The following is a 57,671-nucleotide window of genomic DNA, read 5'->3' on the forward strand; positions in this document are numbered from 1 at the left end:
ACTTACAACGCAAATGGAACCATTAGCGATGCAGTAGCGGTAGACAACCTAAACACCAAATGGCACGATGGACCAGCAAGTATTACAAGCGATGGAAACACAATGTACTACGGTAGTGAAAGTTTCAATGAAAAGGAATTCACTAAGGACAAGGCCAAGAATGCGAAGTTTGGTAAAATTTACCTTTATAAAGCTACCAAAGAAGGTGATAAGTGGGTAAACAGTAAACCACTTCCGTTTAACAACAAAGCTTATGATGTAAGAAATCCAAGCATAAGCAAAGATGGAAAAACATTGTACTTCTCGTCAAACATGCCAGGCGGTTTTGGAGGAGAAGACATTTGGAAAGTAGCAGTAAATGGCGACGAATATGGTACGCCAGAGAACTTAGGAGCTAAAGTAAACACAGAGGCAAACGAGAGTTTTCCATTTATTACAGACGACAACATTTTGTTCTTCTCATCAAACGGGAAACAAGGTTTTGGAGGATACGATGTCTTCAAGATGGATTTAAACAAAGGAACAGCAGCGATGAACGTGGGCGAACCTGTAAATACATCAAAGGATGATTTTGCTTTCACATACAACACAACTAAGAAAGTTGGATTTTTCTCTAGTAATAGAGACGGTAACGACGATATTTATAAAGCAGATCCGATTTGTAATTTTAGAGCAACAGTTGTTGTAAAAGATGAGATGACAGGAAATGTGATTGAAGGAGCTACAGTTTTTATAACCGATATAAACCAAAAAATCCTAACAAATCAAAATACTGATGTTAATGGTAAATCGGAATCAATGTTAACCTGTTTGCCAACTTTTGTAAGTTACGCTAGCAAATTAGGTTATGAAAACAGTAGTATTAATAAATTTGAATTTGAAGAAAATGAGCTTGGACTTGATGTCAATTTTGAATTGACACTAAAACCAATCATGCCAATCATCACAGAGAAAGAGGTGATATTACAACCAATATTCTTTGAGTTCAACAAAAGTAATATCACAGCAGAAGGCGCGGCAGAGTTAGACAAATTAGTAATGGTAATGAATGAACATCCAAACATGGTCATCTTTGCAAAATCACACACTGATAGCAGAGGAAGTGATAAGTACAACATGAATTTATCAGACAGAAGAGCAAAATCTACTGTTCAATACTTAATTAGCAAAGGAATAGCAAAAGATAGAATCTCAGGACAAGGATTTGGAGAAAGCGAGCCAAAAGTAGCTTGTAAACCATGTAACGAAGAACAACACGCACAAAACAGAAGAAGTGAATTCTTGATTGTGAAGAAGTAATTAGTAATTATGCTAACAAAAAAGTCCTCAAATTAATTGAGGACTTTTTTGTTTTAAATTTCTTTATTATTCATTGTCAGAAGCAAACCATTCAGCAAAAGAAGTTTCAGTTTCTTGTAATCTAAGGGAATGCAGTTTTATGTTGTTAGGTAAAAGATTTTTAATTTTATTAGAAAAATCGATTACCATATTTTCACTTGTGGGTTGATAATCAACTAAAATTACGTCATGACCTCTTGATTTTAATTCGTGTGCCAACTCAATATGGGGTGTGTTTTTGTTGAAAACAGTAGCATGGTCAAACACGTCTACAATTTGTTCTTTGACAATTTTCTTTAAATCACCAAAGTCAATCACCATTCCATATTTTACATTTGAAGTGTCTTTTATGGGTTTTCCAATTACAGTAACTGATAGTTTATAGCTATGCCCGTGAACATTTTTACATTTTCCATCGTAACCATAAAGGGCATGGCCTGTTTCAAAGTTAAACTGTTTGGTAATTCTTATGTTTGACATCTTATTTAATTTAAATTTTTTCTTTCTTTTTTGCTCTGTAATAAAGTGCGTAGGCTATTCCGACTAATACAATAAAAGGTACAAATGAACCAATTAGTACTCCAATTTGATATTGACTATCCGGAGCGTCTTTTAATTTTTGCTCAACATTAACTTGTTGAAGGAAAATGATTAAACTTCTCATTTTTTAAATTTTTCTAATGCATTTTTAGTAAAATCTGATAATACTAGCCTTCCAGAAATTGCTGCTCTTTCATAAAGTAAACTGTCCCAATGACTTGTTCCTTCCCAAAGCACTTTCTTCATTTCTAATAAGGCATCGGGATTGTAAGATGAAAGTTCTTTAGTATATTCTTCAAGTCTTATGTCTAAATCTTCAATGGTTTCGAAAACTTCAGAAAATAATCCTTTTTCAAATGCCCATTTTGAAGTTTTCCAAGCGGTTGGGTTAAGAGTCATTTCTGACATGGCCATTTTTCCAATTTTTCTTGAAACAGCTGGCTCAATAACAAAAGGACCAATTCCAATAGCAATTTCAGAAAGTTTGATTTCACTTTTAGTAGTTGCGAATGAATAATCACAAGCAGAAGCTAATCCAACTCCACCTCCAACAGCTTTACCATGAATTCTTCCAATGATTAATTTAGGACATTTTCTCATTGCATTGATTACATTGGCAAATCCAGAAAAGAAGCGACTACCTTCTTCATAATTGCTTACAGAAAGTAATTCGTCAAATGAAGCACCTGCACAAAATGCTCCAGTTCCTGCGCTTTTTAAAATGATTATAGAAACGGAATCATTTTTACTTAAAGTATTAATTTCATCGGTTAATTGTTGTAATAATGTACTTGGAAATGAATTGCTTGAGGGATGAAAAAATAGTAAAGTAGCAATGTTTCCATTAATTATGGTTTCTATAGTTCCCATTTGTAATTATCTTTTTAAACTAAAATGTGATTTAAATTCTTTTCTTATGTTGTCTTCGTTATATTCAACTTTAAACCAATAGTCAGTAGAAGGCAATAATTCGCCGTTAAATGTTCCGTCCCAACCTAAACTGTCTGGGCTCATTTGTTTCATCAATTTACCATAACGATCATAAATTGAAATTAAACCTTGATATTCTTCTGGTAAGTTAATATTCCATCTGTCGTTATAACCATCTCCGTTTGGAGTAAAATAGTTAGGATAAGTAATGGTTTGAATAGTATTAGTCAATAGTAAACCACAACCTTGAATATCTCTTACATAAATGGTGTAAGATCCATTTGGCAAATTACTGAAAACAGGACTTGGTTGCCAATCTATTCCGTTTAAACTAAATTCATAAATACCAAATCCTCCAATTGCTACAGCTTGAATTGTAGCTAAACCAGTAGAAAAAGCTGGCGTTAATAGTTCGGCAGTAACACTTGCTGGTTCAGAAGAAAAAGTAGCCTCAACAGAATCTGTAAAACTACATGAGGTGTCTAAATTTGTTACAGTTACTTCGTAAGTTCCAGGCGTGGTAATGTTGTAAGTTGATATATTTCCACTTGGATTAGCTGGAGTCCAGGCATAACTGTAATTTCCAGGCGTAATTGGTGTTGCATTTATAGTTTGTGAGCCAATTCCTGTTACTGGATCAATACAGATAACAAAATCATCTCCTAAATTAGTATCAGGTAATGGATTAACAATTAATTCTAAAAATGGACCTAATCCTGCACATTCAAATAAATTACTTTCTATTCGAACCCAAATAAGTTGATTGTTGGCAACTGTATTTCTGAAATTATTGATGTCAGTTATTGCATTTTGCTCCGTTTCGGCATCATTTTGATTTAAATAATAAGTAAAAGTATACGATTGACCTGTAGGGAATTGGTTTGTTAAAGCAGGTTCAATTTCGGTTAAATTAAAATATCCTATTCCATCTCCATTAGGATCTGTAGCATTCAAATAATCATCGCAAACATCATCAATTGTATATCTATATGTTTGAGGAACTGTTGTAGCTGAAACAACTAAATTAACTCTTGAAGTTCTAAAACAACCATTAGAATTTGTTATTCTTGCCCAAACCGTACTTCCATTAGCTGCATTGAATGCAACTTCATTAGTAACTAGGTCGTTGTTATTATTAGCTCCAGTTAAACTATTGTGATATGAAAAGGTTAAATTACTATCTGTAGAAATTAAAACATTAGCTTGAGTTAAATTGAATATTGTGTTTGCGTCTGTATCAGTATCACATTGTTTTAAAGTAACGATAGCATTAACTACAGGTTTAGGATTAACAACTAGATTAAATGTTACAGTAAAATAACATCCGTTAGTTGTATTTGTCAATCTTACATAAATAATTCTATTCGTTTCATATATCGAAGTTATGCTGTTGCTTCCAGCTATTGCTTCTGATAAATCGGTGTGATAAGTAATGTTGTATCCAGGAATAAGAGTTGAAATTTCATTACTTTTTTGAGTTAAATCAAAAGTAACAAATCCATTTGTGTCATCTCCGTCAAGGTTGTTGTCACACAAGCTAAAATTAGAAATCACCGGTGCGGTTGGAATTGGATTGTTTGTTATTGTAACACTTGCAGAAACCGCAGGACATGCGCCACTTTCAGGTATTGTATAGGTATAAACACCGGATGAATCTAAAGCTGGATTAAAAATGCTTGTTCCAGATGCAAGTGCAGAAGACCAAGTTCCTCCAGTAGTTGTGGTAGTGCCTAATAGTGTAAATAAGTCAAATGAATTCGCGTTTACACATGTTGAATAAGTTAAACTTGTTCCCGCATTAGGAGCTTGTTGAATGGTAACATTAACTTTTACAGGAATTGTTGTAGGTGATGAGTTACAGTCTTTTGTAAATTGGTATATATATTCACCCGGAATATTGATTGTTGGGTTAAAAATATCATTATTTAATGGCGCTCCGCCTGCTGGAACAGTCCAAGTTCCGTTTTCACCAGGGTTACCTGTTATGGCTTCAAAAAGGTTAACTGTTTCATTTGAGCAAACCGCAACATCCGTATCTTCTGGATTGCTACCAAAACCTGAATAATATCCTGCAAAACCTGAAGTGATTCCTTGATTTGGATTGTTAGGATTAGATCCATAACCAAAAACTCCAACAGCTAAAGGACCAGTTGATTCAATATTGACATTTCCACTAACTCCAGATATTCTGTATGTTACCCAATCAGTGTTTCCTAGTACTGCTTGCGCTTGCGCTGATGATATTGTTGAACCATTTAATGTTAAAGATGCAGACGCATAAGTTAAAACCATCAAGTCAGCTATGTATGATGTTCCGCCAATTACGTTTACATCAGGAATGTTTACCGAATTTTGAAAGAAACAACTTAAAGGTGGAATGAAATTTAATCCTGCTGTAGCTGTATCATTTCCGCCACCTAGTAATTGATAAGCGTAAACGTTTTTTGAGGTTCTAACATAAATGTTTCTATTTGTTGTGCCTTGGTAAAACGAATTATCAACTAAAAAATAATCACCTGCATTTATTGTAGCATTTGGAGTTGGAGAACCATTGACAAATATTTCGGTGTTATCCTCGTTTGCAACAATTAAGGGTAATTCCATAGTTGCAAGTCCGTTTCCTTCAATAAATATATATTCATTACCTATTTGTGATGCTGATACTATTTGATCTAGAGCAAAATCGGCATAATTTAATTCTATGCCACCTAATGCATTTCCGGAATTTACAGCAACAGGTTTGTCCGAAGAAATCAATGCTCCAATAGCACCATCTAAATTTTCAAAAGTATCGCTATAACCTGTAAAAATAATACTTTGTCCGGCATTTAAAGAGAAACTTTGAGAAGCAACATTTATTATTCCCGTACTTGTAGTAAAAATGACATTTGGATCATAATCAGACAAAGTAATATTGGTATTGTCTTCTGTTGCCATCACACTTGTAACAAAAGATTTTCTTGGATCTGCAGATTCATTTATGATGTGTCCCAATCTAAAACTTGTTCCAATTCCCGGCTTCCCTTTTGAAACTAACATTTCTGCATGATTTGTAGACCTAACTCTAAAGCTAACGTAAAAATCCTTTTGTCCTTCTAATATAATTCCACTATCACTTAAAACAATGTTTACATTTTCTTGTCCAACAAACATTTTTGTATTTTGTCCAAAGCCAATATCTATAGTCAAAGGAGCACCTGCTGAAATAGTATATGGGCTTGCTCCAAAAGGATTCCCAGCGCCATCTGTAACTGTAACTTGAAAAGGAGTTGTTTCTTGAGTAGATAAGTATAAATAATGGTCGGCTACAGAAGATGCATCTCTACAATGCAAAGGCGGTAACCAGTGTTTGTTACTTAACTGACTAAAACCAAAGTTGATAAATAAAATAAAAAATAATTTTATTAGAAGATTCTTCATTGTAAAAAATTGAAATAAGCTTGTAAAATTAAGTAGAAATGTATAATTAATCTAAATATTAACTAAAAAAACGCTCTTAATTGGACGTTTCCTGTGTGAATCGTTTTACTGGTTTCACTATTTCTTCCTTGATAATTGATATTAACGTCTAAATATTGTGTCAAATTTTTCTGTAAAAGCAATCGCCATGTTTGATTTTTGCCAGGCTGTAAACCTTCTAACATTTGAAAGCCTACTGCTGATAAGGCGTTTCCTTCATATGTATTGTTGTACATTGAAAATTCACCATTCATACTAAATCCTTTTTCGCTGTTGAAAGTAAACGATGTTCCTAAACGAGTTTGTTTTAAAGTTTCAAAAGCTCCAATTTGATTTTCCTTTTGTTGAAATTCATAAAAAATATCCCAACTCGCGTTTTTGGAAAACAAGTACCCGATTTTTGGCTCAATTTGATAACCATCAATCGCGAAATTTCTACTTGGATAATTCTGAGAAGTAGATTCGGTTGAAGTGGTACTTCCTGAAAGATTAAACAACCAACTTTTCTTTACCAAATGCTGATATTGCAATTGATGCAATTGGTTTTTAGCAGCAACACTTCCCACAGAAAGTAAATTCTGATTTTCATTTAACAAGAATGAATAAGTGGTTGAATGATGTTGTTTTCCACGATTAAAAAACAAACTGTTTCTAAAATTTGTATTCAAACCAATCAACTCTTCTTCCTCTTTTGAAAACGGATTCAAATCGAAATTAGCACCATTCCTTTTTATTTTTCGATCAATTAAAAACGAAGTTTGATTGTAAAAGTGCGAAGCGAATTTCTTAAAACCTTTTTCATTTTGCCATTGGTTAAAATTGAAATTCAGCGCTTGCGAAAATTTATTCTGATGCGTTCTTACAAAAACCTGATTCGGTAAAAACACTCGAACATAAATCGCTAAATCAGAATACGGAGCAATTTCAAACTCTTGTAATTCCTGAATTCCGTTACCATTATAATCGTTCCACATGTAAACGCCTTGTCCAGGTTCTACTTGTAAATAGGTAAATTCTTGCTGGGCAATGGTTCCTGAACTTGTTTCATAAGCCGTTGTTGTCTGAATTAATTGTCCAAAAAATCTATCCGAATACAAAATTCGTGAATTCAAAGAAGGTTCGTCTTTTAAGTTTGAATCTTCATATTTCAAAGTACGATAATTCAAAAACACGCTCAAATTGCTTTTTTCGGTTTTAATTAATTGCGATTTTAAGTAGTAGGAATTCGAATGATTTACACGCTCAATTCTGTTGAATTGCAAACTATCATTTTGACGTTGTAAAAAACCTAATTCCACAAAAACCTTTGTCGAATCACCTCTTCCCACAAATGCACCATATTCTAAAAAACGTTGGCTCAAGGCCGAAAATGTATTGGTTATTTTTAGTTTTTCGGAATTATCTTCCAAATTCACCGTGGCACCAACCCAATTTTTCCCCAATTTATACGACGAACGATTTTCACTTCGAGAAAAAGACGAATTTGAAAGTTCGGAATCGCTTTTCATTACGCTCGAGTTACTCCAAATCATCCAATTTTTGGTAGCATATCTTCCTGAAAAAGTATGTTTATTTCCCGAAAATGCATCACCAAAAGTTAAGTTTTCAAACTGATAAAGCGCTTTTCCTTTGTTGTCGAAATTAAAATCTAATCCCGAAGTCAAAAAACTTTGATTGCCTAATAAGGTCGAAGTAATGTTCCAATCTCTGTTAAATTCGATGTTGTACAAACGTTCAATGGTTTTGAAATTTTCTTGCACCAACTGATAATTTGCAAACGCATCAATTTTGGTTTTTCCATCAAAAACACGTTGTTTTCCGTTGAATTTCCCAGCAAAACCTTTGTTGTTATTGTCATCTAAATTCGAATATAAATTTTGGTCGCTGTTGCTTAATGCTACTTCAAAATCTAAAAGTGTTTTCTCGTTTGGATTGTACTTCCCTATAATGGTTGCCATTTGAATTTTTGTTGGCGCAATCAAACGAACAATTGGTTCATAATTTCCTTGCGGAATTCCTGCAATTGGCGGTACATATTCATAAATTTTCCCAACCGCTTGATTGTTGACTAAAATATAATTTCCTTGATTATTTCCTACTAAAGAAAAACGAACATTATATAATTCGTCAGTAGGATTATTCGAATATTCAAAAACTTCTACAGCACCAATAATCACTTTTCTATACAAAATTTTATTTTCGGAATAGGAATCTAAATAAGCTGAAGGTCCGTTCATTTCCGAAATATCATCACCAGCGTTTTGCAAAATATCAATTTGTTCCGAAGATAAATTTTGTTGCAACGGCTGATTTTTCACATCACTTTCCGAATACACATAACCACCAATTTGCCAACTTTCTCGCTCGTGCGAAATTCCGCCATACGTTATAAATCGGGTAAAATTTCTATCGGTGTATTGATATTCTACGTTGATCCGCATTTCGGAGGTAATCGGAAATAAAGAAGTAAAAATGATTTCTCCAGCGTTGTAATCGATGATGTAGTCGTTGTTTTCGCCACGCGTTTTCAAAATTCCATTAACATATACGCGTTCCGAACCTGAAATCACTAAAACGTATAATTCGTTATTATTTCCACGCAATTTATATGGACCTTGATTTCCTTCTTGACCAACGAATGAACTTCGTGCATATTGTCCACGGACCAAAGCACCAGTTGCAACGACTTCGGTTTTTTTATCTGGTGTTCCAAAGGTAAAACGTGTAGATAATCCTTGTACTTTTTTATTGAAATTAAGGAAAGCTGATTTTCGATTTTCCAGAAATAAATCACCGGCGCGAATATTCCATTTATCCGAAAATAATTCGATGAAAATTTGGTCAAACTCGTCTAATTTTTGCGAATAACCACCTTCTTGCAACGGAATATTACTGTCTTGAATGGAAGCACGCAAACTCACTTTGTCCGAAATTTTTCCTGTGATTTGTAAATCTAAATTGGAATTCACTACCGTGTTTTGATTGTTTCCAACCGTAACACCACGCGTGATACTTCCCGAAGTATTCAATCCGTCGAAAGGTTTGAATTTGGTGTTTTTGTCTTTTTTGAAAACGACTAATTTTCCTGCTTCGTTAGAAACCACTTTATCGTCATCGTAAATGGAATAGGTTTTGGTTAAAAACTCTGGAAATTTTGAATAGCGAATCACTAACGAATCAGAAGTGTTGATTTCTTTGGTAAAAATCAAAGTTCCTTTTTGGAAATTTACTTTGTAAAAACTCGAATCAATGACTTTTCCGTTTTTGTCTTTAATTTCAAAAAAGGAATTGTTTAAACTAAATTTCTCTATCGAAATCGTGTCTTTTGAAAAAGCAATTTTTTTAGTTGGATACGATTGTAACGTCTCTTGAGCAAAACTGCCCAAAAAACACAACAGAAATCCAGCTAAAAAAACAATTTTTTGCATAAATACTATAACTCCGAATCTTCAAAAGTAGTATTTATTGTTTGAAAAAAGGAATGATTTTATTTGAACCGCAGATTCGCAGATTTTTTAAATAGTAATCTGCGAATCTGTGGTAATTTATTTTAAGACTACTCCTTTGTAATCAACTGCATTGTTTCTCTTGAAAAATAAATTTTAACAAAACATGTAGGAAAAAACAGTATTGGCTTTGAAAAGGGAATTTATATTGCATTGTGGAAAGCATCTTAGATTTTACCATTACTTAAAAATTATACAGAAATAGTAAAATTGATGCTTGAAAAAACAGAAAAAGGCATTTTTTTTTAAAAAAACCAGCAAACACTGGAAAATAAAATTGAAAATGTACAGAAAATCTGTAACAATTTATTAAAAACATCATTTTAACTTTGTTTTATACAAATTACTAGGAAACTTCAAAACGTTGTCGGAAGATTGCTTGCTAAACTTTGATTTAAAGTAAGGATTTGAAGAAACTACATATTTTGATAATTTGAGTTTAATTGTAGTGGGGAAAATAAGCCGAACAGATACCCGAAAAAGATAGTAGGTGAAATAATAAATTTAATTTTATGAAAAATTTTAAAATCTTAATTCTTTTAAATCTATTTATTTTTTTAACTTCGTGTTCAAGTGATAGTGATAATAACTTTGAAAACAAGCAGAATGAAACTATAAGCTCTTCAAATAATAACACTTTTTCAAGAACCGAGTCAAATGACATTACTCAACTAGGTAATGATGAACAATTTCAGCTTTTCATTAACAATGAATATGATTTAATAAAAAATATTAATGATAAAGAAGCTTTGAACCTTATCTATTCTGATAATAATTTGACAGAGGATGAGTTAAATACATTCTACTCTATCACAGGTTTTGATTCAGAAAGTTCATTTATAAATTATTATAATTCACAATTAGAATTATTAAGAAATTTAGATAACAAATATAATTTTAACAAGTATTCACAAGAAGAATTAAAGCTAATTCTAATAAACGCATTAGAGCAATTTTACAATAATAGTTTAGTTTCCAGAGCCGGACCTTGTGAAAGAAAATTAAGAAACGAAATGGTCATTATCGCTGCGGAGGCTTATGCTGCACACTTGGCTTGTGGATTGGCTGACTTATCTGTTATAGGCGGGGTAATTTGCCATAGTGCAGTTGTTGTTTGGCATGCTGCATCAAACGATAATGCTATTTTAGATTATGAAAATTGTATAAAAAAGTAATTTATGAATAAAAACATTAAAATATTACCGTTTTTACTACTATTAATTTATTTTTTATTAATAAAAATAAATATATTATCCACATTCAGTAGTAAATTATTGGCTATTATTTTGATTATATCAATTAATATTTTTCTTTATTTTAGATTTAGAAATAATAATCAAAATAAAATAAATAATAATAATTTGTACATCCTAATATTGTTTAGCTTTATTAGTACCATACTTTTTTTGTATAATATTTTTAAATTTAAGTTAATTTGATTCTCATAATTATTATATGAAAAAATCAAAATATTTTCTATTCGCTGGACTATTCTTCTTTGTTTTTTCTTGTATTCTCTTGATATTAAAAGCGTATGATATTGCAAATGAGGAAAAATATGAGGTTAAACAAATTTTATTAATTATATCTACTATTCTGTATATAGTTTCATTGTCTGTATATGTAATAATGAGGTTTATTTTTAAAAAATAACCCTCCCTCATTAAGTTTTATACAAAAAGAGTTTTGCATAAAGCAAAACTCTTTTTTATGTTTTTAGTTCTTATTCTTTAGTAATCACCTGCATTGTTTCTCTCGAAATCTGGCGTAGCAATATTGTCTTATTTGTTTCTACTACTTTTGCTGCGTTTTCATCAAAATGTCTGATAGTGTAAAGCGATACGTTTTCGTTGTACGAAACTTTGAATTTTTTAGCCAATACTTTTCGCAACTCTTCAAAATTGTTGTATTTGTCTTCAATACAAACTGAGAAACTAATTGCCGTGTTTTGAATTAAATTCACTTTTACTTTGAATTTTGCAAATAAAGCAAAGATTTCACTGATGTGATTTTCCATTATAAAATCGAAATCAATTGATGATAACGATAACAATAATTGGTTTTTCTTTACTATGAAACAAGGTGTGTGTGGTTCTAAATCAGCTCCTTTTGAAACGCTGGTTCCTGCTAATGTTGGATTGATAAACGATTTTACAAACAACGGAATTTCCTTTTTCTGTAAAGGTTGTAACGTTTTTGGATGAATTACAGAAGCTCCGTAAAAGGCTAACTCAATAGCTTCTCTGTACGAAATTTGGTTCAACAAAACTGCATTTTCAAAATATCTTGGATCGGCATTTAAAACTCCAGGAACGTCTTTCCAAATGGTAACGCTTTCCGCTCCTAAACAATATGCAAAAATTGCAGCCGTATAATCTGAACCTTCGCGACCTAAAGTAGTCGTAAAATTATTCTCATCTGAACCTAGAAATCCTTGTGTGATGTTTAGAGTTTTCTTTTTAACACCTTTTGAAATCAATTTTTGAGTGGTTTCCCAATCGACTTGCGCATCGCGGTAATTGTTGTCGGTTTTGATTAATGGACGAACATCAATCCAATTGTTTTTTAAGCCGCTATAATTGAAATAATGACTTACAATCGTAGTAGAAACTAATTCTCCAATGCTCACCACTTGGTCGTAAACAAAACTATAATTTGGCGATTTGTTACTGCGAATAAAATATTCTAAATCGTCAAAATGTGCATTTACATCAAAAAACACATCGTGATCTTCGTCTTCAAATAAGTCTAATAAAATTTGGTTGTGGTATTTTCGAACTTCTTGAAGTGATGCATGTAATTCCTTAGATTTATCAAAGTAATTTTTGATTACTACTTCTAATGCATTCGTGGTTTTTCCCATAGCAGAAATTACCAATAAAACATCCTCGTGTCCTACCGTGTTTAAAACATGTAATACGTTTTTTACGCCTTCGGCATCTTTAACTGATGCACCTCCAAATTTAAAAATTTTCATTTTGAAGAATTATATAGTTGTGTTTAAAAATTGTTCAATTCCTTTGTCGTCCATGTGTACCACACGCCAATCACCTAAAACTTTAGCACCTGATTTTTCATAGAAATCAATAGCTGGTGTGTTCCAGTCTAAAACATTCCATTCGATTCTGCGGACATTTTCGGCTTTTCCTTGTTTGATGATTTCTTTGTAAAGTGCAAATCCGGCACCTGTTCCGCGCTTGTTTTCTTTTACAATTAAATCTTCTAAATGGATGGTTTTTCCTTTCCAAGTCGAAAAACGATAATAAAACAAAGCCATTCCGATAATCTCATTATCAACTTCGGCAACAAAACATTGAAAAAGCGGATTTTCTGAAAAACCATCGCGTACTAAATCATCAACGGTAACGACAACAGCATCAGGTTCTTTTTCAAAAGTAGCTAATTCCTGAATCAATTCTAAAACAGATGGCATGTCGTTTTTGGTGGCTTTTCGGATAATCATTTTTCGTAATTTTTTACAAAAGTAAAATTAACTTAAACATCTTTTCAAATTAATTCTCTGATTTCACAAATTTACCGATATTTGTGCCTTAAACACAACTACATCGTTTTCGAAATGGAAGAAAGAAATAGAACGTTAGGCGAATTCATTATTGAACATCAAAATTCGTTTCAGTACTCAACAGGAGAATTATCTCGTATTATTAACTCCATTCGTTTGGCAGCTAAAGTAGTAAACTATAAGGTAAACAAAGCCGGATTAGTGGATATTGTTGGCGCAGCTGGAGAACAAAACATTCAAGGAGAAGACCAACAAAAATTAGACGTTTACGCGAACGAAGTTTTTATTCAAACTTTAATTAATCGTGAAATTGTTTGTGGAATTGGTTCGGAAGAAAATGATGATTTCATTACCGTTGCAGGTTCGGATAATTCTCACAATAACAAATATGTAGTTTTGATGGATCCTTTAGATGGTTCTTCAAATATTGATGTGAATGTTTCAGTGGGAACGATTTTCTCAGTTTTCAGAAGAATTACTCCAGTTGGAACTCCAGTAACAATTGAAGATTTCTTACAACCAGGAGTAAATCAAGTAGCGGCAGGTTATGTAATTTATGGAACTTCAACCATGTTGGTTTATACAACTGGACACGGAGTTAACGGATTTACTTTAAATCCAGCAATCGGAACATTCTATTTGTCGCATCCAAATATGAAATATTCAGAAGACGGAAAAATTTACTCGATTAACGAAGGGAATTACGTTCATTTTCCTCAAGGAGTGAAAGATTACATTAAATATTGCCAGTTAGAAGAAGGTGATAGACCTTATACATCAAGATACATCGGAAGTTTGGTTTCTGATTTCCATAGAAACATGATTAAAGGAGGAATTTACTTATATCCAACCAGTTCAAAAGCACCTAATGGGAAATTACGTTTGTTGTACGAATGTAATCCAATGGCATTCATAGCCGAACAAGCAGGAGGAAAAGCGTCAGACGGTTTCAAAAGAATCATGGAAATTCAACCAACCGAGTTACACCAACGCGTTCCGTTCTTCTGCGGAAGTAAAAACATGGTAGAAAAAGCAGAAGAGTTTATGGCGAAAGCGAAGTAAATTCTTAGAATAGCAAAATAAAAAAAGCACAAACTCGTTAGAATTTGTGCTTTTGTATTTTAAAACAGTTTTGATTATCTGTTCATGTGTTGCATTTCGTAAGTGAAGGTGTCTAAATCCACATTCATATCTACTAATTTTAACGCTTTATCTACGATATAACCTACGTTTCCTGCTGTAAAGCCTAAAGCTAGAGCGAATTTTTTAAGTAATTCGTGTTCTTTTTTACCTAAAACGTGTTCGTCTGCGTATACCATTCTTGATAAATCATATAAACGTTCTAAACGATGTGTATGTAATAATGGTGGATTTACAGGATATTTTAAAGGGTTTTCTAAAATTTCCTCATATTCTGCTTGAGAAATTTCTAATTTGATAGCTAATTTGTCTAAGAATTGTTTTTCTTCTGGACCAATAATACCATCAGACAAAGCTACTCTTACAATTGCTGAAAAATGACCTTTGTTTCTGTTTCTAAAACCGCTATCGAATAAATCTGAAATTGACATGTTGTTTGTTTTTAATTATTGCAAAATTACATAAAAAATCTATTTTTTTGAAACAATTTCACAAGCTTTTGTGATATAGAAATTACCAACTTAAAAAAATAAATCGTAAGTTTGAAATTCCCCAAATAATTATCATTATGTCAGAATTTTGGATGTATTTTAATATTGGTCTAAAACATGTGTTAGATATTAATGCATATGACCACGTTTTGTTTTTAATTGCATTAATGGTTCCGTATGCTTTTAAAGATTGGAAAAACGTTTTTGTCTTGGTGTCGCTTTTTACTTTAGGACACACTTTAGCTTTGCTTTTGTCAGTTTATGGAGTGGTTCAAATTCAAGCCAGTTTAGTTGAGTTTTTAATTCCAATTACCATTTTAATAACGGCTATTTTTCATCTTTTTACTGCTGGAAAATCGTCTAAAAATGAAAGTATCACCTTCGTTGCAATCGTAACTTTATTCTTCGGAATCATTCACGGACTTGGTTTCTCTAATTACTTTAAAACAATTTTACCAGGAAATGCTTCTGATAAATTGCTGCCCTTGTTAGAATTCGCATTAGGAATTGAAGCCGCACAGATAATTGTAGTACTTATAGTTTTAATCATTTCGTATGTGGTGCAAACTTTTTTCCGTTTTTCAAAAAGAGATTGGGCTTTAGTTATGTCAGCATTTATAATTGGCGTAGTTTTGCCAATGATTATTGAAAGCGAAATTTGGAACCGATAATGAAGAAAGAAAAAAAGGAAAAATACGATAAAGCTTATTTAAGAATTGCCAAAGAATGGGGCAATTTATCTTATTGCCAACGAAAAAAAGTGGGTGCGATTATCGTTAAAAATAAAATGATTATTTCAGATGGTTACAATGGAACACCATCGGGATTTGAAAATTGTTGTGAAGACGAAGACAATTTAACCAAATGGTATGTACTTCATGCAGAAGCAAATGCGATTTTAAAAGTAGCTCGTTCAACGCAATCGTGTGAAGATGCTACGTTATATATTACCCTTTCGCCTTGTAAAGATTGTAGTAAATTAATTCATCAATCGGGCATTAAAAGAGTGGTGTATCATCAAGAATATAAAGATACTTCCGGAGTTGATTTTTTAAGAAAAGCAGGTGTTGAGGTTGAATTAATTGAAGATTTGAGCTAAAATGAAAATGAATAAAGTATATTTTCCAATAGTAATCGCAGTAGCTGTTGCGGCGGGTTTGTTATTGGGAAGTAAACTCAATCCTTCTACCGAAAATGCTTTCTTAAGTAAGAATGCCAACAAAAACAAACTCAATAAACTTATCGATTTCATCGAGAAAGAATATGTTGACAGTTTAAATACTGATTCTATCGTAGATTTAACCGTTAACGGAATTCTTGAGAAACTCGATCCGCATTCAGTTTACATTCCAAAAAGCGAATTAGAAGCAGTAGAACAAAGTATGCGTGGCGATTTCGTTGGAATTGGCGTTAATTTCTACATGTATAACGATTCGGTAGCCATCATAAAGCCTATTCCAAATGGTCCTTCTGAAAAAGCAGGGTTAAAAGCAGGTGATAGAATTCTCTTTGCGAATAAATTGCAGTTATACAACAAAAAATTAGAAACCGATACATTGTTTTCCATCTTAAAAGGAGAACAAGGTTCTAATGTAAAATTGACGGTTTATCGAAAATCCGAAAAGAAAAAATTTGCCGTAAACGTTACCCGCGATGTTATTCCAATTAAGAGTCTAGATGTAGCTCAAATGGTTGACAAAACTACGGGTTACATTAAAATAAATCGCTTTGCAGAAAAAACCTATGACGAATTTTTATCGGGTTTAACCCAATTGAAAAAAGAAGGTGCTAATCATATTATTATCGATTTACGAGACAATGGTGGTGGTTATTTAGAATCAGCAGTAAAAATTGCAGATGAATTCTTAAAAAACAAAGAACTAATCGTTAAAACCAAAAACAAAAAAGATAAAATCGAAAGTACTTTAGCGACTGAAAAAGGTATTTTTGAAACCGGAAAAGTCAGTGTTTTAATCAATGAAAATAGTGCTTCGGCCAGTGAAATTTTAGCTGGAGCTATTCAAGACAACGATAGAGGTTTGGTTTTTGGAAGACGTTCTTTCGGAAAAGGATTAGTGCAACGCGAAATGCCATTAGGCGATGGTTCGGCTGTGCGATTAACTGTGGCAAGATATTTCACGCCATCGGGTCGTTCTATTCAAAAACCGTATGAAGATAAAGGCGAAAACTACTTTAACGAATTTGAAAAACGTTTTGAAAGTGGCGAATTATACGAAAAAGACAAAACCAAAATCGCCGATAGTTTAAAATTCAAAACTAAGAAAGGTCGCTTGGTTTATGGCGGTGGCGGAATTATGCCAGATATTTTTGTGCCGTTAGAAGATTCGCACGGAGCCGAAGGTTTAACGATGTTGATGCAATCGGGATTAGTGAATTATTTTGTCTTTGAACAATTAGATCAAAACAGAAAGAAGTTTGAAAAAATTACCACTGAAGGTTTGGATAAAGAAATCAAATCTGGAAATTACTTCAATAACTTTAAAACTTACATGGCAAAAGGTGGATTGCTTTTTAACTTAGACAATCAAAAAGAGAAAGTGCTATTTTATCTTCACGCCGAGTTTGTACGTCAACTTTTTAATGAAAAAGCGTATTACCAATTGATTTTGAAAAAAGACGATATGGTGAATAAGGTGTTGAGTAAGTAAAATATGAAAGTTTATTTCCTTTTCTTTTTATTTCTAATTTTAGGTTGCTCTTCTTCTGAGCAGCTTAATGATTCTGCTGTAGTTGGAAAATATTCTTATAAAGCGGCAGGCTATGGAGTAGGTTCAACTGTTGAATTTAAGAAAGATAAAACGTTTGCTTATACTTGGGTAACAGGTTTAATAAATGGAACAACTGAAGGAACTTGGTCTATTTCGGGTAAAAAGATCATTCTAAATAGTGAACGAAAGAAGTCGGATGCATTGAAATTCAGAATTTTAGAAAATTCAGGTAATAATTCAGATTTTTACAGCTTTAAGTTTTTAGATGAAAATAAAGATATTCTTCCTAAAGTTATTTGTTTGTTATTAAATGAATCTGATAAAATTAAAAGTGTAGATGCTAATTTTGACGGGGAATTACAACTTTCAAAAGCTGAAGATTTTCAAAAATTGAGATTTATATTTTTAGGATTTCACGAGTTTGAAATCAAAAAAGAAGATTTAAAAGGAAATGTAACTTTAATGATGATTCAAAAAGAAACACATTATCAATATTTTGAAAATGAAGTAATGATTTTGAAAGGAGATAAAATTTACACTGATTTAATCAAAAAGACAAGACATGTGAAAAATAATTTTTTCACTAAAGAAGATTAATTACTTCGCCAAAGCATCATGCACTTGCACCGGATTTCCGTTATTCCACAACGTTAAAATATCGGTTGCTACTGAAGCACCACTTCCAGCAGCAATGCTTAATTGACTTCTGTGTCCGGCTAAAACACCTGCTGCGTAAATACCTTCGGTAACTAAATGGTCGGTATTTTTTAATTGAATTCTATTTTTTTCTGGAGCGGCTTTTTGATGCGGCATTACAAACGATTCCAAGCCTTCAATAGTAAAAGGATTTCCAGAACCAATCGCAATCACTACAATTTTAGCTTGAAACGAAGATTTGTTGGTAGTAATTGTGAAATTTCCAGCCTCACCAGAAATTGAAACTACTTTTTCTCCATGAATTTGTTGAACATGCGGATAAGTGTTGGTCAAATGTTCCAAACTTTCATCCAACAATTCACTTCCTAATTTTCCTGCGGGAATTCCGTAAGCATTATTAAAAATGGCATTTTGTAACGAAGACGCTTTTTGGTGGGCAACAATCGCAATTTTTTTATCCATTGCAAACGGTTTGTTTTGAGCTGAACCCAAAATCAAAGCACACGAAACGCCTGAAACTCCAGCGCCAATAATTAAAACGTCGACCATTATTGTCTCGTTTTCTCTTCAATCATTTTTGAAAAACGCAATAATACCAATAATAAGATAGCGCAAATTCCAGCGACAACTCCAATTATGGCAATTGTACTATTACCTTCAAACGGATTACTATAATCAATTTGAAAAAGATTAAAAACAATTAAAGCTAAAGCAATGGCAACCGCCACGTAAGTAAATATTTTCATTTCAATAAATTTCTAAATAAACAATCCTTTAACATTTGCGGCGAATAATTTTACAGCAATCGCCAATAAAATAACACCAAATATTTTACGAATAACACCTAATCCGTTAACACCTAATAAACGTTCAATTTTTCCTGATGATTTCAACACGCCATAGACTACAACTACGTTGATAACAATTGCAATAATAATGTTTATTTTGTCATAAGCAGCACGAAGCGACAAAATAGTTGTCATCGTTCCAGCACCAGCAATTAAAGGAAACGCAATGGGGACAATAGAAGCCGTACTCGGGTTGTCTTCTTTGTATAAATGTATGCCTAAAATCATTTCTAAAGCAAGGAAAAACAAGACAAACGAACCGGCAACAGCAAATGAATTCGCATCAATACCAATTAATTTCAGAATTTCTTCTCCTACAAATAAAAAGGCAATCATAATTACAGCGGCAACAATAGTCGCTTTTTCCGATTGAATATGACCCATTTTACTGCGTAAACCCACAATAATCGGAATGCTTCCTACAATATCAATCACAGCAAATAAAATCATGCTGATGGTAAAAATCTCTTTCCAATTAATTCCTAAATTCATAAAACACTGAATATTTGTGCAAATATAAGGATATTGATCAAAGAACGTTTTTAATTTAACGATACATTATAATAGTATAAATTCCAAAACCAACTTCTAACTTCTTATTTCTAAATTCTGAATTCAAAATTGTATCTTTGCACTTTAAATAAATTACCATATGTTTCAGTTAAATAAAACCATCGTTTCCGAAGAAATCTTAGAAAAAGAATTCGTTTGCAATTTGTCAGCTTGTCAAGGTGCTTGTTGTGTGGATGGCGATGCAGGTGCTCCTTTAGATGAGGAAGAAACCAAAATTTTAGCTGAAATTTTTCCAAAAGTAAAACCCTTTCTTCGTCCTGAAGGAATTAAAGCCATTGAAGAACAAGGAACGCACGTGGTTTCAGATTTTGGTGAATTAGAAACACCGCTTATCGACGGAAAAGACTGCGCTTACGTAATTTTTGACGGAAAAACGGCACTTTGTGGAATCGAACAAGCCTACAATCAAGGGATTGTAGATTGGAAAAAACCAGTTTCTTGTCATTTGTATCCTATTCGAATTAAAGAATATTCCGATTTTGCTGCGGTAAATTACCACAAATGGCATATTTGCGATGACGCGTGTTCGTTAGGGCAAGAATTAGGAGTTCCAGTGTATCAATTTGTGAAAGAAGCACTAGTTAGAAAATTCGGACAACAATGGTTTGACGAATTAGACAAAGTAGCAAAAGAGTTGAAAAAATAATCTAATTTTTATGGTTCAAAAATCGTTGTGAGAGGTTGATTTATCAATCGCTTACAAGGTTTTAACAGTTGTTTTATTTGTTTTTAACTTATTGATTATCAATATTTTAAAAACCTATATTAATTTACTGACAATTTTCAACTTTGTTAAAAACTTGCTCCAATTGTGAATAAGTTTGACTTTCATTTCTCGTTTCAAATGACAAACTTTGTAATCCCCAAATAAGTCAATTTAACCAATCATTAACATTTTTAAAATCAAATAGCTATGTCTATAGTGGAACCTATTTTGCAAGAAAATAAAGATCGATTTGTAATCTTTCCTATCAAACATCAAGATATATGGGAATGGTACAAAAAACAAGAAGCCTGTATTTGGACAGCAGAAGAAATAGATTTACATACCGATTTAAATGATTGGAACAATAAATTAAACGATGATGAGAAATATTTCATCAAACATATCTTAGCATTTTTTGCTGCGTCTGACGGAATTGTAAACGAGAATTTAGCGGAAAACTTTGTTAACGAAGTGCAATATCCAGAAGCAAAATTCTTCTACGGTTTCCAAATTATGATGGAAAACATTCATAGCGAAACTTATTCGTTATTGATTGATACTTATGTAAAAGATGAGGTAGAAAAAAATCAATTGTTTCATGCCATTGAAGTGTTTCCAGCAATTAAAGAAAAAGCGGAGTGGGCTTTAAAATGGATTGAATCGGATTCATTCGCAGAAAGATTAATTGCTTTCGCAGCAGTAGAAGGAATTTTCTTCTCAGGTTCTTTCTGTTCTATCTATTGGTTGAAAAAACGTGGATTAATGCCAGGATTAACTTTCTCAAACGAATTAATTTCTCGTGACGAAGGAATGCATTGTGATTTTGCGGTTCATTTACATACGAATCACATCGTAAACAAAGTGCCAAAAGCAAGAATTACAGAAATTATCGTTGACGCTTTACGTATTGAAAGAAAATTCATTACCGAGTCGCTTCCAGTGAGTTTGATTGGAATGAACGCTACTTTAATGACACAATATTTAGAATTCGTAACGGATAGATTATTAGTAGAATTAGGATGCGATAGAGTATATAATTCTTCAAATCCATTTGATTTTATGGATATGATTTCATTACAAGGAAAAACCAATTTCTTTGAAAAACGTGTAGCAGAATATCAAAAAGCTGGAGTAATGAACTCTGATTCAGAATCAAGTAAAATTAGTTTTGACGCTGATTTTTAATCAGTGTACTAAAAGCAAATATATTTCCGTTAGAATTAGGAAGTAAAACTCAATTCAAAAAAAAGATTACAAATAACCAGAAAGCAGGGAAGGGATTGTCTGATTTCAAAAAACTAAAAAAGTATGTATGTAGTTAAAAGAGATGGCCATAAGGAGCCAGTAATGTTCGACAAAATCACAGATAGAATTAAAAAACTATGTTATGGTTTAAATGACAGAGTTGACGCTGTTAAAGTAGCCATGCGTGTTATTGAAGGATTGTATGACGGAGTAACTACATCAGAATTAGATAATTTAGCAGCTGAAACAGCGGCTTCTATGACAATTGCTCATCCTGATTATGCGCAATTAGCAGCTAGAATCGCCATTTCAAACTTACATAAAAATACCAACAAGTCATTCTCGGAAACGATGAGTGAAATGTATCATTATGTTAACCCAAGAACCAATCAAGAAGCGCCTTTGCTTTCAGATGAGGTTCACGAAGTAATTCAAGCAAATGCAGAATTTTTAGATTCTCATATTATATATACTCGCGATTTTAATTACGATTACTTTGGTTTCAAAACCTTAGAGCGTTCGTATTTATTAAGAATCAACGGAAAAATCGTAGAGCGTCCGCAACACATGTTAATGCGTGTTTCGGTTGGAATCCACTTGAATGATTTAGAAGCAGTAATTGAAACTTACGAATTAATGTCGAAAAAGTTCTTTACACACGCCACACCAACATTATTCAACGCTGGAACTCCAAAACCTCAAATGTCATCTTGTTTCTTATTAACAATGAAAGATGATAGTATTGATGGAATTTACGATACGTTAAAACAAACTGCAAAAATCTCGCAATCAGCGGGAGGAATTGGTTTAGCAATTCACAATGTAAGAGCAACAGGTTCATACATTCGTGGAACAAACGGAACTTCAAACGGAATTGTTCCAATGTTACGTGTTTTCAATGATACCGCTCGTTACGTAGATCAAGGTGGAGGAAAACGTAAAGGAAGTTTCGCTATCTATTTAGAAACTTGGCATGCTGATATTTTCGAATTTTTAGATTTGAAAAAGAATACGGGTAAAGAAGAAATGCGTGCAAGAGATTTATTCTTTGCCATGTGGACTTCCGATTTATTCATGAAACGTGTTGAGGAAGATACGACTTGGACTTTAATGTGTCCAAACGAATGTCCAGGATTAGATAACGTTTATGGAGAAGAGTTTGAAGCTTTATATCTTTCATACGAAGCACAAGGAAAAGGTAGAAAAACCATCAAAGCACGTGAACTTTGGGAAAAAATTCTTGAATCTCAAATCGAAACAGGAACACCATATATGTTGTACAAAGATGCAGCGAACAGAAAATCAAACCAAAAGAATTTGGGAACCATTCGTTCGTCTAATTTATGTACCGAAATCATGGAGTATACTTCTCCAGACGAAATTGCAGTATGTAACTTAGCTTCTATTTCGTTGCCAATGTTCATCGAAAACGGAGCTTTTAATCACGAATTGTTATATAACGTAACAAAACGTGTAACGCGTAACTTGAACAAAGTAATCGATAGAAATTACTACCCAGTTTTAGAAGCAGAAAATTCAAACATGCGTCACCGTCCAATTGGATTAGGTGTGCAAGGATTAGCTGATGCTTTTATTTTGTTGAGAATGCCTTTTACAAGTGATGAAGCTAAAAAATTAAACCAAGAAATTTTTGAAACCTTATACTTTGCAGCTGTAACCGCTTCTATGGAAATGGCTAAAGAAGAAGGACCATATTCAACTTTTGAAGGATCACCAATTTCTAAAGGAGAATTCCAACACAACCTTTGGAATATTAAAGACGAAGAACTTTCTGGTCGTTGGGATTGGGCAAGTTTAAGAAAAGAAGTAATGGCAAACGGAGTAAGAAACTCATTGTTAGTAGCGCCAATGCCAACTGCATCAACTTCTCAAATTTTAGGAAATAATGAAGCTTTCGAACCTTATACTTCTAATATTTATACAAGAAGAGTGCTTTCTGGAGAATTCATTGTAGTAAACAAACACTTATTACATGATTTAGTAGAAAGAGGTTTGTGGAACGAAACGTTGAAACAAGAAATCATGCGTCACAATGGTTCTGTGCAAAACATTGCACAAATTCCGGCAGACTTAAAAGAATTATACAAAACGGTTTGGGAAATGTCGATGAAAGATATTATCGATATGAGCCGTCAAAGAGGTTATTTCATTGACCAATCGCAATCGTTGAACTTGTTTATGCAAGATGCGAATTATGCGAAATTAACGTCGATGCATTTCTACGCTTGGAAATCAGGTTTAAAAACGGGAATGTACTATTTAAGAACAAAAGCGGCTGTAGATGCAATTAAGTTTACTTTAAATAACGATAAAGTAGCAGCACCAATTGAAATACAAGAGCCAACTCAAAAAGTTGAAAGCATTGCTGTTGTAAGTGAACCAGTAGAAATGACAGCTGAAGAATACAGAGCAATGATTGAAATGGCAAAAAATGCCGGACCAGAAGATTGCGAAATGTGTGGTTCTTAATTAGAGAAATAAGTTAAAATGGATTATTTTGAAAAATTTGTTTTTCTTGAGTTGACATGGAAGCAATTCTCTAAACTTGACAGTGCTGAATATTATAAAACTATTGCATTACTGAATAAGGAAGAGGAGGAATTGTCAATTAAAATTGGTAATGAGATTCATCAGATATATAATTTTATTAATTCAAAAAGTGAAGGCAGAAAAAATGTGAATTCAATTATAGAATTTCATGAAGAGATTTCTCCTGTTAGTAATGTTATATTAAAAGTTTCTCAAGATTTTGGACTAACTTTAAAAGGAGAGGTTTCTGATGAATTTAAGAAAGCAGTTTTAAAAATTTTCGGAAAAAGTTACTTAGATGATTTTTTAAATGATATAAATCATTAATTTATAAAACAGCCATCAAACGATGGCTGTTTTTCTTTTAAATAATTACAATCCAATTCGTACATTTGAAAAAAATAAACAGATTATGTCAAAAGATAAAAAAGGGGTTCACACTGGAATTATAGAAAAAGACGCAGACGGAAACTATTTCTGTGGCGAATATTTATTGGATTATCAATACACAGAAAAAAGTTTCAAAGTAGGAGATGAAATCAACATCAAATCGGTAATTGTAAATCCGAGTGATAAAAGTTACAATCAGTATCCAAAAAAATCGAGAAATTTCTTTTTGGCTAACGAAAAAGAATAGTTTCTAAAATCTTCAATCTAGAATCACATGATGCAGTGGGAACAATTATTGTCCTTAAAAAGACAAGGCGACACCAGTAAACGTTTACGAAAAGAGCAAGACGACACCCGTTTAGGCTTTGAAGTTGATTATGACCGAATTATTTTTTCTGCTGCTTTTAGAAGTTTGCAAGATAAAACGCAAGTCATTCCACTTTCCAAAACCGATTTCGTACACAACCGACTAACGCATAGTTTGGAGGTTTCGGTTGTTGGTCGTTCTCTTGGGCGTTTAGTGGGTAAGCAAATCATTGCAAAATATCCGCATTTACAAGAAGTTCACGGTTATCAAGCGAATGATTTTGGTGCGATTGTGGCTGCTGCTGCGTTATCACATGATATTGGAAATCCACCTTTCGGACACTCAGGAGAAAAAGCTATTGGCGAATATTTCAAAACTGGAAATGGATTGCAATACAAAGACCAATTAACCGAAAAACAATGGCAAGATTTAATCGATTTTGAAGGAAATGCCAACGGATTTTCAGTTTTAGCGGCTTCTCGTGAAGGAATTGAAGGCGGCTTGCGTATTTCGTATGCTACTTTGGGTGCTTTTATGAAATATCCGAAAGAAAGCTTGCCTAAAAAACCAACACAAAAAATTTGTGATAAAAAATATGGTTTCTTCCAGCAAGACAAAGCTTTTTTTGCTGAGGTGGCGTACGACTTAGGTTTGATTTCAAATAAATCTGGAAATGATATTGGTTTTGAACGTCATCCGTTAGCGTATTTAGTAGAAGCTGCCGATGATATTTGTTACACCATTATCGATTTTGAAGACGGAATTAACTTAGGTTGGATTTCCGAAGAATATGCTTTGGAATACTTAATCAAATTGGTTAAAAATGGAATCGATACCAAAAAATACAACGAATTACTTACTAAAGAAGATAGAATTAGTTATTTGCGAGCCTTAGCTATTGGAAGTTTAATCAATGATGCGGTAGCTGTTTTTATGGAAAATGAAAAAGCTATTTTGGCAGGAGAATTCCCGTTTGCCTTGATGGATAAAAGTCAGTACAAAGCGCAAATGAATGATATCATCCAAATCAGTATTAAAAACGTATATCAAAGTAAGGAAGTAATTCAGAAAGAAGTAATGGGTTATAAAATCATCAATAACTTATTGGATAGTTTTTGTACCGCTTATAATAAAAAAGAAAACGGAACGGCATCTAATTACGATGAGTTATTGTTAAAATTACTGCCTGAGCGTTTTCAGTTTCAAAAAGAAAATCTGTACGACAGACTGTTGCACATTTGTCACTTTGTATCGTTATTAACAGATGGTAAAGCTTTAGAATTATACAAAACTATTCAAGCAAATAAATGAATATGAAAAAATAATTCGTAAAAAATTTTTGATTTTCATGTAAAATGCTAATTTTGTTGCAATTGTAATAATTTAACCCCAATTTAACCATGAAAAAACAATTACTATTTTTACTTAGTACATTGTTCTTTTTTTCTTTTAGTTTCGGACAGTCAAATGTTGATAAGAACAAAGAAAAAGCGAATAAATCTACAAATGTTGTAGCTGTCAATAAGACATTGACAAAAAAGCAAGCCAAGGCGGTAAGAAAAGTGCACGCCAAAAATCTAGCAAATTCTCCTTTTAAAAACACACTTCAACTTTCAAAAAGCGAGAGAAAAGCAATGGGGATTCCTCCTAAGAAGTACTACGAAATGGAGTATGAATTGACAATGAATCCTGAAACAGGTAAACCTACACCTGAAAAATTAATTCAATTAAGAGAGCAATTACAAAGAGAAAGACAAGAAGCTCTTGCTAATGGAAGAACTCCAGGTGATGCTTCTGATAACAATTGGGTTGAAAGAGGGCCTAATAATGTTGGAGGAAGAGTAAGAGCTATTATGTTTGATCCTAATGATGCTACTTTCAAGAGAGTTTTTGCTGGTGGGGTAAGTGGCGGTTTATGGGTGAATAATGACATCACTTTAAATACTGCTTGGACACGAGTAAATATACCGGATAATTTAGCTATTTCTTCTATAGCATATGATCCCAATAATACTAATGTTTTTTATGTAGGTACTGGTGAGTCATACGTTGGTGGAGATGTGAATGGTGACGGTCTGTGGAAGTCTACAAACGCTGGCCTTACTTGGACTAAGATATTTGGCGGTATAACTGGTCCTACATCTTTTCAATCAGCTGCACTTGTGAGAATTAATTCTCCAGCTCCACTAATTAATGATTATGCGTGTTATCCAACTACAGCGTTTGGTCCCGCTTTAACTTCTAATATTACTGGAGACATTGTTTTAGTTAATGATGGAACAGGAGGAACATCATCTTTAGGATGTAATACTCTTACTAATGGAGCGCAAATAAATGGTAAAATTGCTCTAATAAGAAGAGGTAGTTGTCCGTTTTTACAAAAAATAAAAAATGCTCAAGATGCAGGTGCAATTGCTGTTATTATGATGAATAGTGTTGATGGTACTCCAATTCCGATGGGAGGTACCGAAACAGATCCTATCACTATACCATCTGTAATGATATCGAAAGCTGATGGAGATGCATTAGTTGCTGCCTTAGGTTCAAATACTATCAATACTACTTTAGTTGCGCCATTAGCAGGGCAATTCACGGGTAATTTAGTACCTGGTATTCAGCATATTAACGATGTTGTTGTAAGAAATAATGGGGGAGTTTCTGAAATTTATGTTGCTGCAGGAGATTCTTTTTACAGCAGTGCAAATGCCACTACTTTTTTAGGTGGGCCTCAATACGGACTTTATAAATCAACTGATGGAGGTACAACTTGGACGGAGTTAAGTTTGGGACTTACAGCAAACGATAACAAATATTGTCCTAATGATATTGAACTTGGTGCTGATAATTCAATTTGGGTTGCGACAACAAATAGTGTTGTTTACGGAGATGGTGGAGGTACGGTTTTTCAATCTATTAACGGTTCTTCTTTTGTTCAGAAATATAATAATATTGATGGTGATAGAACTCAAATAGCTCTTTCATCTAGTAATCCGAATAAAATATATGTCCTTGTAGAGGTAAAGGTTGTTGATCCAGGTCCGCCAGTAGTAGAGACAAGAGAAGCAAATATTTACTTGACAACCAATTCTTTTATTAGTACAACTCCGCTTAACGAGCCAGCTGCAATTCATGGTACAACAGCAACCGATTTTTGTAGAGGTCAGGCTTTTTATGATTTGATGATTAAGGTTGACCCAACTAATGATGCAATTGTTTACATAGGAGGAATAGATATTCATCGTTCAACAAATAGTGGTAATTCTTGGCAAACAATATCAAAATGGTCGGCAGGTTATGGAACGGGTGTATCTGTGGTACATGCAGATCAACACGCAATGGTATTTAGACCAGGGAATGCCAATCAAGCAATTTTTGCACATGATGGTGGTGTGAGTTATGCATCGAGCTTATCTGCTGCTCCAACTTCTACATCTGCGATTGCAACAAGAGTTAATGGTTTGAATATAACTCAATTCTATAGTTTAGGTGTTGCTCCAACTCAAGCTGTTAGCGGAATGACTTTAGCAGGAGATTATTTTGCTGCTGGCGCACAAGATAATGGTACTCAGTATTTTGCAAATGCAGCAGTTAATGTAAATGGTAGTACTCAATCTCAAGGCGGTGATGGTGCTTTTACTATGTTTGACCAGGGGGCTGATAAATATTACATTTCGAATTATGTGTACAATGAAAGCATAAACATTAGACCTCTTCCAGGATCGACTGTTACATCTAGAGTATTAGATAATGATGCCGATGGTAATAATGGAGCCTTTATAGCGCCAATGGTGTTAGATTCAAATAGAGATTTACTATATTCAGATTATTCTAATGGAACAACTTTTAGAATAAGAAGATATTCTAATATAAAATCTGGAACAATAGGTAGAACCAATTTAACAGATCCGCTTTTGACTGCGCCGCCAACTGCTTTTGCTGTTTCGCCATACACAACTGCTTCAACTACCCTTTTAGTAGGTACTCGTTTAGGTAGATTGTTAAGATTAACAACTGCAGATGCAACTCCAGTATGGGCTGATATTTCAGGGCCTTCATTTGTGGGTAGTATTTCTGATGTGGAATACGGTGCATCCAATAATGAAATTTTTGTAACAATGCACAATTATAATGTAGTAAGTATTTGGTATACAAAAGATGGTGGTGCAACTTGGTTGAACAAAGAAGGTAATTTCCCAGACATTCCTGTGAAAGCAATTTTACCAAATCCATTAAAAAATGTAGGTGGTTTTGCTACAGAAGTGATTATTGGAACTGAACTAGGTGTATGGTATTGTAATAATTTTGATACAGCTTCGCCAGTTTGGAGACAGTCTTATAATGGTATGAGTAATGTGAAAGTTACGGATTTAGACATGAGAAATGACAATATGGTTTATGCAGCAACTTACGGAAGAGGTGTGTTCTCGGGAATGTTTACTAATACAACACTTTCTTCGCTTGATTTTTCTCAGTCAAATAATATTAAGATGTACCCTAATCCAGCTACTGATTTAGTTAATATCTCTATCTCAAATTACGTTGGGGATTTAAAAGTAGATTTATTTGATATCAACGGAAGATTAGTTAAGACAAAATCAGTTGATTTTTCAGGTAACTATTCTTTGGATTTAAACGGATTAACTACCGGAGTTTACATTGTTAAATTGTCAGGTTCTGAGTTGAATTATTCAGAAAAGATTGTAATTAATTAGAGTCGTTTGATTTTATATAATAAAGAGCCAGTTGAAAAACTGGCTCTTTTGTTTTGTTTAAAAGTTGATGGATTTAGATTTTCTATCTGTGGAGATGGTGTTTTATAATCTCTTTTGGTCAAGTTGTTGTTGATGGTCTTTAATTTATCTAAGACAACACAGTTCAAACATAAGTAAATAAAAAAACCTCTCCATTGGAGAGGTTTTTAATATGTTTGCTAAATAAGATTATTAAGCTTCAAACGGAATTACAGATACATATGATTTGTTTTCCGCTTTCTTTTGGAATTTTACAACTCCATCAACTTTAGCATGTAAAGTATGATCTTTTCCCATGTAAACATTTTCACCTGGGTTGTGCTTAGAACCTCTTTGTCTAACAATGATGTTTCCAGCAATAGCAGCTTGACCACCATAAATCTTAACGCCTAAACGTTTCGATTCTGATTCTCTACCATTCTTCGAACTACCGACACCTTTTTTGTGAGCCATGATGTTTTGGTTTTATAAGTTAATAATAATTAAACAGCTTTACCACCGTTTAATTCATCTTGTAATTTTTTTAATTCGTCCATTTTACCATCAGCAGCTAATTGTGCTTGTTGAGCCCAAGTAGTTGGATCTAAATGTTGTACTTTTGAAGTAGATGCATCTAAAATAGCTTTTACTTCTTCAGCAGATGCAGCAGCTAATTTTGCAAATGTATCAATTCCTGCAGCTACTAATGCTTCAGCAGCTTTTGGTCCAATACCTTCTACAATAGCTAAATCATCACCTTTTTTAGAAGTTTTTGCTTTTGGTGCTTTCTCTTCTACGGTTTCAACTAATTTTTCAGCCTTTGGTGCTGCTTCTTTTTTAGGAGCTGCTGCTTTTTTAGTTGAACCACTTGCTAAAATTCCCTCAATTAAAATTTGAGTGAATGATTGTCTGTGACCGTTTTTCTTTTTGTAACCTTTTCTTCTTTTCTTTTTGAAAACGATTACTTTATCACCTTTTAAGTGTTGTAACACTTTGGCTTCTACAGAAGCTCCTTCTACAGCTGGGGCGCCTAAAGTTACTGTTCCGTTTTCATCTAATAAAAGAACTTTGTCAAAAGAAACTTTAGTTCCTTCTTCTGAAGCTAAACGGTGAACATAAACCTTTTGGTCTTTGCTTACTTTGAATTGTTGCCCTGCTATCTCTACGATTGCGTACATAACAATGATTTTAGTTAAAAATTTTAAGGTTGCAAATATACAATAATTTCTAAACCAAACAACTATCTGTCTAATAAAATAATAGAAATTATAATTTCAGTAAATTTTCTTGAATAAAATTTCCAATTATTGTAACAATATCTCGAAATTGCGTCTAATTACAATTATATCAAACAAATTAATAACGTATGAAAAAATCTTTAATGGCTTTGGGTACTGCACTAATGCTTGGCGGAACTGCTTCTGCTCAAAAAGTAACATTCGAGGAATTTGATTTAGACAATGGATTACACGTTGTGCTTCATCAAGACAATTCTGCACCAGTGGTTATTACTTCAGTAATGTATCACGTAGGAGCTAAAGACGAACAACCTAACCGCACTGGTTTTGCTCACTTTTTTGAACACCTTTTATTTGAAGGAACAAAAAACATTGGTAAAGGGGAATGGTTTAAATTGGTTACAGCAAATGGAGGAAACAACAATGCTAATACTACAGATGACAGAACGTATTACTATGAAGTTTTTCCTTCTAACAATTTAGAATTAGCTATTTGGATGGAATCTGAAAGATTGATGCATCCTGTTATTGACCAAAAAGGGGTTGATACACAAAATGAAGTAGTTAAAGAAGAAAAAAGATTACGTGTTGACAATCAACCTTACGGAAACTTAATTAAGGCTGTTAAAGAAAACATGTTTAAAGTACACCCATACAAATGGACAACCATTGGAGAAATGGAGCATTTAGATGCAGCTACTTTAGAAGAATTCTTAGCTTTCAACAAAAAATTCTATGTACCAAATAATGCAGTTTTAGTAATTGCAGGTCAATTTGACAAAGCACAAGCGAAAGAATGGGTTAAAAAATATTTTAGTGCTATTCCTAAAGGAGCTCCTGTAACTCGCCAAAAAGTTGAAGAAGCGCCAATTACAAAAGAATTTAAAGCAACTTGGCAAGATCCAAACATTCAAATTCCGATGTTAGTGGCTTCTTACAGAACTCCATCAATGAAAACACGTGATGCTAGAGTTTTAGATATGATTTCAGCTTACCTTTCTGATGGGAAAAGCTCTAAATTATACAAAAAGATCGTAGACGATAAAAAAATGGCATTACAAATTGGTGCTTTCAACTACAGTCAAGAAGATTATGGAATGTATTTAATCTATGGTTTACCAATGGGTGAAAATTCTACAGAATCTATCTTAAAAGAAATTGATGAGGAAATTGTTAATATGCAAACTGAATTAATTTCTGAAAAAGATTACCAAAAACTTCAAAATAAATTTGAAAGTAACTATGTTAGTAACAATGCTTCTGTTGAAGGAATTGCAGACAATTTAGCAACATATTATATGTTGTATGGTGATATCAATTTAATCAATACAGAAATTGAAATTTATCGTTCTATTACAAGAGAAGAAATTAGAGACATTGCAAAAAAATATCTAAACTCAAATCAAAGAATGATTTTAGATTATGTTCCTGCTAAAGACAAAGCTCAAAACTAAGATTTGAAGAATATGAAAAAATTTATATACATAGCAGCCAGTTTATTTTTAACAATAACTATGCAAGCACAAGATAGACCGCAACCAAAGGCAGGACCAGCTCCTACAATAAACATTAATAAACCACAAAGTTTTGTACTTAAGAATGGTTTAAAAGTTTTAGTTGTGGAAAATCACAAATTACCAAGAGTTTCTTTCAATCTTACTTTAGATAACCCGCCTTATGCAGAAGGAAATAAAAAAGGTGTTTCGGATATTTTAAGTGGAATGTTAGGTAATGGAACAGAAACTATTACAAAAGATGTTTTTAATGAAGAAATTGATTTCTTAGGTGCTAGTATTAATTTTTATGCTTCTGGTGCATCTGGAAACGGACTTTCAAGATATTCAAAAAGAATTTTAGAGTTAATGGCAGATGGCGCATTAAATCCGTTGTTTGACAAAGCCGAATTCGAAAAAGAAAAAGAAAAAATCATCGAAGGTTTAAAAGCAGATGAAAAGAGTGTGTCAGCTATTGCTCGTAGAGTAGAAGATGTTTTAGTTTTTGGAAAGGATCATTACAGAGGTGAATATACAAGTGAAGAAACGCTAAAAAATGTGACTTTTGATGACGTTATTTTAAACTACAATACTTATTTCGTTCCAGCTAACGCTTATTTAGTAATTGTAGGAGATGTTAACTTTAAAGAAGTTAAAAAAGAAGTAGAAAGACTTTTTGGTTCATGGAAAAAAGCGACTGCTCCTCAATTATCTTACACAGCTCCAAAAGACGTTCAATACAGCCAAATCAATTTTATTGATACACCAAATGCAGTACAGTCTGAAATTGCTTTAGTAAACTTGTCTAATTTAAAAATGACAGATAAAGAATATTTTTCAGTTCTTTTAGCGAACCAAATTTTAGGTGGTGGTGGTGAAGGTAGATTATTCTTAAACTTACGTGAAAAACACGGTTGGACATACGGAGCTTATTCTTCAATTGGTTCAGGAAAATATATCAGTAAATTCCGTTCAAGTGCTTCTGTTAGAAATACAGTAACAGATAGTGCTGTTGTTGAATTTTTCAATGAGATAAAAAGAATTAAAACAGATTTAGTTTCTGAAGAAGATTTAAGAAATGCAAAAGCAAAATACGTAGGTAACTTCGTAATGCAAATTGAAAAACCATCAACTATTGCTGGATACGCTTTAAATAAAGAAACTCAAGGTTTACCAGAAGATTTTTATGAAAACTACATTAAAAATATCAACGCAGTTACTGCAGAAGATATTAAAAATGCAGCTAACAAATATTTCTTATCAGATAAAACAAGAGTGGTTATCGTAGGAAAAGCTGGGGATGTTTTACCTGGTTTAGAAGCGATGAGCAAAAGAGAAAAATTACCAATTTTCTACTTTGACAAATATGGTAATCCTACAGAAAAACCAGAAGTTAAAAAACCTGTTCCTGCAGGAGTTACAGCTCAAACGGTTTTAAACACTTACATCAATTCAATTGGTGGAGAAAAAGCGGTTAAAAATGTAAAAACGTTAGCGGTAATGTCAGCTGGAACTGTTCAAGGAACTCCTTTAGAATTAGTAGTTAAAACAGCTCCTAAGAAAATGGGTGTAGAAATGAAAGCTATGGGAATGACCATGATGAAACAAGTGGTTAACGAAAAAGAAGCTTACATGGTACAACAAGGTCAAAGAAAAGATTTCAAAGATCAAGATTTGAAAGATATGCAAGCTGAAGCTACAACATTCAAAGAGTTAGCGTTATTGACAGATAAAGATGTTACCTTAACAGGAATTGAAAACATCAATGGAGCTGATGCTTATGCAATCAAAAACGGAAAATCTACCTATTACTATGATGTAAAAACTGGATTTAAAGTAGCTGAAGCTAAAGAATTAGAGCAAGGTGGTCAAAAAATGACACAAACTACTTACTATCAAGATTACAAAGATGTAAAAGGATTGAAATTCCCATACAAAACCATCATGAATGTTGGTATCGAAATCGAATTAATTACTACTGAAGTTAAAATTAACGAAGGTGTAACTGATGCAGATTTCAAATAATAAACAAAACATGAAATTCAGAAAGCGCTCAAGAAATTGGGCGCTTTTTTTTATTCAACAATATAAACTAAAAATGAAGCGTTATACTAATTACCAAAAAAAATCCAAATCATGAAAACCCGAATAATTTTAATTTTAACCTTGTGCTTTTCTTTACTTGTTACTGCTCAAAACAAAGAATCTTTTAATGAAATTCCAATAGTTGCATTTAAAGTTACTATTGACAGCGATACTGAAATAAAATTAAAATTTGGGAACTTTGCTAATTTGGATAATCTAAATAATGTTGAGATTAAAAACACTTCAAAAAGCATAACAAAAAAAGATACAATAAAAACATTTGACAATAAAAATAGAGTTATTCAAAAAATGATTAACATTGCTAACACTAGAAGTTTTGAATATTTAAGCAATGTTACTTATGATGATATTTTAAATATTCGTTTAGAAAAAGTTAATCATGGACATATTGATACTACAGCAGCAGGAAAATTAGAAATTAAGAACAACCAAATACTTTCTTCCGAAAATGTTCTGTATTACATAATGGATGAAGAATTCAATGTATATCAAAACAAAAAATTAGTAATTTCATTAATTACTGAACATTACGACAGAGTACAACACATCTTCTATTTTGAATACAATTCAAATGGTGACATCATAAGAATAGACGATGAAGTTCCGACAAAAAAACTTGTCGAGGATTTTAAACAAGGAAAACCAATTACTCCTCGAAATTTTGTAAATACTCCTATTAAAAACGGATCAATTATTTACAAATACATATATGATAAACAGAATAATTGGATTGAGAGAAAAATGTTTAAAATTGAAAACAATAAAGAAGTCTTAATTGAAACTCATAGAAAATAATTAAATTATTTCTTACTCGAAAAGTAAACGCCAACTAAAACAATCAAAGCACCTAATAATTGTATTACAGAAAGCGTTTCATTCATAAATAAATACCCTAAAATAAAAGCTACTACTGGAATAATATACGTGACCGAAGAAGCAAAAACAGGCGACGACAACTGAATTAATTTAAAGAATAAAATATTAGAAAATCCAGTTCCAACGACACCTAAAATAGCAATAAAACCTAATGAAGTTTGTACTTTAGTTTCGTGAACAATATCAAAAAATCCCGTAAAGTATAAAACAATTAAAGCGGGGAAAAACATAATTAAGAAGTTTCCTGTGCTAATCGTTAAAGGTTTTAAATCGGATAAGTATTTTTTAATTAAGTTGACATTGATTCCGTAAAAAATAGAGGCAATTACAATTAAGATAGCGTAGTAATAGTTTTCAGTAGTGTTTTCTCCATCACCAAATAAAACCAACAAAGCACAGCCAATAAACCCAATAATAACTCCAAATACTTGACTTCGTTGCACGCTCATTCCAAAAAAGAGCAATCCTGCCAATAATGTATTTAAAGGAGTTAATGAATTTAAAATCGAACTTATAGAACCATCAATTTTTGAAAGTGCAAAAGCAAACAAAAATGCTGGAATAAATGTACCACATAAAGCCGTTAACGCAATGTATTTCCATTTATGCAATGGAATTTGAGGAATTTGTTTAAACCCAACAATAATCAAAAACAAAGCTGCAAAAAGAATTCGTAAACTTCCTAATTGAACCGAATTCACGCCTTTCAAACCCAATTGCATTAAGATGAATGAACTTCCCCAAACACAGCCTAAAAAGCCTAATAAATACCATTTTGTTGAATTGTTTTCCATTGCACTATTTTGTTCGTCAAAATTCAGGCTTTATTTTTAAAATAGCACTATGAATTTTTGTAATTTTGCACAGTCTTTATTTAGAGACTTTTAATTTAACATTTGTAAGTATGAAAAATTTAAAAAATATTGGTTTAGCGCTTGTAATTGCTCTTTCTTTTGCAAGTTGTAAACAAGAAAACAAAGAAGTTGCGGTAGAAGAAACTAAAAAAGAAGCGATTTCTGAAGCAGATTTAGCTAAAATGCAGACTGCAAGTTTCACTATCGACGGAATGACTTGCGCTATGGGTTGTGCTAAAACAATCGAAAACAAATTAGCTGGTCAAGAAGGTGTTGGACAAGCAGTAGTAGATTTCGAAACTAAAATTGCAACCGTAAAATTCGATGCTGAAAAGCAATCGTTAGAATCGTTAACCAAAACCATTGAAGGTGTTGCTGGCGGTGATTCTTACAAAGTAACAGAGTCGAAAAAAATGTAATAAAAAAAGCCCTGAGATTATCAGGGCTTTTTTTATTTCCATTCTAATGTTTCTAAAATTCTTCGCATATCTTCTTTTAGATAATTTGCTGCTGGTAAAATGGAATCGAAATTAGGTTTTGCATAAAAATAAACGCTTCCGACTATAAAATTTTTTGTGCTATCAGTAACGTAAAATTGAGCGTTTGTAGCCGCGTTTCCACCTACTTCATAAAACATTCCGTACACTTTTTTCTTGTCGTTAATAAAAGGCTGTTCAATAATATCATCAGCTTTAACCACGTGATTATAAGTTAATGTTTGAGCATCGCGCAATAATTTATCGATGTTATTATTAACTGGTTTGTGTGTTAAATAAATTGTTGCTTTCATTTTTGGATAATTAATTTCGAAAGCACATGATTTATCTTTTATGTTAGCCAAATCATTTTTTTCAAAAGTAAAAGTACAATCCGAATTTAATTTAGAATATTTGGCTTTTGGATATTCCAAACTCAAATGTCCTTTTGGTTTTGGTAATGTTTCGTCTCCACAAGAAACCAATCCAAAAAACAATCCCAAACAACTTAATTTCAATATATTTTGTATCATGATTCTTATAACGTAACTTTTATTTGTTTTATTCTTCTCTTATCTACATTTTCGATGGTAAAAATAAGATTATGAAACGTTATTTTCTGTCTTTTCTTTGGGAAATTTCCAGAAATCTCGAGTAAGAAACCAGCTAAAGTTTCAGCTTCACCTTTTTTACTTTCAAATTCATTTTCATCCACATCAATTATTCGATAAAAATCTTTCAAGCTAATTTTACCTTCAAATAGGAAATTTTTATCATCAATTTGAGAATAAATCAAATCTTCATCATCAAATTCATCACTAATATCGCCCACAATTTCTTCCAAAACATCTTCTAATGAAATAATTCCAGAAGTTCCTCCATATTCATCCACCACTACAGCTAAGTGGCTTTTCATTCCCTGAAAATCTTTCAATAAATCGTCTAATTTTTTATTTTCTGGAACAAAGAAAGGTTGACGAAGTAATGTTACCCAATCAAATGTTTCACTATCAATGTGTGGAATCAAATCTTTGATAAATAAAATTCCTTCAATTTGGTCGATATTTTCTTTATAAACTGGAATTCTAGAATAGCCTTTTTCGACAATTTTTGGCATTATTTCTTCGAAAGTTTCTTCAATATTTAAAGCAAAAACATCTATTCTCGGACTCATTACTTGACGGACTTCGGTGTTTCCAAAAGTTACAATACCTTCCAAAATCTTCTGTTCACCGTCCGTTGTATCCGATTGTGAAGTCAATTCTAACGCTTGTGAGAGTTGGTTTACCGAAAAATTTCCTTTTTGTACATTCAGTTTCTTTTCAATAAAAAGAATACCATTTCGCATAGGAACACTAATCGGAGACAATACATTATTTAAAATCGAAATAGGAATTACCACTTTTTGGGAAAAATCCATATTATTTCGATTGGCATAAATTTTAGGTAAAACTTCTCCAAAAAGCAAAATGAAAAACGTAACTACTACCACTTCTAAAACAAATCGGAATACAGAAGATTCAATTCCGTTAAACAATCGTCCACTAAAAGAAGAGAAAATGATAACAATGGCGATATTCACAAAATTATTGGCCACCAAAATTGTAGCTAGTAATTTCTTAGGTTTTTCTAATAATCTGGAAATAAGAGTTCCTTTGTTGAAATCTTTATTTAGAATTTCATCTACATCTTTTTGAGATAAAGAAAAAAGAGCTACTTCAGAACCAGAAATAAAGGCAGAACAAGCGAGCAATATAACAATTGCTACTATTCCGAAAAGGAATTCAAAATCTATCGTGTGAAGTAAACTGGCAGGATCAGGATCCAAATTAAATTAATTTAGTTAAACATTAAAATCATCTGGTGCGCTACCTGTTGGTAAAGAAGATTTACTTAAATCAGTGTCTTTCTTAGTGGTCAAGAAAGTAAATTCGGTCACCTGAATTTCAGTAGTGTATTTTGTAGCACCATCTTCAGCTTGCCATTGACGCGATTTAATTCGTCCTTCAATGTAAATTTTATCTCCTTTTGAAAGGTATTTTTCACAGATTTCGGCTGCCTTATTACGAACGACAATGTTGTGCCATTCTGTAGAGGTGATTTTTTCTCCAGTAGTTTTATTGATATATACTTCGTTTGTCGCTAATGGAAAACGTCCGATGCAATTGCCTCCTTCGAAGTAATGCATTTTTACTTCATCACCTAGGTGACCTATCAATATTACCTTGTTTAAAGTTCCGTTCATGGCTTGTAAATGTATTAGGGTTAATCAAAAATAGTAATTTAATGCGAATTAAAATAATTTGAAACCATAAAATTATGAATTACAATTGGAAAAGGTAATTTTTCTATTGCTGTAAAAGGTTTTGAATCAGGTAATTTCGAAGCAAAACGAAGTTCGAAAAAACGAATATGCAAATGCTGGTGCGATAATTTATGAAGCGTGATTTCGTTTTGTAAAATTAAAATATCTGAAGGTTTTTGATTGTAGAATTGCATTTTTGAAATCTGATCAATCGCATCTTTTTCAGACAATAAAAAGTCGGTTTCTAAAAGGGGAAACTCATATAAATTTTCCCAAATTCCTTTTCCTTCGCGTTTTTGCACAATATAATTGGAATCCGAATCTTTCAAAATCAAATAATTCAAATAGCGATTCGTTACTTTTGTTTTCTTTGACTTTACAGGTAATTCTGAAACTTTTTTATGTTGAAGAGCCGCACAACTCGAATTTAAAACACAAGAATTACAATCCGGATTTTTAGGCATGCATTGTAGCGCACCAAATTCCATAATCGCCTGATTAAATACTGCAGGATTCTTTTTATCTAAAACTTCTTGCGCTAATTGTTGGAATTCTGTTTTAGTTTTTGGCAAGGAAATATCGCTATCTACATTAAAATAACGACTTAAAACTCTGAAAACATTACCATCTAAAACTGCAACAGGTTCGTTGTACGAAAAAGAAGCAATAGCAGCAGCGGTATATTCACCAACTCCTTTTAGCTTCAATAATTCTTTATATGTAGGTGGGAATTCTCCGTTAAATTCAAAAGCGATTTGTTTTGCTGTAGCATGTAAGTTTCTGGCTCTGGAATAATAACCTAGGCCTTGCCATAATTTTAAAACTTGTTCTTCATCGGCATTTGCTAGGTCAAAAATGGTTGGAAAAGCATCAGTAAAAGACAAAAAATAAGGCAAACCTTGCGCCACACGCGTCTGTTGAAGCATAATTTCTGAGAGCCAAATCGGGTATGGATTTGTCGTGTTTCGCCATGGTAAATCGCGCTTGTTCTGTAAATACCAATGAATTAAAGAGTTAGAAAATTCCATGATTTTTTATAAGGCAACAAAAATAAATCTTTAGTAATTAAAATTTAATCAATTAACGTTGAATTATTGTTTTTTTAATTCTTATATTTGCAAACTCAAAAAAATACACAAAATATAAATACGAAAGAAAATGACGAAAGCAGATATCGTAGCGAAAATTTCAGAGAAATTAGGACTTGAAAAAGGAGATGTTCAAGCAACAGTTGAGACTTTTATGGAAGAAGTGAAAAACTCGTTAGAAACTGGTGACAATGTTTATTTAAGAGGTTTTGGAAGTTTTATCATCAAAACTAGAGCTGAAAAAACAGGAAGAAACATTTCTAAAAACACTACAATTAAAATCCCTGCACACAACATTCCAGCATTTAAACCAGCTAAAGTGTTTGTAGAAAGCGTTAAAGAAAAAACAGAAGTTACAGTATAAAAACTATTTATTAATCTAAACACCAACATGTTATGCCAAGTGGTAAAAAAAGAAAAAGACATAAGGTAGCAACTCACAAACGTAAGAAAAGAGCGAGAGCAAACCGTCATAAAAAGAAAAAGTAGTTTAAAACTACTTTTTTCTTTTTTAGAAAAAAAAGTTCATTGAAATTAATCAATTTAACATTGATTATCGGGAAAAATCCTGTAAAATTATTATTTAATCCATCCTTACAATTAGCCATAAGCCTTAAGCTTTAAGCTGTATGCGTTTTACGCATATTGCTTATTACTTATTGCCTATTGCCGAAAAGTTCGGATAAAAATGTACTGCATGAACAAAGAGTTAATTATTCGATCAGGTTCAGACGCTGTAGATTTTGCCTTATTAAAAGATGGAAAACTAATTGAATTACACAAAGAAGAAGAAAAACAAAGCAATTTTGCGGTTGGTGATATTTTTATTGCCAAAATCCGTAAACCCGTTGCTGGCTTAAATGCCGCATTTGTGAATTTAGGTCATGAGAAAGATGCTTTTTTGCATTATCACGACTTAGGTCCAAATCTTCCTTCTTTAATGAAATTCATTAAACTTGTAAGCGCAGGTAAAATAAAAGATTATTCACTCAAAAATTTTCCTTTTGAAGCTGAAATCAACAAAGATGGGACGATAACAGATATTTTAAGTCCAAATCAGTCGATTTTAGTTCAAGTAGTAAAAGAACCAATCTCTACAAAAGGTCCCAGAATTAGTTCTGAGATATCTTTAGCTGGAAGATACGTGGTTTTAGTTCCTTTTTCGGACCGAGTTTCTGTTTCACAAAAAATAGAATCAAGAGAAGAAAAAGACCGATTAAAACGACTAGTTCAATCTATTAAACCAAAAGGATTCGGCGTTATTGTTCGAACAGTAGCCGAAGGCAAAAAAGTAGCCGAACTTGATAAAGATCTACAAACACTCCTTGAAAGATGGATGTCGATGAGCAGACGTTTACAAACAGCGCCTCATCCGTCAAAAGTCTTAGGAGAATTAAACAAAGCTTCCTCTATATTAAGAGATGTATTTAACGATACGTTTTCTTGTATACATGTAGATGACGAAGATTTGTATTTAGAAACGAAGGAGTATTTGCAAGAAATAGCTCCCGATAAAGTGTCTATCGTAAAACACTATCAGTCAAAAGACTTGCCTCTTTTTGAGAAATACAATATTGAACGACAAATAAAAACGTCTTTTGGAAAAACAGTTTCCATGAGCAAAGGTGCTTATTTAATTATTGAACATACCGAAGCTTTACATGTTATCGACGTGAACAGCGGAAATCGTTCAAGCAAAGCAACTAGCCAAGAAGATACTGCTCTAGAAGTTAATATGATTGCTGCAGCTGAAATTGCACGTCAGTTACGACTTAGAGACATGGGCGGAATTATTGTGGTGGATTTCATTGATATGCAAAATCCAGAAAACCGCAAAGTATTGTACGACTTCTTAAGAGAAGAAATGAGTGACGATAAGGCCAAGCATAAAATCTTGCCTCCTAGCAAATTTGGATTAATTCAAATAACTAGACAAAGAGTTAGACCAGAAGTTAATATTAAAACAAGAGAAGAAGACCCTAACAATGAAAAAGGGGAAATTGAAGCTCCAATTTTAATCATCGACAAAATAGCGTCTGACCTTGAACGCATTATAAAAGACCATAAAAAAGTTGTACTTAATGTACATCCGTTTGTGGCAGCATACCTTACAAAAGGTTTTCCATCATTACGTTCGAAATGGTTTTTCGAATATAAGAAATGGGTGAAAATTATACCTCGTGACGCTTACACGTATCTAGAATATCACTTCCTTGATAAAGAAGGAAATGAAATTATAGTAAAATAATATGGGATGTATCCTGTAAAAATAAAAACCGCCTTTCGAAAGATTGGCGGTTTTTTTGTTTTTATTCACTCTCAAATTGTACTTTTCTTCTGATTTCGTTACCAAATTCATCTACTACGGTAATGATATGAAATCCTGTTGTAGCAAAAATAGGTTTCTCATGAAAGGTTTTTGTGGTTCCTACATATTTATCGTCTAAATACCAGAATAACTCCGCATCTGAATTAGAATGCGCTACTTTGATGATGGCGGGCTGCACTTTACTTTCAAAATCTTTAGTTAATATAATTTTAGTGTTAGCTTTTGGATAGATAAAATCCATACGTTTGTCCTGCAAAGCATCTACACAATCACTTCTGAATGGTGGTAAATTCTGATAATTTACATTTTTACTTTTATAATACCATTCCATAACCGGTGGTAGAACAAACCAAGATTTGGTTATCATTTCATCAACACTTTCACAATTACTATTGACTCTAAATTGCTGATTTTTATCTAAATGAATAATTTTATGATACGGACAATTGTCTGTTTTTTTAGCCGTTTTTGGAATCCATTGTTTTGTTTTCGGGCAATGGTCTTGTGCTAGATAACCCGAAAGCTCACAAACTTCAACAGGATCTAAATCGTTATAAGGCATTTCAAACCATTTCGATTTTGGTAATAATCTAAAAACATCAAATAAAATCGGAGCTGCACTATCAACTCCAGTTAATAATGGTCTTCCTTCGCCTGTGGCATTTCCAACCCAAATTCCCACTACGTAATCTTTGGTAACACCAATTGCCCAAGCATCTCTACTTCCAAAACTTGTTCCTGTTTTCCATGCAATTTCTAGTGATGAATCGTAGAATTTCCAAGCTTCATCACCTTCAGGTCGGTTAACTTCTTTCATCGCATTAAAGGTTTGCCAAATAGCGCCAGCACCAAAAATGTTTTTCTGACGTGAACTGCTTCCAAAATCAGGTTGAAAATTGGCATCGTAATTCAAATTTAGCATTTCATTCTTACGATATTTGGAATCGTTTTGATTGAAATAGGTTAGCGTGGACGACATATAAGCATATGCTTTACACAAATCCCACAAATTCGATTCAGCTCCACCTAAAATCAACGATAAACCATAATTAGAAGGTTGTCGGTTAACATTTCGCAACTTCAATTGTTGTAATTTTTCATAAAACTGATTCACTGAATAATCTTGTAACATCAAAACCGACGGAATATTCAACGAACGCGCCAATGCTCTACTCGCAGGAACCGCACCATCATAAGTTAAATTAAAATTTTTAGGCGAGTAACCTGAAATTTGGGTAGGAACATCGGGAACCAAAGTTTGCGGCAAAATATAGCCATCATTCAACATAGCTGCGTACAAATACGGTTTCAAAATACTTCCTGTACTTCTTGGCGCTTCAATAATATCGACATCTTTTTGATGTTCTTTATCGGTAGGACTATTACCAACATAAGTAATTACGTTACGCGTTTTTACATCCACCACCAAAACAGAAATATTATAGACTTGATTTTGCTTGTAATAGTTATAATATTGTTTTACGATTTCGTTGGTGCGTTCTTGCAAATCCAATTGAATGGTGGTTTTTATTTTTTCAGCTGGATGTTCTTTCGCTACTTTTTGAACCAAATGAGGCGCGATTTGTGGCACATCAAACGGTTTTTGAGGCAAACTTTCTTGCAATGATAATTCGTAAGTTGCTTTATCAATGACTTTATCATTGTACAATTTCTTTAGTAATCGATTACGTTTGGCTAATAATCGTTCTTGATTTTTTCCAGGATAAATTAAACTTGGTGCATTAGGTAAAACTGCTAAAGTAGCTGCTTCCGCCCATGATAATTGATGCGGTTGCAATCCAAAATATTTCCAAGATGCCATTTCTAAACCTACTACATTGCTTCCAAAAGGAGCATGAGCACAATATAATTCTAAAATTTTATCTTTCGAATGGCGAAATTCTAATCGAGTTGCGAGAATCATTTCGATTCCTTTTTCAAAATAGGAACGTTTTTTTCCATTTCGGTGTAAACGAATCACTTGTTGGGTTAATGTGCTTCCACCTCGAACTACACGATTTGCTTTTCGATTTTGCTTAAAAGCATGATACATGGAAATTGGGTTAAACCCAAAATGTTTATAAAAATGTTGGTCTTCAAAAGCAACAATACATTTCTGAAATTTATGAGGAACACTATCACTTTCTGGAAAACGCCATTGTCCGTCGGAAGCGATTTTGGCTCCTAAAAGTTGCCCGTCTTGACTTTCAATTACGGTAGAATAGTTGTTTTCAAAAAGTTGTCTTGGGAGTGAGAAATAGTAAACTACCACAAGCAATAAGCTTATGGCAGTTTTAATTTTATTATTTCTTATTTTAGTTTTTAATCGAGTAAACCAACTTACTCTTTCACTATTTGCACCCATTGCCCTTTGGTTCTTGCCAAATAATTATTGTCGTACATCGTCTCACATTGCACTCCTGGGAAATAATACTTTCCTAAATAAGTGGCATTTAACAACATGGTAAACGTTTTGGTTTCACCAGCTCTGATCCCGAAATAGAATTGCGTTCTGTCATCGCGAATATCTATGTAATCGGCTTTGTTTTCGGCATAACTTCCAAAATCGGTATAACGTGAATTCATAATTTCAAATCCAGAAGGAACAATTTGCGAAAGTGCTACATTTTCTAATGTTTCATCCGACTGATTTCTAATAGTTACTTGCGCCACGATTTCTGTTCCTTGTTTTACAGAACTTAAATTCAAAACAGTTCCTTTTCTATCTTTATAAACTACCGAAGTTGAGAAGTTTTTCTGAATTTCTTTTTCTTGTCCAACAGGTAAAATTCCACTATTTAATACACGAACATAAAGTGTTCCGCTGTTTTTATTTTGTATCGTTACCGAATTCGAACCTTGTTTCGCTGCTAAATTTCTATCCACAAATGATTTTTTAGAACTAACTGTTTCCGATTTTCCAGCTATAGAATACGTTATATTCACACCTTTTCCACCATTTTTAAGCGCGAATTTTGACATAGCATACAATCCAAAAGCAGTGGTTTGTGTACTCATATAACGATTAGAAGATAAATCTTTTGCTAATTTGTTTGCCATTTCATACGCTTTCGTTTTGTTATCTACCAAAATGTAGGTTTCTAAAACCATAGCTCTATTTCTTTCTTCCGAACCATAGTAATAATCTGCATATCGTTTATCTTCTTGCGTAGTTGTTGTTCCTATCAAAGATAACGCGGCTTTCTTTTGACCAGCTAAAGCATAAGCGGCAGCTAATCGTAATTTGGATTCGTTTGAGATTCCGGTGGTTTCTCTTAATCTGTTCATTGAACCCATATCAGCTGAACCAGCTAATGCTAATGTGTATAAACGATACGCTTGCGCAAAGTCATTGCGATATTGCACGTTGAATCGCCATTTTTTAGCTTCGGATTGTTGGAACGAAATCCACTTGTTTTTAAATCCGATTGGTAAAACATACCCTTTTTTCTCTGCTTCAATTAAGAAATGTCCCGCATAAGAAGTTGCCCAATCATCTACATAATTATTTCCTTGCCAATAACTCAATCCACCATTTGATAGTTGGAAATTGCCCAATTTTTGAATTCCAGCATTGATATTTCGTTGAATTTCTGCTTTTTTGTTCGCATCAACATCCATAATATCCGCCAAATACAATTGTGGAAATACAGCCGAAGTCGTTTGCTCCACACAACCATGTGGATATTGAATCAAATAACTCAATCGCCCATTAAAATTAATAGTTGGAAAAGACGAAACTTCTAATCTTGCTTTATTACTTCCTGCAACTCCAAATGTTTTCCAATTGATTGTTTTGGAACCGTTTGCCGGAATTACCATGTCCACATAATCATTGGTAATAGGATTTGGATTAGTAATATCAACTTCAACTGCATAGGTCGATTTTTCTTTTCCTGAAGTTGCAATGACTTCAATTTTCCCTATTCCTGTTGCGCTTCCAACTTCTAAATTAAAATACACTACTTTTTCATCTGGCGAACTGAAACTTACATTTTGAGTTGCATTTCCAATAATTCGTACTCCGTTATTTGTTTTTAATTGCACATTAACATTTTTCACTTGGCTTTCCATTGCGAAAACGGTTACTGGCAACATAATTCTTTCGTTTGGAGAAATTTTTCTTGGCACTGAAGCTAAAACCATAACAGGTTTTCTAACAAACGAAGTTTTTTCTACACTTCCGTAAGCACTAGTTTTGGCATCACCAGCAACAACCATTGCTCGTACAGAACCAACATAATTTGGTAAGGTAATCGTATGTGATTTGGTTTGTCCTTTTTCTAATTTAAATGGTCCTAAATAAATGACAACTGGTTTAAATCGATTCGCTTTTTTGGCATTTCCTCCTGCTAAATCTTGGTCACCACCAATACTAAAAATCTGGTTGATTTTTCCACCATAAGCACCAATTACATCATCGTAAACATCCCAAGTTTTTACGCCAAGCGCTTGTCTGGAATAGAATTTTTCCCATGCATTTGGTGTTTTAAATCGGGTTAAATCTAATAAACCGTCATCTACAACTGCTATGGTGTAGGTCATTTCTTTACCTGATTTTTCACTTACTTTTACGATAGTTTTTTGTTCCGGTTTTAACACCGCAGGAATTGATACTTCCGGCTCTAAAACGGTATTTTTGTTGATTACTTCTACTGGCAAAATTCCGTACATTCTAATTGGCGTATCGTTTATCGTAGAAGCATGTGGCTTCAACAAGGATATATGGAAATACACATTTGGCGCCATATCACCCGTGATAGGAACTTCCACTTGTGTTTCTCCTTTTTTAGTGGTTGCCCAAAGTGTTTTAATAACTTTCGAACCGTTTTCAATCGAAATTAAAGCTCTTCCGCCTTCACTTGACGGGAAAGAAACGATAGCGTTTTCTCCAACATTGTATTTCTCTTTGTTGGTGGTAAATACTAACATATTTGCTGTTTCGCTGCTTCCTTGACGCGATTTTCCTGACCAATATGGCCAATCGATATAAGACGTTAAACTTGTTGCATGACCATCATAAGTATCTTCTACTCGAATTAAATATCTTCCCCAATCTGCTTCTGGAATTTTAAATTGAACACTTGCTTTTCCTGAGGCATCAGTTGAAACCACATAATTTCTGTAAGCTGTTGTTACTTCCGAAGAATTGTATTGTGATAAATCATCTCCATCAGAATTCCACCACCAACGCCATTCTACTTTATATACACGAACCGTTAAATTTCTAACTGATTTTGGTTTACCCAATTCATCTAAAGTCACAATATCATAGCGATTTACTTTATCAGTTTCTAATAAGCCGTATTTGTTTGGTTCTGGAGCTTTTATTCCAACGTAAGTTTTATACGGAGAATACGTTGCTGTAGCTACATCGGTACTAAAATCACCACCATTTTCAAAGGCTTTTGTTTGGAAAACCATTTTCAGTTTTCCTGGTGCTTGACTTGTGATTTTAGGTTGAATCGCAACTTTCGCTTTTCCTAAATCATTGACTTTTCCTGAAAAAACGTTTACTTCTTCTGTATAAAATTTACGCACTTCATCATCAAAATCATATTTTTCATACTTTTTGAAAACAGTTTGTTGTTCCAAGAATTTAGCTTGCATTTCTACTTTCAGATTTTTTGCAACCGCTCCATGCAACCAAGCTACTTCAACTTCGCCACCGTTTAATCTATTACCCGAAAGTTGTTTATCAGCAAAACTATTTTTAATTTTTAAACGATTTGGTTTGATGGTTTCAATCTTGATGCTTTTGTAAAAATGTACCCCACCGACAGAAATTTTTACTTCCCAATTTCCTGTTGGGTCGTTATCTTTTGTGGCTAATTTGAATTTATAATGGTTTAAACTGTTATATTTTTGGACCATTTGGTAACGCATTTTTCCTTGCGGATCGCTTAACTTAAACGTAATTGGGTGTGATTTTTCTAATTTGCTTTCCACATCATTCAACATGAAAGCCAAATGCAAAGTATCGCCTGGACGCCAAACACCTCTTTCTCCATAAATAAATCCCTTTAAGCCTTTTTGTAATTCTTCGCCACCGACATCAAAATTACTAACAGACAATGATTGTCCTTCATCTAATTTCACATAAGTTGTGTTTTTGTCTTTGGTAACAATCGCAAAAAAGGCATATTTTTTCAACTCGGTTTTTGCTATTCCTTCACTATCGGTTGTGATAGTTCCTAAGAGTTGTTGTTGGAAATTATACAATTCAATTTTTGCTGATGCAACAGGCTGCGTTGAAACAATATTATTCACGGCAAAAACATACGAACCGTTTCCGCCACGTTTTGCTATAACTCCTAAGTCGGAAGCAATAACATTCGTAAAAATAGTGTTGTTGTAATAGTACGAATCGGTACACGGATCTTCTCTTTCGTACCAATCATAGCCTTCGTAATAGTAATCGTCGTAATAATCTTGACTACTTCTTACTTCATCGTCTTGTTCTTCCTCTTCCTCATTTCCTTCATCAACGTAAGCCGAAGTACATTTGTAAAGCGAATATTTGCGTTTATACGATATTTCAACGCGATAAATGGCACCAGGATTTGGTGTGATTATTTTAGATAAATCAATTGCATATGCATTCCATTTGCTGGAATTTTGCAATTTATTTTTATTTAACGCAATGGTTTTCTTAACTATAGGTTGAGCTACTTTTCTTAGATTTTGACTTCCGTTTAACTCGTTATCTTGCAGGAATTGAAGAATGTTGTCTTTGTAAATTTGGTACACTTTTACATCAACTGCGCTCAGATTTACCGATTCAAAATTGATTTTTAAGTTGTTAGAACTTGGCAAAATAGTTCCGCTTTTTATGAAACGAACTCCAGGTTTTACTTGTTCGAACGTAACTTTTTCGGAAAAATTTTGTTTCATTTTAAAGCCGTCTTCGCTTTCAATTCCTTGAAAAACTTCTACTAAAAGTTCGCCTTTTAAAGGTTCGTTGAAAAATACTTTCAATAAATTTCCTGCTGTTGCAAAACGTAAATTAAGAGCCGATTCAACTTGCACTAAACCAGAAAAATCTTGATCTCTGTTTAATGGGTCAGAAAAGTTTAATAATAAGACTTGATTGTTGTCTTTCTCAACTTCAGCCGAAACTATTTTAAAATTACTTTTTCCAGGAATATCGTAGAGCATTTCGCCTTTTTGGTCGATATCAAAAGGAGTTCCATCCCATGAAATTTTAATTTTAGTGTCTTCGACTTCTCTTTTAATGCTATCAATTATAAATTTGTATTCTTTTTTGTTGCTTAACTCTTTGACAAACTTAATTTTTACCGCTTTATCTTCTTGATTAACAGAAATAAGTTTTTTAGCAGTTTCAAAATCCAAATCATCACTCGATGTGATGACTCCGTTTAAATATTGGTAATCTTTACTATACGATTGTAAGTCATTAGTCGTTACCATAAAATCTTGCTTTATGGTTTTAATCGTGAAGTTGAAATCTTTTAATTTGCTAGGAACATTCGTTAATTCCGACAAATGAAGCGTAACTTGATATTCTTTGTTTTGGTCTAATTTTTTTTCTGGAATAAACGCGATGGTGTTATTAGAAAGCGCTACTACTTTTCCATCTACACTTGGGCTAATAGTAAACAAATTTTCATCTAACTCTTCGTTGGCTGTCCATTCTTTTTTATCAAATGCTAAAACTACTCTAATGTCGCTATTTGCCGAGACCAATCCTGAACTAAAGTTGAGGATATACGCTTTGAAAAGAGAGAAATCAGAATTGAAATCTTTAGCGCTTTTAGAGCACGACAAAGCTACAATCAATACAAATATCAATTGTAAAAAACGAGTTGTTTTCATTTGGAAGGAGATTAGAGAGTTAGTTTGTTTTTGTTCTCAATTTAGCAACAACAAAAACCGTGCAAATTCTTACGTAAAGATAAAAATATTTTTAAATAAAATACTTACAAAAATTTATCTCTTATTTTTAAAAAAAGCCTTCATCAAATCACCACATTCTTTTTCTAAAACGCCTGAAACTACTTGGGTTTTCGGGTGTAATTGCGTTCCCATTTTTTGAAAACCACGATTTTCATCGGAAGCACCAAAAACAATTTTAGAAATTTGGGACCAATACAAAGCGCCTGCACACATTTGGCAAGGTTCTAACGTTACGTACAAAGTACAATTTTTTAAATATTTTCCGCCTATGAAATTCGCAGCACTGGTTATGGCTTGCATTTCGGCATGAGCGGTAACATCATGAAGCAATTCAGTTAAGTTATGAGTGCGAGCAATTACTTTATTATCGATAACAATAACAGCTCCAACAGGAATTTCGCCTTTTTCAAAAGCTATTTCGGCTTCTTGTAAGGCTTTCTTCATAAAAAAGGCGTCGGTAAAAATATTCTCCATAAGTACAAAAATACGATAACCAATTCTTACTTTTGTGCTGTGATGGAAAATTTGCTTTCAAAAATTAACAATCCTACCGATTTAAGGAAACTTCCTGAAAATCAACTACCTCAATTAGCCAAAGAATTGAGAGACTTTATCATTGATATTGTTTCGAAGAAAGAAGGGCATTTGGGAGCCAGTTTGGGTGTTGTGGAATTAACGATTGCGCTACATTATGTTTTTAATACTCCAGAAGATTTATTGGTTTGGGATGTGGGTCATCAAGCTTACGGACATAAAATCCTAACTGAAAGACGCGATATTTTTCATACAAACAGAGAATTGAACGGAATTTCAGGTTTTCCAAAGCGAAGTGAAAGTATTTATGATACGTTTGGTGTTGGACATTCCTCCACTTCGATTTCGGCTGCTTTAGGAATGGCATTGGCTTCGCAATTAAAAGGAGAAGTTGATAAACAACACATTGCGGTGATTGGAGATGCTTCAATTGCGAGCGGAATGGCTTTTGAAGGTTTGAATCATGCTGGAGTTACCGATGCGAATTTATTGGTGATTTTAAATGATAATGCCATTGGAATTGACCCGAGTATTGGTGCTTTGAAGGATTATTTGACAGCCGTTAAAGAAGGTAAAAATCCAAAGCAAAATAACATCATTAAGTCTTTGAATTTTGATTATTCGGGACCGATTGATGGACATGATTTGCCAAAATTGATTTCGGAATTAGAACGATTAAAATCAGTAAAAGGTCCGAAATTCTTGCATGTGATAACTACCAAAGGCAAAGGATTACAATTAGCAGAAGAAGACCAAGTAAAATATCACGCTCCTGGAAAATTCGATGCCGAAACAGGCAAAATCCATCCAAAAGACGAATCGCATTTACCACCCAAATTTCAAGATGTTTTTGGACACACATTAGTGGAATTAGCAAAACAAAACGAAAAAATCATTGGAATTACTCCAGCAATGCCTACAGGAAGTTCAATGACTTACATGATGGAAGCTTTTCCAAAACGAGCTTTTGACGTTGGAATTGCAGAACAACACGCCGTTACTTTAGCTGCAGGAATGGCTACGCAAGGAATGGTTGTTTTTTGTAATATTTATTCAACTTTTTTACAACGTGCTTATGATCAAGTAATTCATGATGTTGCTTTACAAAATTTACCTGTTATTTTTTGTTTGGACAGAGCAGGATTGGTTGGTGAAGATGGTGCAACACATCACGGAGTTTTTGATATTGCCTATTTGAATTGTATTCCTAATATGATTATTGCAGCTCCGAAAGATGAAATCGAGTTGCGAAATATTATGTTTACGGCTTCGGAAGGTTTAAATCATCCAATTGCAATTCGTTATCCGAGAGGAAGAGGTGAAAATCTGAATTGGGAACAACCTTTTGAGAAAATGGAAATCGGAAAGATAAGAGAACTTCAAAAAGGAAATAAAGTTGCTGTTTTATCCACTGGAACCATTGGAGATAATGTAACGAAAGTTTTGACCGAAGTAGAAAATTCAGCATTATTTTCACATTATCATTTTCCTTTTATAAAACCATTAGATATAGATGCTGTAAAATCTATTATTAATTCTCACGACCACATTATTACTATTGAAGACGGAGTGATTACTGGTGGTTTTGGAGAACAAATCTGTGCAATTATTGCGACAAATAATTTAAATAAATCAATAATCAATCTTGGAATTCCTGATTCATTCATAGAACATGGAACAGTTTTTGAGTTACAACAACTTTGCAAAATCGACGTTAATCATTTAAAACAATTATTTAATACTTATTCAGATGTTTAAAAAAGCCTACCTTTTTGGACTATTTTTTATTTGCTTACAATCTTCAGCACAAATTATTAGAACACAATTACCAGACTCAACATCAAATTGGTCAAAAGAAAATATTGTCGGATTAGATATTTCACAAATAACTTTTGTGAATTGGAATGCTGGAGGGAATAATTCTGTTTCAGGTTTATTAAAAGGGCAATTTATTAGAACATACACAAATAAAAATTTAGTTTGGAAAAACGAATTGATTGCTCGATACGGAATTAACAAGCAAGAAAAACAAGATGTTAGGAAAACTGACGATCAATTCCAATTAAACTCAACATTTGGTTTTAGAACAGATACAATTTCTAACTGGTATTACGCTGGAAAATTTAATTTTAATACACAGTTTGCTAATGGTTACGCCTATCCAAATACTGATTTAGCAATTTCGAAACCATTTGCACCCGCTTATGCATTTTTAGGTATTGGAGCCGAATATTCGAGAAAAGATTTGAATCTGAACTTGTATCTTTCTCCTTTAACACAAAAGACAACTATGGTTTTTGATCAAAGATTAGCCAATCAAGGTGCTTTTGGGGTTGAAAAAGCAATTTATGATGAATTCGGAAATTTAGTAAGAGAAGGTAAAAATGTTAGAAATGAAACGGGTATCTTGGTTACCAATCAGTGGAAAAAAGAAGTGTTTAAAAACATCAATTTTGAGCACAGAATTGCTTTGTATACAGATTATATAAATAATTTTGGAAATATAGATGTAGATTGGCAATTGCAACTAGATATGACAGTAAATCAGTATGTTAAAGCTAATATTGGAACACATATTGTTTATGATGATGATATTAAATCGAAAGAAGAAGAAAGTGGTGTTCAAGTTATTAAAGGACCTAAGGTTCAGTTAAAACAATTACTTGGAGTAGGAGTGGTTTATCAGTTTTAATGAAATTATTTTCTTTTTTGTTTGATTTATATATACGAATATCTATATTTGCACTCCAATTGTCGCGGGTATGGTGAAATTGGTAGACACGCCAGACTTAGGATCTGGTGCCGCAAGGTGTGAAGGTTCGAGTCCTTTTACCCGCACAAAAAGCTCTAACGAAAGTTGGAGCTTTTTTATTTTAAAATAACTACTTTTATTTAAAATTAAAACAAATCATTTGAACTCAAAATACGATATCATTATTATTGGCGGTGGCGCTGCCGGATTTTTCACTGCAATCAACATTGTAGAGAAAAACCCAAACTTAAAAGTGGCTATTCTTGAAAGAGGAAAAAGCGTTTTAGAAAAAGTACGTATTTCGGGTGGTGGAAGATGCAATGTTACACACGCGTGTTTTGTGCCAAATGATTTAGTGAAATTTTATCCTCGCGGTGAACGCGAATTAAAAGGACCATTTAACCAGTTTTGTTCAGGTGATACGATTGAATGGTTCGAAAAACATGGAGTAGAACTTAAAATTGAAGATGATGGAAGAATGTTCCCCGTTTCCAATTCTTCTCAAACGATAATCGATTGTTTTCAGGAAGCAGTTAAAAAGCTAAAAATTGATGTTCTAACTAATCACAGTGTTCAAGAATTGTACAAAACCGAAACCCATTGGAAAGTAACCACAACTCAAGAAGTTTTTACTTGCGAAAAAATTGTAATGGCTTCCGGAAGTAATCCTAAAATTTGGGAATTGTTGCAAAATTTGGGTCATTCAATTATAGAACCCGTTCCGTCTTTGTTTACGTTTAACATCAAAGATCCTCGAATCAAAGATTTAATGGGGCTTTCTGCGATTGCTTCTGTAAAGGTTAAGAAATCCAAATTAGAAGCGTCTGGACCTTTGTTGATTACGCATTGGGGAATGAGCGGTCCAGGAATTTTGAGACTTTCGGCTTGGGGAGCAAGAGAATTAGCTGAAAAAAAGTATCAATTTGCTATTCAAGTCAATTGGTTAAACGAAACTACTTTTGAAGAAGTGCTTGATTTGTTGAAAGACATCAAAGAAGAAAACGCTAAAAAATTAGTTTCAAAATACGCACATTTTGAATTACCAAAACGCCTTTGGGAAAACCTAGTAAAAGCAGCAGGAATTTCAGAAGAAACCAAATGGGCTGATATGAATAAAAAACAATTGAATTCGTTAATTGAACAACTTACAAATGGCGAATTTCACGTTAACGGAAAAAGTACTTTTAAAGAAGAATTCGTTACTGCTGGCGGAATCGACTTAAAAGAAGTCAATTTCAAAACCATGGAAAGCAAAATTTTACCAAACGTTTATTTTGCAGGTGAAGTTCTAAATATCGATGCTATTACAGGTGGATTCAACTTCCAAAATGCTTGGACAGGTGGATTTATTGTGGCTGAGAATGTTGTGAAATAAATATAAATTACTTTGTGAAACTTTGTGCTTCACTTGGTGTTACATTGTGCTACAAACCTTATCGATTCAGCCAAAAAATGCTACCTGTTAAAATCGTTGCAAAACCAACCCAAGCTAAATACGGAATCAATAAATAAGAAGCTCTTTTGTCTATTTGTTTGAAAATAAGATAGGTTTCATAAATGATTAACCAAAGCAAAATAATTTCGATTAAAGCCAATAAAATATTGTTCAAACCAAAGAATAAATATGACCACAAAGCGTTCAAAAGTAGCTGAACAGTAAAAAACAATAATCCTTTTTTTACCAATTCTTTGTTCGATTCTAATTTATTCCAAACCATTCCTGCAGCAATTCCCATCATAATGAAAAGCATTGTCCAAACAGGTGCAAAAACCCAATTTGGCGGATTAAAACTAGGCTTTTTGATTTCTGGATACCAAGTAGTGATGCTTGATTGCGTAACGTTGCTCGACAAGTAACCAACAGCTAAACAGATGGCAACGCAGTATATAATTTTAAGATATTTGTTCATGTTTTCAATTTTATAGGCAAATTAACGAAATATCAAGGGAACAAATCAATCAAAATCGGTATTTTTGTCAAAATTTTAAGCTATGCTTACCGAAAAAGATTTTATTGCAACCTCATATAATTCCATTGAATCCGCTAGTTTCGAATGGAGTGCGCCTAGTAATATAGCCTTGGTAAAATATTGGGGCAAGAAAGAAAACCAAATTCCAGCGAATCCTTCAATAAGTTTTACGTTAAACAATTGTAAAACAATCACGAAATTAGAAGTGGTTAAAAAATCGGAAAACAATAGTTTTTCATTCGATTTACTTTTTGAAGGAAAACCAAAAGAAGATTTCAAACCAAAAATCCAAAAATTCTTCGAAAGAATAGAGCAGTATTGTCCGTTTTTAAAGGAATATCATTTAAAAATTGACACTCAAAACACTTTTCCTCATAGCTCGGGAATTGCTTCTTCGGCATCTGGAATGGCAGCTTTAGCAATGAACATTATGAGTTTGGAAAAAGCTATTAATCCAACTATTTCTGACAAATATTTCTATTCAAAAGCTTCATTTTTAGCAAGATTAGGAAGTGGAAGTGCTTGTAGAAGTGTACAGGGAGAAGTAGTTGTTTGGGGCAATCATGCAAAAATTAATGGTAGTTCAGATTTGTTTGGTGTGGAATTTTCAGAAATCCATTCCAACTTTAAAAACTATCAAGACACAATTTTGTTAGTCGATAAAGGTGAAAAGCAAGTTTCGAGTACGGTTGGGCACGATTTAATGCATAATCATCCCTATGCCGAAAGACGTTTTGCTCAAGCGCACGAAAATTTATCAAGTATAAAAGCAATTTTATCTACAGGAAATATAGCAGAATTCATCAAAATTGTAGAAAGTGAGGCCTTGACTTTACATGCTATGATGATGACTTCAATGCCGTATTTTATCTTAATGAAACCAAACACCTTGGAAATCATTAATAAAATTTGGAAGTTCAGAAATGAAACCCAAATTCCGGTTTGTTTTACATTAGATGCAGGTGCAAATGTGCACGTTTTGTATCCCGAAAATGTAAAAGCAAATGTATTGCAATTTATTCAAGATGAATTAGTTGGCTATTGTCAAAATGGTCAGTATATTTGCGATCAAATTGGGAATGGCGCTAAATCAAATTAATTTTGTACATTTACTCATTGTTTACTGAAAAAGAAAACTGAAATTTATGAAAGGACCACTTTTTTACTCAAAAATATTACTTTTCGGAGAATATGGAATTATCCAAGACTCGAAAGGACTTTCAATTCCTTATAATTTCTATAATGGTGCTTTGAAGAAAGATGAAAATCCTTCAGAAAGCGCAATTAAATCAAACGAAAGTTTAAAAAGATTTGTTGTTTATTTAGAGCAATTGCAAACAGAACAACCTGAATTAGTAACTTTTAATTTAGAAGTTTTAAAGCAAGATGTAAACAGCGGAATGTATTTTGATTCAAGTATTCCTCAAGGATATGGTGTAGGAAGTAGTGGTGCTTTGGTTGCTGCTATTTACGATAAATATGCAAATGATAAAATCACGGTGTTAGAAAATTTAACGCGTGAAAAATTATTACAACTAAAAACGATTTTCTCCCAAATGGAATCGTTTTTCCACGGAAAAAGTTCAGGTTTAGATCCTTTGAATAGTTATTTGAGTATTCCAATTTTAATCAATTCGAAAGATAATATTGAAGCTACTGGAATTCCAACACAAAGCACACAAGGAAAAGGTGCGGTTTTCTTAATTGATTCAGGAATAGTGGGCGAAACTGCTCCAATGGTTTCTATTTTCATGGAAAACTTAAAAGATAACGGTTTCCGTACGATGTTAAAATCACAATTTATCAAATATACCGATGCTTGTGTGGAAAATTTCTTGCACGGCGATGTAAAATCGTTATTAGAAAACACCAAACAATTATCAAAAGTAGTTTTGAATAATTTCAAACCTATGATTCCAGAGCAATTTCACCAAGTGTGGCAAAAAGGAATCGACACGAACGACTACTACTTAAAATTATGTGGTTCTGGAGGTGGTGGTTATATTTTAGGATTTACCCAAGATTTAGACAAAGCAAAAGCATCTTTAAAAGACTATAAATTAGAAGTAGT

47 protein-coding genes and 1 tRNA gene (1 of these 48 running past the window's edge) are annotated in these 57,671 nt (G+C 33.0%); 26 read left to right on the top strand and 22 right to left on the bottom strand.

Features of this window, described 5'->3' with window-relative positions; all coding sequences use genetic code 11:
• Positions 1–1,299 (top strand): OmpA family protein (locus C8D80_RS10380; RefSeq protein WP_133610100.1); only part of this gene is annotated, 1,299 nt, incomplete at its 5' end.
• A gap of 66 nt (positions 1,300–1,365) precedes the next feature.
• On the opposite strand, the gene C8D80_RS10385 is transcribed toward C8D80_RS10380, so the two are convergent.
• The 5 genes from C8D80_RS10385 to C8D80_RS10400 all read right to left on the bottom strand — a co-directional run bounded on the left by C8D80_RS10385 (position 1,366) and on the right by C8D80_RS10400 (position 9,695).
• Positions 1,366–1,818, bottom strand: a complete 453-nt coding sequence (locus C8D80_RS10385; RefSeq protein ID WP_133610102.1) for a 6-pyruvoyl trahydropterin synthase family protein — start codon at positions 1,816–1,818, stop codon at positions 1,366–1,368.
• Between the two features lie 10 nt (positions 1,819–1,828).
• Positions 1,829–2,002: a hypothetical protein gene (locus C8D80_RS12780; protein WP_162845070.1), complete on the bottom strand. Its 174-nt coding sequence runs from the start codon at positions 2,000–2,002 to the stop codon at positions 1,829–1,831.
• Entirely contained in the window at positions 1,999–2,748 is a 750-nt protein-coding gene (locus tag C8D80_RS10390) for an enoyl-CoA hydratase/isomerase family protein (protein ID WP_133610104.1), read from the bottom strand. Before C8D80_RS10390 ends, C8D80_RS12780 begins: the two co-directional genes overlap by 4 nt.
• A gap of 6 nt (positions 2,749–2,754) precedes the next feature.
• On the bottom strand, positions 2,755–6,228 hold the full coding sequence (locus tag C8D80_RS10395; protein WP_133610106.1) for a T9SS type B sorting domain-containing protein: 3,474 nt from the start codon (positions 6,226–6,228) through the stop codon (positions 2,755–2,757).
• A 62-nt stretch (positions 6,229–6,290) separates the two neighbouring features.
• Positions 6,291–9,695 carry a hypothetical protein gene (locus C8D80_RS10400; RefSeq protein WP_133610108.1) on the bottom strand — a complete coding sequence of 1,135 codons (3,405 nt, stop codon included), beginning with the start codon at positions 9,693–9,695 and terminating at the stop codon, positions 6,291–6,293.
• Positions 9,696–10,285: 590 nt separating this feature from the next.
• Between C8D80_RS10400 and C8D80_RS10405 the strand changes: the two genes are divergently transcribed.
• Complete coding sequence (locus C8D80_RS10405) at positions 10,286–10,948, top strand: hypothetical protein (RefSeq protein WP_133610110.1); 663 nt, start codon at positions 10,286–10,288, stop codon at positions 10,946–10,948.
• 548 nt (positions 10,949–11,496) lie between these two features.
• Here C8D80_RS10405 and C8D80_RS10410 read toward each other — a convergent pair.
• Complete coding sequence (locus C8D80_RS10410) at positions 11,497–12,750, bottom strand: aspartate kinase (RefSeq protein WP_133610113.1); 1,254 nt, start codon at positions 12,748–12,750, stop codon at positions 11,497–11,499.
• Positions 12,751–12,759: 9 nt separating this feature from the next.
• Positions 12,760–13,236 carry a GNAT family N-acetyltransferase gene (locus tag C8D80_RS10415; protein ID WP_133610115.1) on the bottom strand — a complete coding sequence of 159 codons (477 nt, stop codon included), beginning with the start codon at positions 13,234–13,236 and terminating at the stop codon, positions 12,760–12,762.
• Between the two features lie 114 nt (positions 13,237–13,350).
• Between C8D80_RS10415 and fbp the strand changes: the two genes are divergently transcribed.
• A complete protein-coding gene (gene fbp / locus C8D80_RS10420; RefSeq protein ID WP_133610117.1) occupies positions 13,351–14,358 on the top strand; it encodes a class 1 fructose-bisphosphatase in 1,008 nt (335 codons plus the stop codon).
• Between the two features lie 74 nt (positions 14,359–14,432).
• Here the strand turns inward: fbp and C8D80_RS10425 are convergent, their stop codons facing one another.
• Entirely contained in the window at positions 14,433–14,867 is a 435-nt protein-coding gene (locus tag C8D80_RS10425) for a tellurite resistance TerB family protein (protein WP_133610119.1), read from the bottom strand.
• 137 nt (positions 14,868–15,004) lie between these two features.
• Here C8D80_RS10425 and C8D80_RS10430 point away from each other — a divergent pair, with 137 nt between their 5' ends.
• From C8D80_RS10430 to C8D80_RS10445, 4 genes are read left to right on the top strand one after another with little or no spacing between them, the layout of a single operon-like run.
• Positions 15,005–15,598, top strand: coding sequence for a HupE/UreJ family protein (locus C8D80_RS10430; RefSeq protein WP_133610122.1), 594 nt, complete (start codon positions 15,005–15,007; stop codon positions 15,596–15,598).
• Positions 15,598–16,026 (top strand): deoxycytidylate deaminase, encoded by a 429-nt coding sequence (locus C8D80_RS10435; protein WP_133610124.1) that lies wholly within the window; start codon positions 15,598–15,600, stop codon positions 16,024–16,026. Before C8D80_RS10430 ends, C8D80_RS10435 begins: the two co-directional genes overlap by 1 nt.
• A 1-nt stretch (position 16,027) precedes the next feature.
• A complete protein-coding gene (locus C8D80_RS10440; RefSeq protein WP_162845071.1) occupies positions 16,028–17,596 on the top strand; it encodes a S41 family peptidase in 1,569 nt (522 codons plus the stop codon).
• Between the two features lie 3 nt (positions 17,597–17,599).
• Positions 17,600–18,253, top strand: coding sequence for a hypothetical protein (locus tag C8D80_RS10445; protein WP_133610129.1), 654 nt, complete (start codon positions 17,600–17,602; stop codon positions 18,251–18,253).
• Here the strand turns inward: C8D80_RS10445 and C8D80_RS10450 are convergent, their stop codons facing one another.
• The 3 genes from C8D80_RS10450 to C8D80_RS10460 are packed head-to-tail and all read right to left on the bottom strand — an operon-like array spanning position 18,254 to position 19,653.
• On the bottom strand, positions 18,254–18,862 hold the full coding sequence (locus C8D80_RS10450) for an FAD-dependent oxidoreductase (protein WP_133610131.1): 609 nt from the start codon (positions 18,860–18,862) through the stop codon (positions 18,254–18,256).
• Positions 18,862–19,059 carry a hypothetical protein gene (locus C8D80_RS10455; RefSeq protein WP_133610133.1) on the bottom strand — a complete coding sequence of 66 codons (198 nt, stop codon included), beginning with the start codon at positions 19,057–19,059 and terminating at the stop codon, positions 18,862–18,864. Before C8D80_RS10455 ends, C8D80_RS10450 begins: the two co-directional genes overlap by 1 nt.
• 12 nt (positions 19,060–19,071) lie before the next feature.
• Positions 19,072–19,653, bottom strand: a complete 582-nt coding sequence (locus C8D80_RS10460; protein WP_133610135.1) for a MarC family protein — start codon at positions 19,651–19,653, stop codon at positions 19,072–19,074.
• A gap of 160 nt (positions 19,654–19,813) precedes the next feature.
• On the opposite strand from C8D80_RS10460, the gene C8D80_RS10465 reads away from it, so the two are divergent.
• From C8D80_RS10465 to C8D80_RS10495, 7 genes are all read left to right on the top strand, one after another.
• Complete coding sequence (locus C8D80_RS10465; RefSeq protein WP_026725987.1) at positions 19,814–20,380, top strand: DUF3109 family protein; 567 nt, start codon at positions 19,814–19,816, stop codon at positions 20,378–20,380.
• Positions 20,381–20,647: 267 nt separating this feature from the next.
• Positions 20,648–21,625: a ribonucleotide-diphosphate reductase subunit beta gene (locus tag C8D80_RS10470; protein WP_133610137.1), complete on the top strand. Its 978-nt coding sequence runs from the start codon at positions 20,648–20,650 to the stop codon at positions 21,623–21,625.
• A 123-nt stretch (positions 21,626–21,748) separates the two neighbouring features.
• Positions 21,749–24,175, top strand: coding sequence for a ribonucleoside-diphosphate reductase subunit alpha (locus C8D80_RS10475; protein ID WP_133610139.1), 2,427 nt, complete (start codon positions 21,749–21,751; stop codon positions 24,173–24,175).
• A gap of 18 nt (positions 24,176–24,193) precedes the next feature.
• Positions 24,194–24,562 carry a hypothetical protein gene (locus C8D80_RS10480; RefSeq protein ID WP_133610141.1) on the top strand — a complete coding sequence of 123 codons (369 nt, stop codon included), beginning with the start codon at positions 24,194–24,196 and terminating at the stop codon, positions 24,560–24,562.
• An 85-nt stretch (positions 24,563–24,647) separates the two neighbouring features.
• A complete protein-coding gene (locus tag C8D80_RS10485; RefSeq protein WP_133610143.1) occupies positions 24,648–24,872 on the top strand; it encodes a hypothetical protein in 225 nt (74 codons plus the stop codon).
• Positions 24,873–24,902: 30 nt separating this feature from the next.
• Complete coding sequence (gene dgt, locus C8D80_RS10490) at positions 24,903–26,243, top strand: dGTP triphosphohydrolase (protein WP_133610466.1); 1,341 nt, start codon at positions 24,903–24,905, stop codon at positions 26,241–26,243.
• A gap of 89 nt (positions 26,244–26,332) precedes the next feature.
• On the top strand, positions 26,333–29,644 hold the full coding sequence (locus C8D80_RS10495; RefSeq protein ID WP_133610145.1) for a WD40/YVTN/BNR-like repeat-containing protein: 3,312 nt from the start codon (positions 26,333–26,335) through the stop codon (positions 29,642–29,644).
• Between the two features lie 231 nt (positions 29,645–29,875).
• Here the strand turns inward: C8D80_RS10495 and rpmA are convergent, their stop codons facing one another.
• A complete protein-coding gene (gene rpmA, locus C8D80_RS10500) occupies positions 29,876–30,136 on the bottom strand; it encodes a 50S ribosomal protein L27 (RefSeq protein WP_133610147.1) in 261 nt (86 codons plus the stop codon).
• 29 nt (positions 30,137–30,165) lie between these two features.
• The gene (gene rplU, locus C8D80_RS10505; protein WP_133610149.1) at positions 30,166–30,840 is read right to left on the bottom strand and encodes a 50S ribosomal protein L21; all 675 of its coding nucleotides are present in this window, start codon (positions 30,838–30,840) and stop codon (positions 30,166–30,168) included.
• A gap of 188 nt (positions 30,841–31,028) precedes the next feature.
• Here rplU and C8D80_RS10510 point away from each other — a divergent pair, with 188 nt between their 5' ends.
• From C8D80_RS10510 to C8D80_RS10520, 3 genes are all read left to right on the top strand, one after another.
• Positions 31,029–32,354: a M16 family metallopeptidase gene (locus C8D80_RS10510; protein ID WP_133610151.1), complete on the top strand. Its 1,326-nt coding sequence runs from the start codon at positions 31,029–31,031 to the stop codon at positions 32,352–32,354.
• 12 nt (positions 32,355–32,366) lie between these two features.
• Positions 32,367–34,418, top strand: coding sequence for a M16 family metallopeptidase (locus C8D80_RS10515; RefSeq protein ID WP_133610153.1), 2,052 nt, complete (start codon positions 32,367–32,369; stop codon positions 34,416–34,418).
• 111 nt (positions 34,419–34,529) lie between these two features.
• Positions 34,530–35,294, top strand: a complete 765-nt coding sequence (locus C8D80_RS10520) for a hypothetical protein (protein ID WP_133610155.1) — start codon at positions 34,530–34,532, stop codon at positions 35,292–35,294.
• A gap of 5 nt (positions 35,295–35,299) precedes the next feature.
• Here the strand turns inward: C8D80_RS10520 and C8D80_RS10525 are convergent, their stop codons facing one another.
• Positions 35,300–36,169, bottom strand: a complete 870-nt coding sequence (locus C8D80_RS10525; RefSeq protein WP_133610157.1) for a DMT family transporter — start codon at positions 36,167–36,169, stop codon at positions 35,300–35,302.
• Positions 36,170–36,279: 110 nt separating this feature from the next.
• On the opposite strand from C8D80_RS10525, the gene C8D80_RS10530 reads away from it, so the two are divergent.
• The gene (locus tag C8D80_RS10530; RefSeq protein ID WP_133610159.1) at positions 36,280–36,648 is read left to right on the top strand and encodes a heavy-metal-associated domain-containing protein; all 369 of its coding nucleotides are present in this window, start codon (positions 36,280–36,282) and stop codon (positions 36,646–36,648) included.
• Positions 36,649–36,680: 32 nt separating this feature from the next.
• Here the strand turns inward: C8D80_RS10530 and gldD are convergent, their stop codons facing one another.
• From gldD to mutY, 4 genes are read right to left on the bottom strand one after another with little or no spacing between them, the layout of a single operon-like run.
• Complete coding sequence (gldD, locus tag C8D80_RS10535) at positions 36,681–37,238, bottom strand: gliding motility lipoprotein GldD (RefSeq protein WP_133610161.1); 558 nt, start codon at positions 37,236–37,238, stop codon at positions 36,681–36,683.
• Between the two features lie 5 nt (positions 37,239–37,243).
• Complete coding sequence (locus C8D80_RS10540) at positions 37,244–38,533, bottom strand: gliding motility-associated protein GldE (RefSeq protein WP_133610164.1); 1,290 nt, start codon at positions 38,531–38,533, stop codon at positions 37,244–37,246.
• A gap of 15 nt (positions 38,534–38,548) precedes the next feature.
• The gene (locus C8D80_RS10545; protein WP_026725353.1) at positions 38,549–38,950 is read right to left on the bottom strand and encodes a single-stranded DNA-binding protein; all 402 of its coding nucleotides are present in this window, start codon (positions 38,948–38,950) and stop codon (positions 38,549–38,551) included.
• 38 nt (positions 38,951–38,988) lie between these two features.
• Complete coding sequence (gene mutY / locus C8D80_RS10550; RefSeq protein WP_133610166.1) at positions 38,989–40,038, bottom strand: A/G-specific adenine glycosylase; 1,050 nt, start codon at positions 40,036–40,038, stop codon at positions 38,989–38,991.
• Positions 40,039–40,168: 130 nt separating this feature from the next.
• On the opposite strand from mutY, the gene C8D80_RS10555 reads away from it, so the two are divergent.
• Entirely contained in the window at positions 40,169–40,462 is a 294-nt protein-coding gene (locus C8D80_RS10555; protein ID WP_008254909.1) for an HU family DNA-binding protein, read from the top strand.
• A gap of 333 nt (positions 40,463–40,795) precedes the next feature.
• Positions 40,796–42,346 (top strand): Rne/Rng family ribonuclease, encoded by a 1,551-nt coding sequence (locus C8D80_RS10560; protein ID WP_133610168.1) that lies wholly within the window; start codon positions 40,796–40,798, stop codon positions 42,344–42,346.
• Between the two features lie 61 nt (positions 42,347–42,407).
• Here C8D80_RS10560 and pbpC read toward each other — a convergent pair whose 3' ends face one another.
• From pbpC to C8D80_RS10575, 3 genes are all read right to left on the bottom strand, one after another.
• On the bottom strand, positions 42,408–44,792 hold the full coding sequence (gene pbpC / locus C8D80_RS10565) for a penicillin-binding protein 1C (RefSeq protein ID WP_162845072.1): 2,385 nt from the start codon (positions 44,790–44,792) through the stop codon (positions 42,408–42,410).
• Positions 44,768–50,263, bottom strand: a complete 5,496-nt coding sequence (locus C8D80_RS10570; RefSeq protein ID WP_133610171.1) for an alpha-2-macroglobulin family protein — start codon at positions 50,261–50,263, stop codon at positions 44,768–44,770. Before C8D80_RS10570 ends, pbpC begins: the two co-directional genes overlap by 25 nt.
• A 114-nt stretch (positions 50,264–50,377) precedes the next feature.
• Positions 50,378–50,818 carry a nucleoside deaminase gene (locus C8D80_RS10575; protein ID WP_133610173.1) on the bottom strand — a complete coding sequence of 147 codons (441 nt, stop codon included), beginning with the start codon at positions 50,816–50,818 and terminating at the stop codon, positions 50,378–50,380.
• Between the two features lie 42 nt (positions 50,819–50,860).
• On the opposite strand from C8D80_RS10575, the gene C8D80_RS10580 reads away from it, so the two are divergent.
• From C8D80_RS10580 to C8D80_RS10595, 4 genes are all read left to right on the top strand, one after another.
• On the top strand, positions 50,861–52,636 hold the full coding sequence (locus C8D80_RS10580) for a 1-deoxy-D-xylulose-5-phosphate synthase (protein ID WP_394364582.1): 1,776 nt from the start codon (positions 50,861–50,863) through the stop codon (positions 52,634–52,636).
• Complete coding sequence (locus tag C8D80_RS10585) at positions 52,629–53,570, top strand: DUF3078 domain-containing protein (protein WP_133610177.1); 942 nt, start codon at positions 52,629–52,631, stop codon at positions 53,568–53,570. The genes C8D80_RS10580 and C8D80_RS10585 overlap by 8 nt, the downstream gene beginning before the upstream one ends.
• Positions 53,571–53,634: 64 nt before the next feature.
• Positions 53,635–53,716 (top strand) — tRNA-Leu (locus tag C8D80_RS10590).
• Between the two features lie 74 nt (positions 53,717–53,790).
• Positions 53,791–55,005, top strand: coding sequence for a BaiN/RdsA family NAD(P)/FAD-dependent oxidoreductase (locus tag C8D80_RS10595; RefSeq protein ID WP_133610179.1), 1,215 nt, complete (start codon positions 53,791–53,793; stop codon positions 55,003–55,005).
• Positions 55,006–55,063: 58 nt separating this feature from the next.
• On the opposite strand, the gene C8D80_RS10600 is transcribed toward C8D80_RS10595, so the two are convergent.
• Positions 55,064–55,540, bottom strand: coding sequence for a TspO/MBR family protein (locus tag C8D80_RS10600; RefSeq protein ID WP_133610181.1), 477 nt, complete (start codon positions 55,538–55,540; stop codon positions 55,064–55,066).
• A gap of 82 nt (positions 55,541–55,622) precedes the next feature.
• Between C8D80_RS10600 and C8D80_RS10605 the strand changes: the two genes are divergently transcribed.
• Together C8D80_RS10605 and C8D80_RS10610 are read left to right on the top strand one after the other, a co-directional pair.
• The gene (locus C8D80_RS10605) at positions 55,623–56,699 is read left to right on the top strand and encodes a diphosphomevalonate/mevalonate 3,5-bisphosphate decarboxylase family protein (RefSeq protein ID WP_133610183.1); all 1,077 of its coding nucleotides are present in this window, start codon (positions 55,623–55,625) and stop codon (positions 56,697–56,699) included.
• Positions 56,700–56,745: 46 nt separating this feature from the next.
• Positions 56,746–57,671, top strand: the 5' portion of a protein-coding gene (locus C8D80_RS10610) for a mevalonate kinase family protein (protein ID WP_133610185.1). It continues 13 nt past the right edge of the window; the window shows 926 of its 939 coding nt (coding positions 1–926); its start codon is at positions 56,746–56,748; the stop codon falls past the right edge of the window.

The sequence above is a fragment of the Flavobacterium cheniae genome (genome assembly GCF_004363695.1).
GTDB lineage: Bacteria > Bacteroidota > Bacteroidia > Flavobacteriales > Flavobacteriaceae > Flavobacterium > Flavobacterium cheniae.

What these genes read in the sequence shown, in the direction of transcription:
- C8D80_RS10385 (WP_133610102.1), bottom strand. Translation starts at nt 1,818, where the DNA reads ATGTCAAACATAAGAATTACCAAACAGTTTAACTTTGAAACAGGCCAT.
- C8D80_RS12780 (WP_162845070.1), bottom strand. Translation starts at nt 2,002, where the DNA reads ATGAGAAGTTTAATCATTTTCCTTCAACAAGTTAATGTTGAGCAAAAA.
- C8D80_RS10390 (WP_133610104.1), bottom strand. Translation starts at nt 2,748, where the DNA reads ATGGGAACTATAGAAACCATAATTAATGGAAACATTGCTACTTTACTA.
- C8D80_RS10395 (WP_133610106.1), bottom strand. Translation starts at nt 6,228, where the DNA reads ATGAAGAATCTTCTAATAAAATTATTTTTTATTTTATTTATCAACTTT.
- C8D80_RS10400 (WP_133610108.1), bottom strand. Translation starts at nt 9,695, where the DNA reads ATGCAAAAAATTGTTTTTTTAGCTGGATTTCTGTTGTGTTTTTTGGGC.
- C8D80_RS10405 (WP_133610110.1), top strand. Translation starts at nt 10,286, where the DNA reads ATGAAAAATTTTAAAATCTTAATTCTTTTAAATCTATTTATTTTTTTA.
- C8D80_RS10410 (WP_133610113.1), bottom strand. Translation starts at nt 12,750, where the DNA reads ATGAAAATTTTTAAATTTGGAGGTGCATCAGTTAAAGATGCCGAAGGC.
- C8D80_RS10415 (WP_133610115.1), bottom strand. Translation starts at nt 13,236, where the DNA reads ATGATTATCCGAAAAGCCACCAAAAACGACATGCCATCTGTTTTAGAA.
- fbp (WP_133610117.1), top strand. Translation starts at nt 13,351, where the DNA reads ATGGAAGAAAGAAATAGAACGTTAGGCGAATTCATTATTGAACATCAA.
- C8D80_RS10425 (WP_133610119.1), bottom strand. Translation starts at nt 14,867, where the DNA reads ATGTCAATTTCAGATTTATTCGATAGCGGTTTTAGAAACAGAAACAAA.
- C8D80_RS10430 (WP_133610122.1), top strand. Translation starts at nt 15,005, where the DNA reads ATGTCAGAATTTTGGATGTATTTTAATATTGGTCTAAAACATGTGTTA.
- C8D80_RS10435 (WP_133610124.1), top strand. Translation starts at nt 15,598, where the DNA reads ATGAAGAAAGAAAAAAAGGAAAAATACGATAAAGCTTATTTAAGAATT.
- C8D80_RS10440 (WP_162845071.1), top strand. Translation starts at nt 16,028, where the DNA reads ATGAAAATGAATAAAGTATATTTTCCAATAGTAATCGCAGTAGCTGTT.
- C8D80_RS10445 (WP_133610129.1), top strand. Translation starts at nt 17,600, where the DNA reads ATGAAAGTTTATTTCCTTTTCTTTTTATTTCTAATTTTAGGTTGCTCT.
- C8D80_RS10450 (WP_133610131.1), bottom strand. Translation starts at nt 18,862, where the DNA reads ATGGTCGACGTTTTAATTATTGGCGCTGGAGTTTCAGGCGTTTCGTGT.
- C8D80_RS10455 (WP_133610133.1), bottom strand. Translation starts at nt 19,059, where the DNA reads ATGAAAATATTTACTTACGTGGCGGTTGCCATTGCTTTAGCTTTAATT.
- C8D80_RS10460 (WP_133610135.1), bottom strand. Translation starts at nt 19,653, where the DNA reads ATGAATTTAGGAATTAATTGGAAAGAGATTTTTACCATCAGCATGATT.
- C8D80_RS10465 (WP_026725987.1), top strand. Translation starts at nt 19,814, where the DNA reads ATGTTTCAGTTAAATAAAACCATCGTTTCCGAAGAAATCTTAGAAAAA.
- C8D80_RS10470 (WP_133610137.1), top strand. Translation starts at nt 20,648, where the DNA reads ATGTCTATAGTGGAACCTATTTTGCAAGAAAATAAAGATCGATTTGTA.
- C8D80_RS10475 (WP_133610139.1), top strand. Translation starts at nt 21,749, where the DNA reads ATGTATGTAGTTAAAAGAGATGGCCATAAGGAGCCAGTAATGTTCGAC.
- C8D80_RS10480 (WP_133610141.1), top strand. Translation starts at nt 24,194, where the DNA reads ATGGATTATTTTGAAAAATTTGTTTTTCTTGAGTTGACATGGAAGCAA.
- C8D80_RS10485 (WP_133610143.1), top strand. Translation starts at nt 24,648, where the DNA reads ATGTCAAAAGATAAAAAAGGGGTTCACACTGGAATTATAGAAAAAGAC.
- dgt (WP_133610466.1), top strand. Translation starts at nt 24,903, where the DNA reads ATGCAGTGGGAACAATTATTGTCCTTAAAAAGACAAGGCGACACCAGT.
- C8D80_RS10495 (WP_133610145.1), top strand. Translation starts at nt 26,333, where the DNA reads ATGAAAAAACAATTACTATTTTTACTTAGTACATTGTTCTTTTTTTCT.
- rpmA (WP_133610147.1), bottom strand. Translation starts at nt 30,136, where the DNA reads ATGGCTCACAAAAAAGGTGTCGGTAGTTCGAAGAATGGTAGAGAATCA.
- rplU (WP_133610149.1), bottom strand. Translation starts at nt 30,840, where the DNA reads ATGTACGCAATCGTAGAGATAGCAGGGCAACAATTCAAAGTAAGCAAA.
- C8D80_RS10510 (WP_133610151.1), top strand. Translation starts at nt 31,029, where the DNA reads ATGAAAAAATCTTTAATGGCTTTGGGTACTGCACTAATGCTTGGCGGA.
- C8D80_RS10515 (WP_133610153.1), top strand. Translation starts at nt 32,367, where the DNA reads ATGAAAAAATTTATATACATAGCAGCCAGTTTATTTTTAACAATAACT.
- C8D80_RS10520 (WP_133610155.1), top strand. Translation starts at nt 34,530, where the DNA reads ATGAAAACCCGAATAATTTTAATTTTAACCTTGTGCTTTTCTTTACTT.
- C8D80_RS10525 (WP_133610157.1), bottom strand. Translation starts at nt 36,169, where the DNA reads ATGGAAAACAATTCAACAAAATGGTATTTATTAGGCTTTTTAGGCTGT.
- C8D80_RS10530 (WP_133610159.1), top strand. Translation starts at nt 36,280, where the DNA reads ATGAAAAATTTAAAAAATATTGGTTTAGCGCTTGTAATTGCTCTTTCT.
- gldD (WP_133610161.1), bottom strand. Translation starts at nt 37,238, where the DNA reads ATGATACAAAATATATTGAAATTAAGTTGTTTGGGATTGTTTTTTGGA.
- C8D80_RS10545 (WP_026725353.1), bottom strand. Translation starts at nt 38,950, where the DNA reads ATGAACGGAACTTTAAACAAGGTAATATTGATAGGTCACCTAGGTGAT.
- mutY (WP_133610166.1), bottom strand. Translation starts at nt 40,038, where the DNA reads ATGGAATTTTCTAACTCTTTAATTCATTGGTATTTACAGAACAAGCGC.
- C8D80_RS10555 (WP_008254909.1), top strand. Translation starts at nt 40,169, where the DNA reads ATGACGAAAGCAGATATCGTAGCGAAAATTTCAGAGAAATTAGGACTT.
- C8D80_RS10560 (WP_133610168.1), top strand. Translation starts at nt 40,796, where the DNA reads ATGAACAAAGAGTTAATTATTCGATCAGGTTCAGACGCTGTAGATTTT.
- pbpC (WP_162845072.1), bottom strand. Translation starts at nt 44,792, where the DNA reads ATGGGTGCAAATAGTGAAAGAGTAAGTTGGTTTACTCGATTAAAAACT.
- C8D80_RS10570 (WP_133610171.1), bottom strand. Translation starts at nt 50,263, where the DNA reads ATGAAAACAACTCGTTTTTTACAATTGATATTTGTATTGATTGTAGCT.
- C8D80_RS10575 (WP_133610173.1), bottom strand. Translation starts at nt 50,818, where the DNA reads ATGGAGAATATTTTTACCGACGCCTTTTTTATGAAGAAAGCCTTACAA.
- C8D80_RS10580 (WP_394364582.1), top strand. Translation starts at nt 50,861, where the DNA reads ATGGAAAATTTGCTTTCAAAAATTAACAATCCTACCGATTTAAGGAAA.
- C8D80_RS10585 (WP_133610177.1), top strand. Translation starts at nt 52,629, where the DNA reads ATGTTTAAAAAAGCCTACCTTTTTGGACTATTTTTTATTTGCTTACAA.
- C8D80_RS10600 (WP_133610181.1), bottom strand. Translation starts at nt 55,540, where the DNA reads ATGAACAAATATCTTAAAATTATATACTGCGTTGCCATCTGTTTAGCT.
- C8D80_RS10605 (WP_133610183.1), top strand. Translation starts at nt 55,623, where the DNA reads ATGCTTACCGAAAAAGATTTTATTGCAACCTCATATAATTCCATTGAA.